The organism is Brevibacterium sp. UCMA 11752, assembly GCF_021532235.1.
GTDB classification, from domain to species: domain Bacteria; phylum Actinomycetota; class Actinomycetes; order Actinomycetales; family Brevibacteriaceae; genus Brevibacterium; species Brevibacterium antiquum.
Map to the genome: position 1 here is coordinate 4,138,915 of NZ_JACBOS010000003.1, position 57,550 is coordinate 4,196,464.

At 64.7% G+C, this 57,550-nt stretch carries 51 protein-coding genes and 1 riboswitch (1 of these 52 cut by a window edge); of the genes, 23 read left to right on the forward strand and 28 right to left on the reverse strand.

Annotation, left to right across the window (positions count from 1 at the left end; translation table 11 throughout):
* Together HU144_RS18735 and HU144_RS18740 are read left to right on the forward strand one after the other, a co-directional pair.
* On the forward strand, positions 1-211 hold the 3' portion of the coding sequence (locus HU144_RS18735) for a GMC family oxidoreductase (protein WP_235352579.1). The gene continues 1,430 nt to the left of window position 1, outside the view; only the last 211 of its 1,641 coding nucleotides appear in the window; its start codon lies off the left edge, out of view; the stop codon is at positions 209-211.
* A gap of 42 nt (positions 212-253) precedes the next feature.
* On the forward strand, positions 254-1,489 hold the full coding sequence (locus HU144_RS18740; protein WP_235352580.1) for a threonine/serine ThrE exporter family protein: 1,236 nt from the start codon (positions 254-256) through the stop codon (positions 1,487-1,489).
* A 6-nt stretch (positions 1,490-1,495) separates the two neighbouring features.
* On the opposite strand, the gene HU144_RS18745 is transcribed toward HU144_RS18740, so the two are convergent.
* Together HU144_RS18745 and HU144_RS18750 are read right to left on the reverse strand one after the other, a co-directional pair.
* A complete protein-coding gene (locus HU144_RS18745) occupies positions 1,496-2,320 on the reverse strand; it encodes an SDR family oxidoreductase (protein WP_235352581.1) in 825 nt (274 codons plus the stop codon).
* Positions 2,317-3,738, reverse strand: coding sequence for a flavin-containing monooxygenase (locus HU144_RS18750; protein ID WP_235352582.1), 1,422 nt, complete (start codon positions 3,736-3,738; stop codon positions 2,317-2,319). The genes HU144_RS18745 and HU144_RS18750 overlap by 4 nt, the downstream gene beginning before the upstream one ends.
* 47 nt (positions 3,739-3,785) lie before the next feature.
* On the opposite strand from HU144_RS18750, the gene HU144_RS18755 reads away from it, so the two are divergent.
* Complete coding sequence (locus tag HU144_RS18755) at positions 3,786-4,493, forward strand: TetR/AcrR family transcriptional regulator (RefSeq protein WP_235352583.1); 708 nt, start codon at positions 3,786-3,788, stop codon at positions 4,491-4,493.
* 52 nt (positions 4,494-4,545) lie between these two features.
* A complete protein-coding gene (locus HU144_RS18760; RefSeq protein WP_235352584.1) occupies positions 4,546-5,853 on the forward strand; it encodes an MFS transporter in 1,308 nt (435 codons plus the stop codon).
* On the opposite strand, the gene HU144_RS18765 is transcribed toward HU144_RS18760, so the two are convergent.
* Entirely contained in the window at positions 5,801-6,751 is a 951-nt protein-coding gene (locus tag HU144_RS18765) for an aldo/keto reductase (RefSeq protein WP_235352585.1), read from the reverse strand. The two genes, HU144_RS18760 and HU144_RS18765, sit on opposite strands and share 53 nt — an antisense overlap.
* 148 nt (positions 6,752-6,899) lie before the next feature.
* Positions 6,900-9,266, reverse strand: coding sequence for a transketolase-like TK C-terminal-containing protein (locus HU144_RS18770; protein ID WP_235352586.1), 2,367 nt, complete (start codon positions 9,264-9,266; stop codon positions 6,900-6,902).
* Positions 9,267-9,404: 138 nt separating this feature from the next.
* Here HU144_RS18770 and HU144_RS18775 point away from each other — a divergent pair, with 138 nt between their 5' ends.
* Positions 9,405-9,926, forward strand: coding sequence for an Lrp/AsnC family transcriptional regulator (locus HU144_RS18775; RefSeq protein ID WP_235352587.1), 522 nt, complete (start codon positions 9,405-9,407; stop codon positions 9,924-9,926).
* Positions 9,927-9,949: 23 nt separating this feature from the next.
* Here the strand turns inward: HU144_RS18775 and HU144_RS18780 are convergent, their stop codons facing one another.
* Positions 9,950-10,795, reverse strand: coding sequence for a DNA-formamidopyrimidine glycosylase family protein (locus HU144_RS18780; RefSeq protein ID WP_235352588.1), 846 nt, complete (start codon positions 10,793-10,795; stop codon positions 9,950-9,952).
* Positions 10,796-10,940: 145 nt separating this feature from the next.
* Between HU144_RS18780 and HU144_RS18785 the strand changes: the two genes are divergently transcribed.
* Entirely contained in the window at positions 10,941-12,887 is a 1,947-nt protein-coding gene (locus HU144_RS18785) for an aconitate hydratase (RefSeq protein WP_235352589.1), read from the forward strand.
* 23 nt (positions 12,888-12,910) lie between these two features.
* Here HU144_RS18785 and HU144_RS18790 read toward each other — a convergent pair whose 3' ends face one another.
* From HU144_RS18790 to HU144_RS18810, 5 genes are all read right to left on the reverse strand, one after another.
* The gene (locus HU144_RS18790) at positions 12,911-13,693 is read right to left on the reverse strand and encodes a FadR/GntR family transcriptional regulator (protein WP_235352590.1); all 783 of its coding nucleotides are present in this window, start codon (positions 13,691-13,693) and stop codon (positions 12,911-12,913) included.
* Positions 13,694-13,704: 11 nt separating this feature from the next.
* Positions 13,705-14,508 (reverse strand): 3-oxoacyl-ACP reductase, encoded by an 804-nt coding sequence (locus tag HU144_RS18795; RefSeq protein WP_235352591.1) that lies wholly within the window; start codon positions 14,506-14,508, stop codon positions 13,705-13,707.
* A gap of 256 nt (positions 14,509-14,764) precedes the next feature.
* The gene (locus HU144_RS18800) at positions 14,765-16,117 is read right to left on the reverse strand and encodes an aldehyde dehydrogenase family protein (protein ID WP_235352592.1); all 1,353 of its coding nucleotides are present in this window, start codon (positions 16,115-16,117) and stop codon (positions 14,765-14,767) included.
* Positions 16,114-16,935, reverse strand: a complete 822-nt coding sequence (locus HU144_RS18805; protein WP_235352593.1) for a gamma-glutamyl-gamma-aminobutyrate hydrolase family protein — start codon at positions 16,933-16,935, stop codon at positions 16,114-16,116. Before HU144_RS18805 ends, HU144_RS18800 begins: the two co-directional genes overlap by 4 nt.
* On the reverse strand, positions 16,916-18,280 hold the full coding sequence (locus tag HU144_RS18810; RefSeq protein WP_235352594.1) for a glutamine synthetase family protein: 1,365 nt from the start codon (positions 18,278-18,280) through the stop codon (positions 16,916-16,918). The genes HU144_RS18805 and HU144_RS18810 overlap by 20 nt, the downstream gene beginning before the upstream one ends.
* Positions 18,281-18,743: 463 nt before the next feature.
* Here HU144_RS18810 and HU144_RS18815 point away from each other — a divergent pair, with 463 nt between their 5' ends.
* A complete protein-coding gene (locus tag HU144_RS18815; RefSeq protein WP_235352595.1) occupies positions 18,744-20,306 on the forward strand; it encodes an amino acid permease in 1,563 nt (520 codons plus the stop codon).
* A 178-nt stretch (positions 20,307-20,484) separates the two neighbouring features.
* Here the strand turns inward: HU144_RS18815 and HU144_RS18820 are convergent, their stop codons facing one another.
* From HU144_RS18820 to HU144_RS18835, 4 genes are all read right to left on the reverse strand, one after another.
* Positions 20,485-21,972: a catalase gene (locus HU144_RS18820; RefSeq protein WP_235352596.1), complete on the reverse strand. Its 1,488-nt coding sequence runs from the start codon at positions 21,970-21,972 to the stop codon at positions 20,485-20,487.
* Positions 21,973-22,199: 227 nt separating this feature from the next.
* Positions 22,200-23,582 carry a hypothetical protein gene (locus tag HU144_RS18825; RefSeq protein ID WP_235352597.1) on the reverse strand — a complete coding sequence of 461 codons (1,383 nt, stop codon included), beginning with the start codon at positions 23,580-23,582 and terminating at the stop codon, positions 22,200-22,202.
* Between the two features lie 225 nt (positions 23,583-23,807).
* On the reverse strand, positions 23,808-24,323 hold the full coding sequence (locus HU144_RS18830; RefSeq protein WP_235352598.1) for a HutD family protein: 516 nt from the start codon (positions 24,321-24,323) through the stop codon (positions 23,808-23,810).
* A gap of 21 nt (positions 24,324-24,344) precedes the next feature.
* On the reverse strand, positions 24,345-24,707 hold the full coding sequence (locus tag HU144_RS18835) for a VOC family protein (RefSeq protein WP_198398124.1): 363 nt from the start codon (positions 24,705-24,707) through the stop codon (positions 24,345-24,347).
* Between the two features lie 66 nt (positions 24,708-24,773).
* Positions 24,774-24,879: riboswitch (TPP riboswitch) on the forward strand.
* On the opposite strand from HU144_RS18835, the gene HU144_RS18840 reads away from it, so the two are divergent.
* The 3 genes from HU144_RS18840 (at position 24,876) to HU144_RS18850 (ending at position 27,357) form a co-directional block, all read left to right on the forward strand.
* Positions 24,876-25,568, forward strand: coding sequence for a TenA family protein (locus HU144_RS18840; RefSeq protein ID WP_235352599.1), 693 nt, complete (start codon positions 24,876-24,878; stop codon positions 25,566-25,568). (Overlaps the previous riboswitch by 4 nt.)
* A gap of 134 nt (positions 25,569-25,702) precedes the next feature.
* Complete coding sequence (locus tag HU144_RS18845) at positions 25,703-26,692, forward strand: ATP-grasp domain-containing protein (protein ID WP_235352600.1); 990 nt, start codon at positions 25,703-25,705, stop codon at positions 26,690-26,692.
* Entirely contained in the window at positions 26,692-27,357 is a 666-nt protein-coding gene (locus HU144_RS18850) for a uridine kinase (RefSeq protein ID WP_235352601.1), read from the forward strand. The genes HU144_RS18845 and HU144_RS18850 overlap by 1 nt, the downstream gene beginning before the upstream one ends.
* On the opposite strand, the gene HU144_RS18855 is transcribed toward HU144_RS18850, so the two are convergent.
* Complete coding sequence (locus HU144_RS18855) at positions 27,344-27,595, reverse strand: hypothetical protein (RefSeq protein ID WP_235352602.1); 252 nt, start codon at positions 27,593-27,595, stop codon at positions 27,344-27,346. The genes HU144_RS18850 and HU144_RS18855 overlap by 14 nt on opposite strands.
* 152 nt (positions 27,596-27,747) lie before the next feature.
* On the opposite strand from HU144_RS18855, the gene HU144_RS18860 reads away from it, so the two are divergent.
* Complete coding sequence (locus tag HU144_RS18860; protein WP_235352603.1) at positions 27,748-29,226, forward strand: phytoene desaturase family protein; 1,479 nt, start codon at positions 27,748-27,750, stop codon at positions 29,224-29,226.
* Here the strand turns inward: HU144_RS18860 and HU144_RS18865 are convergent.
* Positions 29,198-30,178: a DMT family transporter gene (locus HU144_RS18865; protein ID WP_235352604.1), complete on the reverse strand. Its 981-nt coding sequence runs from the start codon at positions 30,176-30,178 to the stop codon at positions 29,198-29,200. The two genes, HU144_RS18860 and HU144_RS18865, sit on opposite strands and share 29 nt — an antisense overlap.
* Before the next feature lie 178 nt (positions 30,179-30,356).
* On the opposite strand from HU144_RS18865, the gene HU144_RS18870 reads away from it, so the two are divergent.
* Complete coding sequence (locus HU144_RS18870; RefSeq protein ID WP_235352605.1) at positions 30,357-31,256, forward strand: AraC family transcriptional regulator; 900 nt, start codon at positions 30,357-30,359, stop codon at positions 31,254-31,256.
* A 50-nt stretch (positions 31,257-31,306) separates the two neighbouring features.
* Here HU144_RS18870 and HU144_RS18875 read toward each other — a convergent pair whose 3' ends face one another.
* Positions 31,307-32,494 carry an aminotransferase-like domain-containing protein gene (locus HU144_RS18875; protein WP_235352606.1) on the reverse strand — a complete coding sequence of 396 codons (1,188 nt, stop codon included), beginning with the start codon at positions 32,492-32,494 and terminating at the stop codon, positions 31,307-31,309.
* 130 nt (positions 32,495-32,624) lie between these two features.
* Positions 32,625-33,572 carry an EamA family transporter gene (locus HU144_RS18880; RefSeq protein ID WP_235352607.1) on the reverse strand — a complete coding sequence of 316 codons (948 nt, stop codon included), beginning with the start codon at positions 33,570-33,572 and terminating at the stop codon, positions 32,625-32,627.
* Positions 33,573-33,662: 90 nt separating this feature from the next.
* Between HU144_RS18880 and HU144_RS18885 the strand changes: the two genes are divergently transcribed.
* A complete protein-coding gene (locus tag HU144_RS18885) occupies positions 33,663-34,550 on the forward strand; it encodes a LysR family transcriptional regulator (RefSeq protein ID WP_235352608.1) in 888 nt (295 codons plus the stop codon).
* Between the two features lie 20 nt (positions 34,551-34,570).
* Here the strand turns inward: HU144_RS18885 and HU144_RS18890 are convergent, their stop codons facing one another.
* The 3 genes from HU144_RS18890 to HU144_RS18900 all read right to left on the reverse strand — a co-directional run bounded on the left by HU144_RS18890 (position 34,571) and on the right by HU144_RS18900 (position 36,919).
* The gene (locus HU144_RS18890; protein ID WP_235352609.1) at positions 34,571-35,434 is read right to left on the reverse strand and encodes a hypothetical protein; all 864 of its coding nucleotides are present in this window, start codon (positions 35,432-35,434) and stop codon (positions 34,571-34,573) included.
* A complete protein-coding gene (locus tag HU144_RS18895) occupies positions 35,431-35,994 on the reverse strand; it encodes a hypothetical protein (protein ID WP_235352610.1) in 564 nt (187 codons plus the stop codon). Before HU144_RS18895 ends, HU144_RS18890 begins: the two co-directional genes overlap by 4 nt.
* 109 nt (positions 35,995-36,103) lie before the next feature.
* Entirely contained in the window at positions 36,104-36,919 is an 816-nt protein-coding gene (locus tag HU144_RS18900) for a hypothetical protein (protein ID WP_198398133.1), read from the reverse strand.
* Between the two features lie 128 nt (positions 36,920-37,047).
* Between HU144_RS18900 and HU144_RS18905 the strand changes: the two genes are divergently transcribed.
* Positions 37,048-37,275 carry a DUF3073 domain-containing protein gene (locus HU144_RS18905; protein ID WP_009881540.1) on the forward strand — a complete coding sequence of 76 codons (228 nt, stop codon included), beginning with the start codon at positions 37,048-37,050 and terminating at the stop codon, positions 37,273-37,275.
* 131 nt (positions 37,276-37,406) lie between these two features.
* On the opposite strand, the gene purM is transcribed toward HU144_RS18905, so the two are convergent.
* The 3 genes from purM to HU144_RS18920 are packed head-to-tail and all read right to left on the reverse strand — an operon-like array spanning position 37,407 to position 40,415.
* The gene (gene purM, locus HU144_RS18910; protein WP_235352611.1) at positions 37,407-38,501 is read right to left on the reverse strand and encodes a phosphoribosylformylglycinamidine cyclo-ligase; all 1,095 of its coding nucleotides are present in this window, start codon (positions 38,499-38,501) and stop codon (positions 37,407-37,409) included.
* Between the two features lies 1 nt (position 38,502).
* A complete protein-coding gene (purF, locus tag HU144_RS18915) occupies positions 38,503-39,984 on the reverse strand; it encodes an amidophosphoribosyltransferase (RefSeq protein ID WP_235352612.1) in 1,482 nt (493 codons plus the stop codon).
* 44 nt (positions 39,985-40,028) lie between these two features.
* Positions 40,029-40,415: a hypothetical protein gene (locus HU144_RS18920; RefSeq protein WP_235352613.1), complete on the reverse strand. Its 387-nt coding sequence runs from the start codon at positions 40,413-40,415 to the stop codon at positions 40,029-40,031.
* Positions 40,416-40,575: 160 nt separating this feature from the next.
* On the opposite strand from HU144_RS18920, the gene HU144_RS18925 reads away from it, so the two are divergent.
* Positions 40,576-41,553: a universal stress protein gene (locus tag HU144_RS18925; RefSeq protein WP_235352614.1), complete on the forward strand. Its 978-nt coding sequence runs from the start codon at positions 40,576-40,578 to the stop codon at positions 41,551-41,553.
* A gap of 174 nt (positions 41,554-41,727) precedes the next feature.
* On the opposite strand, the gene HU144_RS18930 is transcribed toward HU144_RS18925, so the two are convergent.
* The 4 genes from HU144_RS18930 to HU144_RS18945 form a co-directional block, all read right to left on the reverse strand.
* Positions 41,728-42,663: an EamA family transporter gene (locus HU144_RS18930; protein ID WP_235352615.1), complete on the reverse strand. Its 936-nt coding sequence runs from the start codon at positions 42,661-42,663 to the stop codon at positions 41,728-41,730.
* 62 nt (positions 42,664-42,725) lie between these two features.
* Complete coding sequence (locus tag HU144_RS18935; RefSeq protein ID WP_235352616.1) at positions 42,726-44,168, reverse strand: aldehyde dehydrogenase family protein; 1,443 nt, start codon at positions 44,166-44,168, stop codon at positions 42,726-42,728.
* Entirely contained in the window at positions 44,165-44,566 is a 402-nt protein-coding gene (locus HU144_RS18940) for a sterol carrier family protein (protein WP_198398139.1), read from the reverse strand. The genes HU144_RS18935 and HU144_RS18940 overlap by 4 nt, the downstream gene beginning before the upstream one ends.
* 15 nt (positions 44,567-44,581) lie before the next feature.
* Positions 44,582-45,742 (reverse strand): asparaginase, encoded by a 1,161-nt coding sequence (locus tag HU144_RS18945; RefSeq protein WP_235352617.1) that lies wholly within the window; start codon positions 45,740-45,742, stop codon positions 44,582-44,584.
* Between the two features lie 33 nt (positions 45,743-45,775).
* Between HU144_RS18945 and purD the strand changes: the two genes are divergently transcribed.
* From purD to HU144_RS18985, 8 genes are all read left to right on the forward strand, one after another.
* Entirely contained in the window at positions 45,776-48,043 is a 2,268-nt protein-coding gene (gene purD, locus HU144_RS18950; RefSeq protein WP_235352618.1) for a phosphoribosylamine--glycine ligase, read from the forward strand.
* Positions 48,044-48,369: 326 nt separating this feature from the next.
* Complete coding sequence (locus HU144_RS18955; protein WP_235352619.1) at positions 48,370-49,866, forward strand: aminobutyraldehyde dehydrogenase; 1,497 nt, start codon at positions 48,370-48,372, stop codon at positions 49,864-49,866.
* A gap of 156 nt (positions 49,867-50,022) precedes the next feature.
* Positions 50,023-51,681, forward strand: a complete 1,659-nt coding sequence (locus tag HU144_RS18960; RefSeq protein WP_235352620.1) for an amidohydrolase — start codon at positions 50,023-50,025, stop codon at positions 51,679-51,681.
* Positions 51,678-52,838 (forward strand): ABC transporter ATP-binding protein, encoded by a 1,161-nt coding sequence (locus HU144_RS18965; RefSeq protein ID WP_235352621.1) that lies wholly within the window; start codon positions 51,678-51,680, stop codon positions 52,836-52,838. The genes HU144_RS18960 and HU144_RS18965 overlap by 4 nt, the downstream gene beginning before the upstream one ends.
* A 1-nt stretch (position 52,839) precedes the next feature.
* On the forward strand, positions 52,840-54,003 hold the full coding sequence (locus tag HU144_RS18970; protein WP_235352739.1) for a polyamine ABC transporter substrate-binding protein: 1,164 nt from the start codon (positions 52,840-52,842) through the stop codon (positions 54,001-54,003).
* A complete protein-coding gene (locus HU144_RS18975) occupies positions 54,000-54,989 on the forward strand; it encodes an ABC transporter permease (protein ID WP_235352622.1) in 990 nt (329 codons plus the stop codon). Before HU144_RS18970 ends, HU144_RS18975 begins: the two co-directional genes overlap by 4 nt.
* 1 nt (position 54,990) lies before the next feature.
* Positions 54,991-55,854, forward strand: coding sequence for an ABC transporter permease (locus tag HU144_RS18980; protein ID WP_235352623.1), 864 nt, complete (start codon positions 54,991-54,993; stop codon positions 55,852-55,854).
* Positions 55,855-56,018: 164 nt separating this feature from the next.
* Complete coding sequence (locus tag HU144_RS18985; RefSeq protein WP_235352624.1) at positions 56,019-57,440, forward strand: NAD(P)/FAD-dependent oxidoreductase; 1,422 nt, start codon at positions 56,019-56,021, stop codon at positions 57,438-57,440.
* Positions 57,441-57,550 lie beyond the last annotated feature (110 nt).

Genomic DNA, 57,550 nt, shown 5'->3' on the forward strand with positions numbered 1-57,550 from the left:
CCGGATGGGACAGGATGAGACGTCGGTCGTCGATCCGCAGTCGTTCAAGGTCCACGGACTCGAGGGACTGCGCATCGCCGATGCCTCGATCATGCCGCAGGTGCCCACCGGCAACACCAACGCCCCGACGATCATGATCGCCGAACGCGCGGCGGCCGTCCTCGTCGGCTCCTCCGTCGAGGGGATCACCGCCCCTGACCCACCCTGGTAGTCTTCGAATCCGTCGGCTGAACTGCGATCGAGAGGGGCACGCGTGTCCGAGGCGAGCGATTCGACGCAGGACTCCCAGGAGCTCCTGGTCACCATCGGTGCCGGACTGCTCGCGGGCGGAATCTCCTCGGTCGACGTCGAGGATGCTCTGACCGGCCTTGCCCGCACGCTGGGCATCAGCAAGCTTCGCGTCGCGGCCCTCCCCCGTGGACTGTTCCTCACATCCGGTTCCGGGGATTCGACGAAGTTCGAACGCATCGGTCCCGACCTGCGCTTCGATCAGACGGCAAAGCTCCTCGACATCGTCGACGCACTGCGGGCACGGCGACTCTCGGTCGAAGCCGCGGGACGGATGATCGAAATCGAGGTCCACGCGAGGCCGCCGCGGTGGCCCGCTTGGCTCTCCCGCCTCGGCGCCGTCCCCATCGGAATCGGACTGTGCCTGCTGCTCGAGCCCGGTCTGATCAATCTGGCGTTCGCGGCCTTCGGCTCGCTCATCGTCGCAGGCATCCTGGCAGTCAACGGTCGCTGGCCCAACCTCAGCCCGCTGCTGCCGGTGAGCTCGGCGTTCATCGTCTCCGTCATCGTGCTCATCGGCTACAGACTCGACTGGCTTGAGAGTCCCCTGCGCACGATCGTCGCGACTCTCGCGCTGCTGCTTCCTGGCAGCGCCGTGGTCACCGGACTGACTGAAATCTCAGCCGGAGCACTCTCTGCCGGCAGTTCACGGCTCGTCTCGGCCACGGTGCAGCTGGCGATGTTCATCGCCGGAGTCGCCGGCGCCGCCGCGATCACCGGCACCGGGGCCGAAGCGCTGCGGAACACTCAGCTCACCGATTCGGCCTGGCAGCTCTCGGCCCTCGGTGTCCTCTCCGCCACCATCGGGCTGATGGTCTACCTGTACACCCCGCTCGAGCACACGCTGCCGATCGTTCTCACGATCGCGGCCGCCGCACTGGCACAGCTGGGCCTCGGGGCCGAGTTCGGTGCCGCCGTGGGTGGTCTTGCCGGAGCACTGACCGCCTCGCTGGTGGCCGTCATCCTCTCCCAACTGCCCCGCGGGCCGATCTGGCGAATCAGCTACGTTCCAGCATTCCTCATCGTCGCGCCCGGTTCGTTCGGCCTGCTCAATGCCTCGCAGCTCGAGTTCGGCGACGGCAGCAGTGTTGCGGGCGGCCTGCTCGCGGCCGGCGCAACGTTCTTCTCGATCGCCATCGGCACCGTCATCGGCGCGGCCATCGCTCACGCCGTCGAGCCCAAGGACGAGATCGTCGCCTGAGGCCCATCAGCGCTTCGGGTCAGCGAACGCGGCCTCGTAGCTCTGCCTCTGGTTCTTGCGCGCCCGCAGCTGGTTGGGCACCATCGCCTTGAACAGCCGATCGCGGATCGCAGTCGGCAGCAGATTGACCACCTTGACGGCCGGGCCGATGAACCCGGGAACGGTGACCTCGAATCGCGGTCTGGCAGCGGCCTTGACAACGGCACGCGCCGCCTCGGTGGGGGTGAGCAGCTTGGCCGCACCGCTGGAGGTTCCTGCGGCCAGCGCGGTGTCGACGACTCCGGGCATGATCGCCGTGACCTGAACACCGGTGCCGCGCATCTCAGCGCGGATGGCCTTGAGGTAGCCGAGCACACCGTGCTTCGTGGCACCATAGGTCGCCTCTCCCGGGATGGGCAGGATCGATCCCGCCGAGGCCACGGTGATGAGGTGGCCGCGCCCCCTGGCCAGCATGGCCGGTGCCGCGGCCTTGATGCCGTTGATGACGCCGAGCAGATTGACCTCGATCTGTGCCCGGGCCGCGGCCTCAGGCTCCTCGGTGAAGGGACCGACCCACATCAGACCCGCATTGGAGACGAAGATGTCGATGGGACCCAGCTCCTGCGTCACCTCTTCCAGGAAAACACTCTGGCAGGCGGGATCCGTGACGTCGAGTCTGCTGGCGTGGATCCCCAGCTCTGCAGCGGTTGCCCGCGCCGCATCGAGGTCGATGTCGCCGATGGCCACGTTCGCCCCGGCGGCTGTTAAGCCGGCGGCGATCTCCCGCCCGATGCCTCGGGCTCCGCCGGTGATGGCCACAACCTGGCCGCTCAGTGTGCGCTTGTCAGTCATGCCGTCACCTTTCCCTTGCGAGGAGCGTGCTGTCGCCCCGTTCGCATCTCACGTTTCAGTTCCAACAGATAGTGGTCGAAATCGACCTGCATCGTGTGCCGGGGCGAATCGTAGAACTGCCGTTTGTTTCGTCGATCGTCCTCGCGCATGCGCCTGGTCATCTCCTGCCGATTCGGCAGTTCGTACTCGCCGGTGAGCGCCTTGACGACCAGCCTGCTCTGAGCCTCGGCCAGAGGCATGACAGCACCGACCGGCTGCAGGAGACCGATGAAGAACAGGCCGGGACGGTCGGGATGGGCCATGCGCTTGAACAGCGGCAGGTCATTGCCCTCAGCGGAGATAAGGTCCGGATCGAAGAAGGGAAAATTCACCCGATACCCCGTCGCCCACACGATGAGATCGGCCGGCGCCTCACTTCCATCGGTGAACACCACCCGGTCACTCTCGAGTCGTTCGATGCCCGGTTTCACCGTGATCGCACCGGCGCCGAGGCGGTCCCTGATTGCGTCCGACTGCACCGGATGCGATTGGCCGGGCGTATGGGGCGGAGTGGGCAGACCGTATTTTCGCAGTCCCCCGGACAGCATCGCGGCGATGCGCAGCCGAGCGCTCGTGGCCCACCAGGGAACCCAGCTGGGCAGGGCGATCTGATCGGCGGCCATTCCGAAGAGAGTCTTCTTCAGCACCCACTGGCCCCGGCGGATCGAGAGATTGACGCTGCGCGCCCGGTGAGAACCCTCGACGGCGATGTCCATCGCGGAGTTGCCCGCACCGACGACCACGACATCGCGGCCCTCAAGCTGGTCTCCGCTGCGGTAGTCGTGGGCGTGGATCTGCTCGCCGTCGAAGTGGCCCGGGTATCCGGGGTCGGGCCAGCGCGCATCCCAGTGGTGGCCGTTGGCGACCATCACGGCGTCGTAATGGCGCGTCTCGGTCGCTGCAGTCTCGACAGATTCGACGGCGGAGCCTGTGCCGGTGGCACGGATGTCGACATCCCAACCGCCGCGCTCACCTCGGCGGACATGGGTCACTTCGGTGGTGAATGTGATGGTGTGGCCGAAACCGAAGTGGGCGACGTAGTCGCGGAAGTAGGCATGGACCTGATCGTGGCTGGCGTAATCGGGATAGTCGGCCGGCATCGGGAAATCGGAGAAGGCCATGCGCGGACACGAGGTGTTGATCTGCAGGGTCTCGTAGCAGGCGCTGACACCGTTGGGGTTGTCGAAGAGCCAGTTGCCGCCGAATTCGGTGCCCTTCTCGAAGCAGTCGAAGGGGACGCCCGCGGTGTAGAGGGCTTTGGCCGCAGCGAGGCCCGAGGCTCCGGCGCCGATGACACAGACCCGCGGCAGTACGGGGTCTGGTCGGATCTCTGCGGTGATCTCTGGGGCTCGATGTTTCTGTCTGACGCTGTAAGGCATGTCACAATACTGCCATTGAAAATCAAAATTTTCACTACACTGGAGTCATGAACTTTCGAGAGCCTGTGGGACTGTGGCGTGGGACGTCACGAACGGACCGTGATGGGGCCCGCCGGGAAAGGCTTCTCGAAGCCGCTCTCGAACTGTACGGAACGCTGGGCTTTCGCGGAACGTCGATCCAGGCGCTATGTCACGAGTCCGGGGTCTCGAGTCGGTCCTTCTATGAACTCTTCCCCGCCCGCAGATCGGGTGCGCAGCAGGAGTCGATCACCGCTCAGGAATCCCTGCTCGAACAGCTCTACGTCGTCCTCAACCAGGAGATCGTCGAGGCCCTGGCGACGCTGACCATCCCGCCTGGCGCGAGTCTCCTCGAGGCCACCGTCCACGTCGTGTCCGCCGCGCTGATGCCGATGTTGGGCGATGAGCGCAAGGCTCGCGTTCTCGAGGTCGAGGCCGTCGGCGTCAACGACTCCCTCGAGGCCAGGCGGCGAGAGACGATGCGGATGCTGGCGGCCTCCGTCGATGCTGCGGTCGCTCATCTCCAGAAAGCCCATGATCTGCCGAATCACGGCGCACTGTCGGGGGCGGACAGTGCCGAGCTGACCAGCCTCATTCTTGTCGGTGGGATCACCGAAGCCCTGGTGCAGCGCGTGCACACCCCCGTGGAGAAGCGGACGTCGACGACCGAATTCCTCACCAGCATCGCCGAGGTGGCCCTCCGTGCCCATGGGGTGTTCCCGACCAGCGGCGCATGACACCATGGAATCCTTGGTCGGACCATGAACCCGGGATCGATGGAGAGGAACAATGGCTGTTTCACAATCGGGCTTGGGACGGGGCGCAGGAGCCGCCATCCTGGCCATCGTCCTGGCACAGTGGTTCGGCACCTCCCTGTGGTTCAGCTCCAGCGGCGCCGTCGACGGTCTCTCATCATGGCTCGGGTCGACACCGGCGCAGTTCGGGTGGCTGATCGCCGCAACCCAGATCGGCTTCATCGCCGGGACACTGCTGAGCGCGGCGACCGGGATTGCCGATCGGTTCCCGCCCGAGCGGATCTTCATCGTCTCCAGCCTCGTCGGGGCTGGCCTGAACTTCGCGTGGACGCTCGGCCCGCCTGACCTCATCCTCGTGTGGATCTCTCGCTTCGCGGTTGGAGTGAGCCTCGCGGGCATCTACCCGATGGGGATGAAGATGATCGTCAAACGGGCCCAGGCGAAGTCCGCGCAGGCTCTGAGCTGGCTCGTGGCCATGCTCACCCTGGGCACCGCAATGCCGCAGCTCCTGTCAGCCCTCGGCACCTCACTGCCGTGGCAGTCGATCATGTGGGGATCCTCGGCCCTGGCTGTCATGGGGGCACTGCTCATTGCAGCGATCTCCGGTCACGGTGCCGGTTCTGGTGCCGACCGCGGTACTGGTCAGCGGACGAAGACGCCTCGGCCACCGCAGGCGTCGCAGCCGGCGGCCGCACGGACTGTGTCTGCGCCGGCCGCCGGGGATGCTCCGCTGCGCAGGCTGTTGCGGGACCGAATGTTTCGCGCCGCCGTCTTCGGGTATGTGGGCCATATGTGGGAGCTCTACGCCTTCTGGGCAGTCGTGCCCACACTCGTCTTCGCGGCTCTTGCCGATCCGAGCAGCCCCACCGGGCTGGCTGCGACGAGCTTCCTCGTCATCGCCGCCGGCGTGCTGGGATGTGTGATCGGCGGAATCATCAGCCGCAGAACCGGTGGCGCCGCAGTCGCGGCAGTGGCTCTCGCCGGCTCTGGACTGATGTGCCTGATCTATCCCCTGCTGCCCGACGTCGGCCCTCTCCTCATCGCCGCCCTGGCGCTCTGGAGCCTCCTCGTCATCGCGGACTCTCCGCAGTTCTCGGATCTCGCTGCCCGCTATGCTCCAGCGGAGCTGACGGGCACAGGGCTGACGGCGATGAATGCCCTCGGCTTCGCCGTCAGCGTCATCAGCATCGTCATCCTGCAGAGCCTCATCGTCACCGTCGGCGTGGCAGCCGTGTGGCTGCTCCTGCCAGGACCCATCCTCGGTCTGGTGGCGATGCGACCGCTCCTGTTCAGGCGAAGGGAGCCGAAGCCTGATCCAGACGGGCGAGCTCCTCGGGACTGAGCTCGATGGCCGGGGCTGCCATCAGTGCGTCGAGCTGTTCGGGCGTGCGAGCTGAGACGATCGGTGCGCTCGCACCCTTGGCCAGCAGCCAGGCGAGCGCAACGGTTGCCGGTGCCACGTCGTGAGCTTCGGCCACAGCAAACAGCTCGTCGACGGCCTTGAGTCCATCGGCGTTGAAGTACCCCTGAACCATGCCGCCGCGGCTGGCGCCTTCGAGGTCTTCCTCGGTGCGGTATTTTCCTGTCAGGAATCCGGCGGCGAGGCTGAAGTAGGTGAAGACGCCGAGGTTGTGCTCCTGTGCCAGCGGCTTCAGCTCGGTCTCGTAGTCCTGCCGGAAGACCAGACTGTACTGGGGCTGGATCGCCACGGGCTTGGCCAGGCTCTCCTGCTCGGCCACGGCCAGCCACTCGGCCAGGCGGTCTTTGGAGTAGTTGGACACGGCGACATGCTTGGCCTTACCTGCACGCACGATCTCATCGAAGACTCTGGCCACCTCGGCGATGGGGGTCACCTCGTCATCGCGGTGCGCGTAGTAGAGGTCGACATGATCTGTCTGGAGGCGTTCGAGGGAGGCGTCGATGGCAGTGCGGATGTACTCGGGGTCCTGCGTCTTGTGATCCGGGTGGTCACCGACCTTCGTGGCGATGACGACCTTGTCGCGGTTGCCGCGGGCGGCGAGCCAGGTGCCGATGATGGTCTCTGATTCGCGACCGGTGTTGCCGGGAACCCACGCCGGGTAGGACTCTGCGGTGTCGAGGAAGTTGCCGCCAGCGGCGAGGAACGCGTCGAGCACGGCGTGTGATCCGGCTTCGTCGGCGGTCCAGCCGAAGGTGTTCGTGCCCAGGTTGATGGGGAAGATCGAAAGGTCTGTGCCGGGGATCTGCAGCTGCTGCGTCATCATGCTCCTGTATCGGTTCAGTGTCGTTCACTATCGGTTCGGTGTCGTTCACTTGGTCCAACGAGTGCCCCGGCACGAAAAATTCCGCTATCTCAGCAGGTGAGCGCATGTACGCGACGTCGGGGTGCCGACGTCGCGCGGGAATCGTCTAGCTGCGCACTGCGTCGAGGGCCGCGGACACGATCGATTCGGTGTCGATGCCGTGATAGCGGTAGACGTCGTCCATATCGCCGGACTGCCCGAAGGTGCTCACGCCCAGCGCCACATGCTCGACCTGATTGATCGTCGCGAGGAATGACAGCGTGTGCGGGTGACCGTCGAGGACCGTGACCATGGGCACCGCGCTCGAGGCAGGGAACACCTGATCAAGGATCCATCCGCTCCCACCAGCGGCAGAACCGACTGACCCAGTTGACTTTGTCGCCGGCGAACGGCGCTGCCCGGCTCGCAGTGCACGGTAGAGCAGACCGGGACTCGTCACGCACACGACGTCGGTTTCGATCCCCATCTTCTCCAGACGATCGGCGGCCGCGAGCACCTCGGTCATGAGCGCGCCCATCCCGACGAGCTGCACGACGGGTCGTGTCGAAGTTCTCAGCCGATAGGCCCCGGCGATGACCTGCTGTCGGCGACGCTCCCGGGCGGCAGGGTCCACGGGCACACGGGCCAGGCTCTGGTCGACGCCTCGGGTGGACAGGCGCAGATAGGCCGACTCGCCGCCGGGCCTGCCCATGAGCGACAACGCGTGCAGCAGCGACCACTCGACGTCCTGCGCGAAGGCCGGTTCATACGTGACCAGCCCCGGCACCTCGATGCCCGTCGACGGGGTGGTGATCGACTGGTGTGCCCCGCCTTCCGGTGCCAGCGTCACTCCGGACGGAGTTCCGACGAGGATCGACTGGCCACCGGCATAGATGCCGAATGTCCACGGCTCCAGCGCACGATTGACGAACGGGTCATACATCACCCCGATCGGGAACAGCGGCTCACCCCAGCGGCTCCACGTCGCACCCAATTCGCCGAGGAGGCCGACGAGGTTGGTTTCGGCGATGCCGAGCTCCATGTGCTGGCCCTGTGCCGACTCGTTCCACTGCAGGATCGTCTCCGCATCGTCGGCGAACCAGTTCTGCGCCGCATCCGCACTCCACACGCCGACCTTGTTGACCCACCCGCCGAGGTTGGTCGTCGATGACACATCGGGACTGACGGTCACGACCCGGCGTGCCGTCTCCGGCGACTGCCGGCTGAGGTCCATGAGGACCCGACCGAGCGCCGCCTGCGAGGACGATGTCCCTTTGTGCGTCCGTTCCAGATCGCAGGGCAGCTCGACCGGTGCGGCAGGGACGAATTCGCGGCGGGCCAGTCGCTGCGCGGTCTCGGCCACGATGCGACCGGCAGGGGTGTCGGGATCGAAGCGCGACCACGGCGCCTGCGGATCCTGACCGCTGAGTTCGGCCAGTGCCGAATACTCGGCCGCGTCGATGAGGGCCGAGTGGTTCTGCGGATGGCCGGAGCTCGGCAGCCCGAATCCCTTGATCGTGTAGGCGATGACCGCGGTGGGACGGGAGTCGTCGATCTGAGCGAAGGCCTCGAGCAGGGTCGGAATGTCATGACCGCCGAGGTTCCTGATCGCGGCCAGGAGCGTGGCATCGTCGAGGCCGGAGATGAGGGCCCTCAGTGCTCGACCGCTCTCGCTGTCACCTTCGCCCTCACTTCCTGCTTCTCCGGGCAGACGAGTGCGCAGTTCATCGGCGCTGCAGCGCAGGATCCGCTGATACTCGGGGTTGGACATCGTGAGGATGCGCCGGCGCAGCGCGTCCCCGCCTGCACGGGCGAAGAGGTCTTCGAGCAGACGCCCGAACTTCACCGTGATGACCTGCCACCCGGCGGCCTCGAACGTCGCCTCGATCCGTCCGGCCGCGATGTCGGGGACGACGCGGTCAAGCGACTGCCGGTTGAGGTCGATGATCCACACGATCTCGCCGAGATGCTTGACTCCGGGATCGTTGACGGCTTCCCAGACGGCTCCTTCGTCGAGTTCGGCATCGCCGACAAGTGAGTACTGGCGTCCGGTGCCGATGTCGCGCAGGCTGGAGTCGACGTAGCGGCGGGCAACGGCTCCCCAGATCGGGGCTGTGGCACCGATGCCCACTGATCCCGTCGAATAGTCGGCCGGGACCGGGTCCTTGGTGCGACTCGGGTAACTCTGGAGACCGCCGAACTCCCGCAGCGTCGTCATCTGCTCATCATCGAGTTCGCCGAAGAGATAGTTGATGGCATGCCACACGGGACCGGCATGCGGTTTGATGCTCACGCGGTCCTCGGCACGCAGTTCGTGGAACCACAGTGCGGTCATGATCGAGGCGATCGATGCACATGAGGCCTGATGACCGCCCACTTTGAGGCCGCTCCGGTTGGGCCGGACTCGGTTGGCGTGGTGGATGATCGAGGTCGAAAGCCACAGGATGCGGTCATGGATCTCGTCGAGGGCGTCGAGAGCAGAGTGGTCGGACACGTATTCCTCCTTGAACCGCAGGTCGGTCCAGGTCCGGACCGGCTCACAACGATCCAAACAGGTCTGATCGGGGTGCTCAATATGTCGAATTGAAATTGAGCATAATGCTCAGTTCTGAGTTATAGAATTGAGCAGTTGGTGAGCATTTCGCTGAGGAAAGATGGTGGTGTCATGGCCGAGGGACAACGGCGACGAATCGCAGATGTGCTGGATGCGAGGATCCTTCTCGAACTCGTCCGCGAGCCGCGAGCGACGATCGCGGGACTGGCCCATCGCCTGCAGGTGGCCAGGAACACCGCTCAGGCACGGCTGGGCAGGCTCGAGTCCGAGGGGCTGCACCCGTTCGGACATCGTGTCGACACGACTGGCCTCGGCTATCCGATCCGGGCACACGTGTTGGCCAACCTCAAACAGTCACGACTCGACGAGGTCGGTGAGGCGCTGAGTCGGATCCCCGAAGTTCTCGAGGTCATCGGTGTCAGCGGAACAGCCGATACTCTCATCCAGATCGTCGCCCGAGATACCGATGACCTCTATCGCGTCGCCGGGCAGATCCTCGGAACTCCCGGCGTCAAACGCACACGCACCCTCGTGTCGATGAAGCAGATGGTGCAATACCGCGTCACTCCCCTGCTGCAGAGGACGATCGAGAACAGTTGAGCCGACGTTCCAAGAGTCCGCCGCTATTTGAGCAGCCGGTCCATACGGCGATCGCTGAGCTTCTTCCCGCCGGTCTGACAACCGGGACAGTACTGCAGTGACTTGTCGGCATAGGAGACCTCGGCGATGGTCGAACCGCACACCGGACAGGTCTGACCGGTGCGACCGTGGACCCGAAGTCCGCGCTTCTTCGCTGTCTTGACCTTCGCCGGCGGCAGGTCGTTCAGCGCCTCGCGGGCAGCACCGAGCACCCCACGGATCACCTCGAGCAGCGCCTCCGCGTCGACACCGTTGGCCGGGGCGAAGGGAGAGAGCTTCGCAGTATGCAGAATCTCGTCGGAGTAGGCGTTGCCGATGCCGGAGATGAGCGACTGATCCTCGAGCACGGTCTTGATCCGTGAGCTCGAGTCCGCGAGCACCGCGGCGAACTGGTCGTCGTCGATGGACAGGGCATCGGGACCGGCGCCAACCACAGCAGCCACCTCGGCGCGGTCATGGACGAGAGCCACCGAGGCGTTCTTCTTCGTACCCGCCTCACTGATGTCGAAGCCGGCACCGGAAGCCAAATGGATGCGCAGAGCCAAGGGTCCCTTGCCCATCCTCACCGGTCCGGTGGGCACCTGTTCGTGCCAGACCAACCAGCCTGCGCGGGCGAAACGGCACACCAGGTCGAGTCCGTCGAACTCGATGATGAGGGCCTTGCCCACCCGGGAGACCCCGCTGATCTCGAGCCCGCTGATCGCTTCCAAGGGCGGATCGGCCGTCTTGAGGATGCTCAGCTCACCGATATCGGTTCGGGTGATGAAGTCTCCGACGATCCGCGAGCCCAAAAAGTGGACGAGTGCGTCGACCTCGGGCAGTTCCGGCATGAGACCAGTATGCGCCTTCGCGCGCGCGCCCGCACTGCTCCCGGGCATACCACCCTTGTGAGTTCCCTGAACGAGAGCTAACGTGGACAGACCACGTGAGAGCGTGCTGCACCAGCAATTCGACCACTTCACAAGGAGGGTGACGATGGCTGAGAATGTCGCTCAGAAGCTCATCGGCTCACATTTGGAATCCGGGACGTTTGCGCCCGGAAACGAGATCGGAGTCCGCATCGATCAGACGCTGACTCAGGACGCGACGGGAACGCTGGTGATGCTCGAGCTCGAAGCGCTTGGCATCGACCGGATCCGCACGGACACCTCTGTTCAGTACGTCGACCACAACCTTCTGCAGACCGATGAGAAGAACCCGGAAGACCACATGTTCCTGCGCTCTGCCGCGCAGCGATTCGGCCTGTGGTTCTCCCCCGCCGGCAACGGCGTCTCCCACCCGGTTCACCAATCTCGGTTCGGCAAACCCGGTGCCACGCTCATCGGCTCCGACTCCCACACCTGCGCAGCCGGTGCCTTGGGAATGCTGGCCATCGGCGTCGGCGGGCTCGAGATCGCGATGTCCATGGTCGGCGAACCGCTCTACATCAGCTCACCGGAGATCATGGGCGTCGAACTCACCGGCACGCTGCCGCCGTGGGTCTCGGCCAAGGACGTCATCCTCGAGATGCTGCGACGTCACGGCGTCAAGGGCGGGGTCGGCAAGATCATCGAGTACTACGGTGAGGGCCTCAAAGACCTCACAGCCATGGACCGCCACGTGATTGCGAACATGGGTGCCGAACTCGGCGCCACAGCCACGGTCTTCCCCGCCGACGACGCGGTCCGGGACTTCCTCGAATCCAGCGACCGAGGCGAAGACTTCACCCGGATCGAAGCCGACGAAGGCGCGCAGTACGACCTCCACGACGCCATCGACCTCTCGCAGCTCGAACCGCTCATCGCCGCGCCGTCCTCGCCGGGCAACGTCCGCCCCGTGCGCGAAGCCGCCGGTGAGGACGTCTTCCAAGTCGTCATCGGCTCCTCGGCCAACCCGGGACTGCGGGACTTCGCCGTCGTCGCCGAGACGCTCGAAGGTCGCCGCATCCACGAGCAGATCTCACTCGACGTCAACCCGACATCGCGAGAGATCCTCGCCGACCTCATCGCCGGTGGATGGCTGACCTCACTGGTCGGATCCGGCGCTCGCATCCACCAATCGGGCTGCATGGGCTGCATCGGTATGGGACAGGCCCCAGCCGTGGGCCGCAACAGCCTGCGCACGATGCCACGGAATTTCCCCGGCCGCTCGGGCACCGACGAGGACGCTGTGTGGCTGTGCTCGCCGGAGACTGCCGTGGCCGCAGCACTGACGGGCAAGATCACAGACCCACGCGAGCTGGGCATCGAGTATCCGCAGGTCAAACTGCCGGAGAAGTTCTCCGCCAATCGGTCGATGCTGGTCCCACCGCTTCCACTCGAGGAGGCGCGGGGCGTCGAGCTGGTCAAAGGATCGAACATCTCCTCACTGCCTGACTTCGAACCGCTGCCCGAGGACATCGATCTCGAGATCATGCTCAAGGTCGGCGACAACGTCTCCACCGACGAGATCATGCCCGCCGGTTCCCGGGTCCTGCCCTACCGGAGCAACATTCCCAAGATCTCCGAGTTCGTCTACATCCAGGTCGATCCCAGCTACGCCGAACGGGCAGCGGGCCATGCCGGCGGCCATGCGATCATCGGCGGGGAGAACTACGGCCAGGGCTCTTCCCGTGAGCATGCCGTGATCGCCCCGCGCTATCTGGGACTGCGCATCGTCGTCGCCAAATCCCTGGCGCGCATCCACTGGCAGAACCTCGCGAACTTCGGCGTCCTCGCCCTCGAATTCTCAGATGAGAACGACTACGAGACCCTGTCCCAGGGTGAGGTCCTTAAGTTCCGGGGACTGCGCGATCAGCTGGCCGAGGGCACAACTGTGAGCGCCGAGGTGGACGGACGACAGTTCGAATTCCGCCATACGCTCTCGCCCCGTCAGGTCGAGATGGTCCTGGCCGGTGGACGCATCGCCCAACGCGCCCAGCAGGAGGCCGGCGCGAAGGGCTGAGGTCTGCTCGAGTCCGCTCGCGATCAGGGTGCCGCGAGGAAGCCGCGCAGCAATGCTGCAGTGCCGTCGAGATGCTCGGCCATCGCTGTACGGGCTCCGGCTGCGTCTCCGGCGAGGATCGCGTTGTGGACCCGTTGATGCTGTTCGTGCGAATGGGCCAGATTGGGTTCGATCATCGGGATCTGCTCGAGCAGTTTGTTCGCCCGCGTCCGACTCTCGACCATCGAACGCACCAGACTCGGTGAGCCTGTCACCTGCGCCCAGGTCAGATGCAGCTGGGAGTCCAGACGCCGGTACTCGGCCAGGCTCGACTGCCGACTCGCGTCCATGGCCGCAGCCAGCTGACCTCGCTGGGGTGCGGTAAGATCCTGCCCGGCAGCCACCTCGGCGACTCCCATCTCGATCACACGACGCCACGTCAGGGTGTCTTCGACCTCGACTGCGGAGAACCCGGCCCCGAGGCCGGTGTCAGCGTCATGGGTCGGACTGGGCGCCCAGCCGCCTGCCGGAGTGCGGGAGACGAACGTTCCGCCACCACGACCGCGGCGGACATTGACCCAGCCGGCGGTCTGCAGCTCCGAGATCGCCTCACGCAGGGTCGCCCGGGAGACCCGCAGCTGCTCGGCGAGCTCGCGTTCCGGTGGGAACCGCTGACCGGGCGGGATGATCCCGAGGCGGATGATCTGAAGCAGGCACTCGATCGTCTCCTCGAAGATGTTGCCCGAACGGGCGGGAGCAATCGCCCGCAGCGCCGTCACCTGGCTGCCGGCGGTCTGGCTTCCCGCGGCTGGGGCGCTTGCCGTCATGTCATCGCCGCTCACAGCGGAGTCGTGTAGGCGTTCGTCAGGCCGCCGTCGACGGTGAACGACTGTGCGGTGACGAACGAGGCATCGTCGCTGGCCAGGAACGCCACGGCCGCAGCCATCTCGGAAGCGTCGGCGAAGCGTCCCATCGGCACATGCACCAGGCGCCTGGCCGCCATCTCCGGGTCCTTGGCGAACAGTTCTCGGAGCAGCTCGGTGTTGACAGGCCCCGGGCACAGGGCGTTGACGCGGATGCCCTCCTTCGCGAACTCCACGCCGAGTTCGCGCGACATGGCCAGCACCCCGCCCTTCGACGCGGTGTAGGAGATCTGGGAGGTCGCTGATCCCATCAGAGCCACGAATGAGGCCGTGTTGATGATCGAACCGCGGCCCTGCCTGCGCATGTAGGTCAGCGCCGCCTTCGAGCACAGGTACACCGAGGTCAGGTTGATGTCCTGGACCTTTCGCCACACATCGAGGCCGGTCTCAGTGATCGAGGCGTCTGCCGGTGGGGAGACTCCCGCATTGTTGAAGGCGACGTCCACGCTGCCGTAGGTGTCGAAGGCCGTCTGGAACAGCTTCTCCACCTGGTCGGCATCGGTGACATCGGTGGATACGAAGAGTCCCCCGACCGCCTCGGCGGCGGCTGTCCCCGAATCTGCGTTGGTGTCGGCGATGACGACGTTCGCGCCTTCGGAGGCGAGGCGCTTCGCCGTCGCCAGGCCGATGCCGCTGGCACCTCCGGTGACGACTGCGGTTCGCCCCGGGAGGCGTCGGCAGATGATCTGGGTCGAGTCCGTCGCTGCTGTCTCGGTCATGGTGTGTCCTTTGCTGGGAGATCTGCACTGGGAGTTCGTGGGAGCAGTGGAGCAGTGGAGCAGTGGAGCAGTGGAGCAGTGGAGCAGTGGAGCAGTGGAGCAATGGCGCGGTGGCTTCTGTCTTAGGTGGTCATTCTGGTCCGATTTCCGGAGAGGGCATCGGACCAGAATGACCACCTAAGCCGGCCGCCGCGCCCTGCTGCGGTGTGCTGCTTGTGCTGCTTGTGCTGCTGCGGGCCGCTGGCTTGTCTGCAGCTCAGTCCGTGGCGATGAAGAGGTTCTTCGTCTCCGTGAACGAGTCCATCGCGTGGGGGCCGAGTTCGCGGCCGATGCCGGAGCGTTTGAACCCGCCGAAGGGAGTCGAATAGCGCACCGCGGAATGGGAATTCAGCGACAGTGCCCCCGAATCGACGCCGCGGGCGACCCGCAGTCCGCGACCGACATCGCGGGTCCATATCGACCCCGAGAGGCCGTAGGGCGAATCGTTTGCCATGGTGATCGCCTCCGCCTCGTCGCGGAAACGCTGCACGGTCACGACGGGCCCGAACACCTCCTCGGTGACGATGCGATCACGCGGTGACTTCGGCAGCACGACCGTCGGCGCCATCCAGTAGCCGGCACCGCTGGGGGCGCTGCCGGTGAACGCGATGTCGACACCATCGAGGAATCCGGCCACGCTCTCGTGGTGGCCGGCGGAGATGAGCGGCCCCATCTCTGCCTCCTCGAGGCTGGGATCGGTGACGACCACTCCGGAGACTGCTGGTTCGAGGAGTTCCATGAAGCGGTCGAAGACAGAGTCGTGGACGAGGATGCGTGAGCGCGCGCAGCAGTCCTGGCCGGCGTTGTCGAAGACGCCGTAGGGTGCGGTGGCCGCGGCGAGTTCGAGGTCGGCGTCGTCGAAGACGATGTTGGCGGACTTTCCGCCGAGTTCCAGCGTTGTGCGTTTCATCGTCTTGGCGGCGTCGGCCATGATCGACTCGCCCACCGAGCTCGATCCGGTGAACACGATCTTCGCGACGCGGGGATCGTCGGTGAAGGTCTGGCCGACGACGGATCCTTTTCCGGGGATGACCTGGAAGACATCGGCGGGAAGCCCTGCCTGCAGAGCCAGCTCGCCGAGGCGGATCGCCGTCAGCGGGGTCAGCTCGGCGGGTTTGAGGACCACGGTGTTGCCTGCGGCGAGCGCCGGTGCGAAGCCCCAGCCGGCGATCGGCATGGGGAAGTTCCACGGCACGATGATTCCGACGACCCCGAGCGGTTCGTTGAACGTGATGTTCACTCCCCCTGCCACGGGAATCTGATCGCCGAGGTGACGCTCGACTCCGCCCGCGAAGTAGTTGAGGACGTCGCGGACGTTCCCGGCCTCACCCCGGGCGTTGCCGATGGTGTGCCCGGCCTCGGCGACTTCGAGCGCGGCGAGGTTGTCGATGTCGGCGTCGACGGCGCGGGCGAAGGCACGCAGCAGCTCGGCCCGCTCAGCCGGGGGCGTGGCCCGCCAGCGGGTGAAGGCGTCGGCGGACCGGGCGATCGCATCCTGCGTCGCCTCGGCGCCGTGGGCATCGACCGAGGTGATGAGGGCCTCGGTCGCGGGGTTGATCACTTCGGTCATCGGTGGGCCTCCGTTGTCATCTGTGCTGGTGTGGTTTCGGGTGTCGTGCTTGTGGGTGTTCTCGCACTCCGGGCCGCGGCGTTGACAAGGCCTGCGAACAGCCGCAGATCGTCCAGAGTCTCCTCCGGATGCCACTGCACCGCGAGCATCGAGCCGTCTGGGGTCTCGAGGGCCTCGATGCAGCCGTCGGCGGAGCGTGCGCTCACGATCAGTCCATCGCCGAGGCAATCGATGGCCTGGTGATGGTGGCACCTGACCGTGGCACCGGTTCCGAGCAGGCCGGATACGGCGGTGTCGGGTACGGTTCTCACAGCCACCTCGGCGAAGTCGTCCTTCTTCTCCGCCTCGTGGGCACCGTAGCCGTCGACTTCGGGCAGGTGCTGGTACAGGGAACCGCCGTGGACGGTGTTGACGATCTGGGCGCCGCGGCAGATCGCGAAGACCGGCACCTTCGCGGTGCGGGCGTGACGGTAGAGGGTGGTCTCGAAGGAGTCGCGACGCACGTTGGGCACCTGGGTGCGGGGGTGGGCCCGCGCATCGTAGAGTGCGGGGTCGACATCGTCGCCGCCGGTGAGGATGATGCCGTCGAGCTCGGCAACCTCGTTCAGCGTCCAGGGGTCTTCTGGGGGCAGGAGGACGACTCGGCCGCCGGCGCGGGTCACGGCGGTGACGTAGACGCTGGGCAGGAACGCCGCGTCCCGGTCCCAGACTCCGAACTGGCCGCGCCCGTAGTAGGTGGGCAGTCCGATGAGCGGGCGGCGCATCGTCGGGTCGAGGGCTGCGTTGCCGAGCGTTGGGTCAGAGTCGCTCGAAGCCACGCCGGACCTCCCAATCGGTGACTGCGGCGTCGAAGGCCGCCATCTCCACGCGACCGGCGTGGGTGTAGTGGTTCACGACCTCGTCGCCGAAGGCATGCCGGGCGACGTCGGAGGACTCGAAGGCTGTGACGGCATCGTGAAGGCGGCGTGGGATGGTCGGGGCATTCTGGGTGTAGGCATTGCCGGCGAGCGCCTCGGGCAGTTCGAGTTCGTTCTCGATTCCGTGGATTCCGGCCGCGATGAGGGCGGCGCTGGCCAGGTAGGGGTTGGCGTCTGCACCGGGGACCCGCTGTTCGAAGCGCAGAGCGGGGCCGTGGCCGACGATCCGCACGGCACAGGTTCGGTTGTCCCACCCCCAGCCGACTGCCGTGGGGGCGAAGGAGCCGTCGGCGAAGCGTTTGTAGGAGTTGACGTTCGGGGCGTAGAGATAGGTGAAGTCGTGCTGAGTGGCAACGACGCCGGCGACGAAGTGCTTCATCGTCGTCGACATCTCGGTGCCGTGGCCTACTGGGAAGACCGGTGTTCCGTCCGCGTCGCGCAGGCTCATGTGAATGTGGCAGGAGCTGCCTTCGCGGTCGTTGGGTTTGGCCATGAAGGTCACCGACTTGCCTTCTTGGTCTGCGATCTCCTTGGCACCGAGTTTGTAGACGACGTGGTTGTCGCAGGTGGTCAGCATGTCGGTGTAGCGGAAGCCGACCTCGAGCTGGCCGAGGTTGCATTCGCCCTTCGCGCTTTCGGTGTAGAGACCGGCTTCGTCCATTTCGTTGCGCAGTCGTCGCAGGTAGCCTTCGACCTGGCCGGTGCCGAAGAGGGAGTAGTCGATGTTGTAGGTGCTGGCGGCTTCGAGGTTGCGGTAGTCCTTCGCCATCGCCTCACGGTAGCCGGTGTTGTAGAGGGCGAATTCGAGTTCTGTGGCACCGATGGGCGAATAGCCCAGCTTTTCCAGGCGCTCCAACTGAGCTTTGAGGACCTGACGTGGAGACACGCTCAACGGGGATCCGTCGAGGAAGGCCAAGTCGCATTGGACCATGACCGTCGCCGGGTGCCAGGGGATGCGGCGCAGGGTCGAGTAGTCGGGGACGAACATGAGGTCGCCGTAGCCGCGCTCCCACGAGGTGAGTTCGTAACCGTCGACGGTGTTCATCTCCACGTCGGCGGCCATGAGGTAGTTGCAGCCTTCGGTCCCGTTGTCCATCACCTCATCAAGGAAGAACCTGCCCGTGATCCTCTTGCCCTGAAGCCTGCCCTGCATATCCGTGGCGGCGACGAGCACTGTGTCGATGCGGCCGGCGGCGATCTCTGCCTGCAGCTGCTCCAGGGTCATATCTGATGAAGTCACGCTCATGGTTCCTCTTCTCGGTAGCCCACCCAGGCGATGAGTTCGCATCCTTGCGACGGACTGGGTCACGCATCGTTGCGGGGGCGGTTCTGTACGGCAGTGGCGGCTTGCGGCGATTCAGGAAGACTCTCATATTTAAGGTATGCCACCGAACCATTTGTGCGCAATAGCTGGAGCGAAATTGGCGAAAGTGCAGCTTTGCGGTCTGAACAAATACCTATTGACAAACCATAGGTGCGGTGACAAGCTCAACGTCAGAACAGAGTTGTGAACTGCATCACGCACTATTTTCGTGACTTCCGCACGCGTTGTACGGTCACGCTCCCGACGGAGGTGCAGGTGTCAGCCTCGGTGTCAGTGCCTGGCCAACAGCCGGATTCCGACGATGTCGATCGGTCAGCGAGGACCGATCGGGCCAGCCAGGCAACCGGCCAGCGGAAACAGTCATTTCGAGAAGAACGGTGTTCCCATGAGCAATGAATCCTCTCCACCCGACGATCCTGCACCAGCCCTCAGCGCTGATGAGGCCAGTCTTGCCGAGCTCGGCTACAAACAGGAGCTCAAGCGCGGCATGTCGGGCTTCGGCAACTTCGCGGTCTCCTTCTCCATCATCTCGATCCTCGCCGGCTGCATCACCTCCTACAGCATTGCGCTGGGATCGGGCGGCCCGGCAGCGATCACGATCGGGTGGCCGCTGGTCGGCATCTTCGTCCTCTGCGTGGCACTGGCCATGGCCGAAGTCTGCTCGAAGTACCCCACAGCCGGTGGCCTGTACTTCTGGGCCGGCCGTCTGGCCAAACGCAACAAGCGGCACTGGGCCTGGTACGTGGGATGGTTCAACTTCCTCGGCGAAGTGGCGGTGACCGCAGCCATCGACTACGGCGCGGCGACGACCATGATGGCCTTTGCGGCACTGACCTTCGGGGTCGTGCCCACCGCGCTCAACACCTTCGTCCTGTTCCTCGTCATCATCACCCTGCATGGTCTGCTCAACACCTTCGGCGTCAACCTGGTCAACCTGCTCTCCGGCGTCTCAGCCTGGTGGCACATCGTCGGTGTGCTCGTCATCGTCGCAGCCTTGTGGATCATGCCCACGAAGCATCAGTCGTTCAGCTGGACCATGACGGCCTGGCACAACGAAACCGGGTTCACGTTCATGCCGTTCGTCTTCCTCATGGGCCTGCTCATGGCTCAGTACACCTACACCGGCTATGACGCTTCGGCGCACGTGGCCGAGGAGACCAAGAACGCTTCGACCGCAGCACCCAAGGGCATCGTCATGAGCGTCCTGATCTCGATCATCGGCGGTTGGATCCTGCTGTACTCGATCACGGCCGCGATCCAGGACGGTTCCGAGGCGGGGCTGACCGCTCTCAATGCCACCGCAACGGGACTGCCGCCGGCGCAGGTGTTCCTCGATGCCCTGAACAACCCGACGATGGCGAAGTTCCTGCTCTTCATCGTCTGCGGCGCCCAGTTCTTCTGCGGCATGGCCTCGGTGACGGCGAACTCGCGGATGAGCTACGCGTTCTCCCGCGACGATGCGATCCCCGGATCCAAGTACTGGAAGAAGGTCAACCCACGCACCGGCACACCCACGAACTCGATCTGGCTGTGCATCGTGCTGTCCTCGATCCTGACGGTGCCGGCGCTGTTCAATGAGACCGCTTATCTGGCGGTGACGAGTGTGGCGGTGATCGGGCTCTACATCGCCTATGTCACCCCTGTCCTGCTACGGCGGCTCAAGGGCGACTCGTTCAAGCCGGGTCCGTGGCATCTGGGCCGGTGGAGCGCAGTCATCGGGTGGATCGCCGTCGTCTGGGTGATCTTCATCTGCATCCTGTTCGTGCTGCCACCGACCCTGCCGATCACCATCTCGACCTTCAACTACTCCCCCATCGCGGTCCTCGCCGTGCTCGTCCTCAGCGTTGTGCTCTGGTACGCCCGAGGCAAGAAGCACTTCATGCAGCACCTCGACAAGGAGCAGCTGGCCATCGACGAGAAGAAGCTACTCGACGAGATCGACGACTAAGCTCGCAGTCCGGTGCGCGGACCCGGATCCGCGCTCAGCCGTCGAGCCACCGCCGGACGCGCAGATGCCACTGGCCCGGATGTCTCACTAGGAGGCATCCGGGCCAGTGGCCTCTGCGGGCCGCAGTCAGCCGGGCGGGAACATCAGCTCTGCGCCGATTCCCGCACCGGCTACCGACTCACGCGGTCTCGGATTTGTACTTGTCCTCGATCGCCTGACCCACCTCGGCGTCGATGTTCTTCCAGTACGTGAACACGTTGGTCAGCACAGGCTCTTCCACGCCGTCCTTCAGTGCACCGACGACGGTCTCGATGAGGCCCTGGCGCTCCTCTTCGGAATAGACCTCACGGACCAGGGTGTGTGCCTGACCGAAGTCGTCGTCCTCTGCGTGGAGAGTGGCGGCGCTGCGGACCAGCTCACCATCGGACTCCCACCGTGCTTCGACCTGAGTCTCCTCGGCTTGGTACGGACGGCCGTAGGAGTTGGGCGCATAGTTCGGGGCATCACCTGAATGGTGGTACTCCATCTGACCTTCCTTGTCATAGGAATTGGTCTTCGTGATGGGAGCGTTGACCGGCAGCTGGTTGAAGTTGGTGCCGATGCGGTTGCGCTGCGCATCCGGGTAGGAGAAGACGCGGCCCATGAGCATCTTGTCGGGCGAGATTCCGGTGCCCGGCACGGTGTTCGAGGGGCTGAATGCGGCCTGCTCGATCTGCGCGAAGTGGTTCGACGGGTTCTTGTTGAGCGTGAACTTGCCGATCTCCATGAGCGGGTAGTCCTTCTTCGACCAGGTCTTCGTCAGATCGAAGGGATTGAACCGGTAGGTCTTGGCCTCTTCATACGGCATGATCTGAACGCTGACGGTCCAGGACGGGTAGTCGCCGCGCTCAATCGCGTCGAACAGGTCGCGACGGTGCATGTCCGCGTCCTCGCCGGCCATCCGTCCGGCTTCCTCGTTGGTCATGTTCTCCACGCCCTGGTCGGTGTGGAAGTGGTACTGGACCCAGAACCGTTCGCCGGCTTGATTGGCCCACATGTAGGTGTGCGAGGAGTAGCCATTCATGTTGCGCCAGGTCTTGGGCAGGCCACGCGGTCCCATCAGGTAGGTGACCTGGTGTGCCGATTCCGGCGAAAGCGACCAGAAGTCCCACTGCATGTTGTTACTGCGCAGTCCCGAATCGGGGGTGCGCTTCTGCGAGTGGATGAAGTCGGGGAACTTCATGGGATCGCGGACGAAGAACACGGGGGTGTTGTTGCCCACCATGTCGAAGTTTCCGTCTTCGGTGTAGAACTTGAGTGCGAATCCGCGCACGTCGCGCCAGGAGTCGGGTGAGCCCAGCTCACCGGCGACGGTGGAGAACCGTGCGAGCATCGGTGTCTTCGTGCCCTTCTGCAGGAACTTCGCCCGGGTGTAGGCGGAGACGTCTGCAGTGATCTCGAGTTCGCCGAAGGCGCCGGATCCCTTGGCGTGGGGGCTGCGCTCGGGAACGCGTTCGCGGTCGAACCGAGCCAGCTTCTCAACGAGTGCAACATCGTGGAGGAGGAGCGGGCCGTCTGCTCCGACACTCAGCGAGTGCGCGTCGGACTCTCGTGGGGCACCTGATTCGGTCGTCGAGGGCTTCGTGCCGTCGAATCCTGGATGTTCATGATCAGCGTGTTTAGTCATTGCTTCTCCTTCAACCGATTGAGCGACGGGGAGTCATTCTTCCCGGTCCACTTCATCCATCATAGGACGAACATCGCTCGCCTGTATGCGATGAAGCGAAGGCCGATCACGGCTCCCCTGATATCGAGTTCCTGGCAGCGTGCAGAAGACTGGCGCAACCGATTTTCACGCTATCCAGGTTCCCTACTTGGTACAACCAAGGCCACCCTGCTCAATATTCCTGCCACTCAGCCTGCGGCAGTCGCGGCGCTTCCACCGCCTGCAGAGCTCGAGCCGGAACCGCTGCCCACACCGTCACCAGAGCCTCCGCTGGAGCTGGATCCTCCACTCGAGCTGCCGGAGCCAGAGCTTCCTGCTTCACCCTGCGAGCCGGAACTCGAGCTCCCGTCCGTCGAGGTTGCGCCCCCGCCCGAGGTGTCCGCTCCGGCACTGCTGGATCCGCTTGAATCGCTGGCGGCTCCTGCGGTGTCGTCGCCGGTGGTTGTGGATGAACTGGCATCGGTGCCCTGGTCGGTCCCCGTCTGATCTGCAGTCGAGGAGGTGGTGGAGCTGCCCTCGTTCGCCGAGGTGGACTGTCCTTCACTCGTCGACGAGCTCTCGGCTCCGCTGCCCTGATTCGGGTTCTGGCCGGGCTGGGAATCGTCCCCGGAGGAGCTGGATTCGGCAGTGCCGCCGCCGTCTTGCGATGTTTCGGAGTCATCCCCGGTGCCGGAATCTCCGGTCACTGATCGTGAGATCTGTGAGGTGCCGGGCGAGATGTCGGCGTCGGTGAATGATTCGGCCATGACTACGGCACCCAAGCCGATTCCGAATGTCGCCACCCCGATAGCCACCGGGTAGAGGACGCGTTTGCGGCGCAGCTTCTGCCACCACGTCTTCGGTTCCTCGTTGGCCGCCTCGGTGGCATCGGGTGATGGGTGCTGCGCTGACGGAACGTCGACGGTCGTGGCTGCGTCCGCCTCGTCGCTCAGGCTCCCGAAGGTGCTGATGGCGTGGGATCGCTGAGTCTTGGCACCGAGTGACTTCGCCTTCACTGCCGGAGCGAGCTTCGTGCCGACTTCTCTGATCTTCTCTTTGCCCTTGTCGAGGCTGCTGGTGTAGAGCGTCACCGCGAGTCCGGTGATGATGCTCGCGACCCCTGCACCGACGACCGTTCCGGCAACGCCCAGCTGCCCGCCGATGACCGAGGAGGTGGCTGCGGCTGCGGCACCGGCGACGAGCTGGGTCGCCGAGACCCTGCTCTCGCTCTTCTCCTTCTTCTCGCCGTCGTCGCCCTTCGCATTCTCGGCAACGTCATCCTTCGCTGTCGATTCACCGACTGCAGTGGTGTTCTCCTGCATCATCCGAGTCGCCGAGCCTGCTGACACCGGCTGCTCTTCGCGTCGGATCGGATTCGGCGGCATCACCGGTGTGCTCACGTGCGAGCTCGGCGTCGGTGTCGACTGGGTGTTCCTGGCGTGTGTGGCGGCGAGTTCTTCAGTGATCAGAGGCAGGGTCTGTGATGCCTGCACGGTCGATTCGGATTCGCCGTCTTCCGATGCTGATCCGTCGTGATCGGACGCTGCGACGCTCTGCCCGTTCAGTCTGCCTGACTCATTCTGATTCGACACCAAAATACCTCCGATGACTGGTCCCTGAGTTCAGTATCGCCCGTCCATTTTCGGAGTTCCTGACCCACCCCCTCAGAAGCTGGGACAACACTGTGAGAAGGCAGCGCCTCCGTGGCTGTTGACCTGCGATGATGCCGATCCGTGTGACGCACAGGACATGCGCTTTGCAGGATACTCGCAGGTCTGAATTCGACCGCCTCGAGAACCGGCGTCTCAATCGCCGTCTCAGTGCAGAATGGCCACGCCGAGGTGATCGGGAAGTACGTCCGATTCCTCGAGTTCCAGCACTTGGAATCTCGGGTAGCCGGCACCCGACTCCAAGGTCACTGCGAAGAAGTCGGAACCGGTGAATCGCGTCGACATCTCCATCCCGACTTGTTCCGATTCTGCGCCGTCGTCGGACTCGACCATGAGGTTGAGGGCGAAGCACGGAGTGCCCAGTTCGATGAGGGAGACAATCTGGTCCCCACGGAATCTCTGAGGTTCATCTTGGGCGACGCAGTGCACCTGTCCGTCGATCTCAAGGACAACCTCGGCGCCGATAGGAAGGAACGTGCGTGCCAAGCCCGGCAATGGGGAGAATGCAGCCGGACGGTCCAGACGCGCGATGCTCAAGCGCCACCGTCGTCGGCTCGGGGTCAGATTTTGGGATTCGGTGAGCGAGACGAGCTCGGTCGTCTCCCCCGCACCATTGGCCCATGGAACCGGTTCGAGGTCATCGAAGGAGGTGATCACGCGCATGTGATCACTCTAAACGGGAGTTCAGTTCGCGCAGAGGCAGAACGGGTGCCCGGCAGGGTCGAGGAAGACGCGGAAGGTCTCCCCCGGTTGCTCGGCAGCCTTACCGGCGCCGATTTCGGTCACCGCTGCCTCTCCGACGTCCAAGTCGTCGACCATGACGTCGATGTGCATCTGCTGCGGATGCGCCTGGCTCGGCCAACTGGGAGCGTGGTAGTCCTCGACCTGCTGGAAGCAGATCGGCGGCCAGGAATCGGATGTGATCTCTGCCCAGGTGCCGTCGTCATCGACTCTGACTTCCCAGTCGAGGAGTTTGCCGTAGAACTCCGCGAGTTCGCGGGCGTCAGGGGCATCTAGGACGATGACGGGCTGCTTTGCGATAGCCATGATGTGAGTCTACGCCGCGGGGGTGACATGGGGAACAGCCTGACGATCATAGCTGGTGTTAGGCTCGAACCACCCCAGGGGAGCGCCGAGAAATGGCGCTGAGAGTGCGCGAGCAGACCCTTTGAACCTGATCCGGTGAGCACCGGCGGAGGAAGTGAGGACACAGCGATGACCACTATTCATGTGCAGCCAGGTGGGGCCGTGGCAGCGATGAGAGCACAATCGGCAAAGACCTGGGAGGCGGCAGTCGGGCATAGGTTCGTCACCGAGCTGTTTGCCGGCACGGTCGATGACTCCGTGATGAGTCGGTACCTGATTCAGGACTACCAGTTCTTCGAATCGTTCCTCTCGATGCTCGGCGCGTGCGTCGCTCACGGCGATGCTCTCGGGCCCAAGCTGCGGTTCGCCAAGCAGCTCGGCTTTCTCGAAGCCGACGAGAATTCGTATTTCCTCATGGCCTTCGCCGAGGTGGGTGTCCCTGCCGCCGACTACGCTGACCCCCAGCTGGCCGGGCCGACCGAGGGGTTCCGTGACCTCATGGACGAAGCCGTCGACTCGGCCTCCTACGCAGAACTGCTCGTCGTGCTCGTCATCGCCGAATGGCTCTACCTCGATTGGGGCGAGCGCTCGGATCCGATGCCTCCACGCCGGGTCCATTCCGGGTGGATCGACCTGCACCGCGGTGGGGCCTTCCGGGCCTGGGTGCAGTTCCTCGTCGACGAGCTTGAGCGCGTATTCCCCACCGGTGAGGACGCAGAATCCGCCGCGGCGCGAGGCCGACTGACTCACGGCTGGCACCGTGGCGTCGACCTCGAACTGGCCTTCTTCGACGAGGCGTACGCGCAGAACGAGACCCGGTGAAGCTGGAGCGCCCGGTTCACATTCTGCGTCCCTCGCTTCAACGAGGCTGCTCGGACTAGGATTGTTGAGCAGAACAGGTGTATGGGTGCATCCAGTCACCCTTCGCCGTCGCTGGAGGATGCGAGGTAATACAGATGAGCACACAGCTGCTTCCCGTCACGGACGGTCCTGCGGTCTACATCATTCATGACAATCCCGAATGGATCGCGCCGTTTGCGCAGGCCCTCGATCGATCAGGCATCCCCTTCGTCGAGTGGCTGCTGCCTGAGGTCTCGATCGATCTCACCACAGAGCCGCCGCAGGGCCTGTTCTGGTCGCGGCTGTCCGCCTCGGCGCACACTCGCACGGATCCGCATGTCAAGGACTATGGGCGTGCGGTGCTCGCCTGGCTCCAGACCGCAGGACGCACCGTCATCAACGGCGCAGACGTCTACGAACTCGAGGTGAGCAAGATCCGCCAAAACCGCGAGCTCGCCATTCGCGACTTCGACACCCCGCGCACCTCGGCGGTCTTCGGCAGTGCTGCGCTGTCCACGGCGGCGCGCGATTTCGTCCCGCCCTTCATCACCAAGCACAACCAGGGCGGCAAGGGACTCGGCGTGCGCCTTTTCGAGTCTCATTCCGAACTCGATGAGGCTGCGAGTGACTTCGCCACCGGTGGTGCGAACGAGCCGATCGACGGAATCACACTGGTCCAGGAATATGTGCAGCCGGCGCAGCCGTTCGTCACCCGTGCCGAGTTCGTCGGCGGCCGGTTCCACTATGCGGTGCGCGTCGATGTCTCCGATGGGTCCTTCGAATTGTGCCCCGCCGAGGCATGCGCGATCCCCTCCGCATCTGCAGCACCAGTCGATCCGTTCTCCGTGCGTGAGGACATCACCGCGCGCACGCCCCTCATCGGCAGGCTGGAGACGCTCCTGGCCGAGCTGCACATCGACATCGCTGGAATCGAGTTCATCGAGACTGCTGATGGCCGCCAGGTCGTCTACGACATCAACACCAACACGAACTACAACCCGAGCGTCGAAGAGGGCGAACGCACGGCCGGACGCACCTCTGCCGCGGACCGGATCGCCGAATACTTAGCCGCCGAGGTTGCCGCGATGTCTGCCTCCCACACTTGATGTCTGACCGTCGCGCAGTTCTCCACCAACTGCTCTCACTGCTGCGCGGGGTCAATATCGGCAAACGAGTCCTTGTCGCCATTGATGGGCTGGACGGCGCGGGCAAAACCGTCTTAGCCCAAGAGCTCGTCGAGGTGGCCAGCCAGGACGGATTGCGCCCCTTTGCGTCACTGAGCATCGACGGATTCCATCATCCCCGCTCGATTCGGTACGAGAACGGTCTAGGTCCCGATTCATTTTATCGGGACTCCTATGACTACGATGCCTTCATTCGGTCCGTCGTGACTCCGTTCAGACATGGTCTGTCGATCACGCCAGCGGTCTGGGATGTTGATGCCAACCTAGCCGTCCCACTGGCACACGTATCTTTGCCAGAGGACTGCGTCCTCCTCGTGGATGGGATCTTTCTCCACCGGCCCGAGCTTCGAGAGCTGTGGGATGCAAGTGTGTGGGTACAGGTTCCCTTCGCTGTGTCTGTGCCCCGTGGGAACGAACGCTTCGCCGGGCAGTTCGATTCTGATCCCGAGGCGCGGTCCAACCATCGTTATGTCGGCGGGCAGCGTCTCTACTTCGCGCAATGTTCGCCCTGGGACCATGCCACTTGGATTCTCGACAACGAAGATCTGGCGCACCCCGCGATCAGAGGCACCCTCACACAGGGGTAGGCCGATTGTGCTTCACTATCGTCGCGATGACCGCACCGACGGCGCAGCCGACCGCCACGAGGAACGGCACCCCGACGATCAGCCCTTCGACGATCATGACGAATGTGTGCTGAAAAATGTTCGCCAGGATATTCAGCGCGGCGAATGCCACCATGCTCAGGGCGAGGAAGAGCCCGGCTGTCTTCACCAGCCGAGTCGGCAGGGTTCCCGGACGGTCATGGACGGTCTGTGTGCTCATCGCCGATCACCTTCGATCCCGATCATCGTCGACGCCGTCTGCGCGACTTGCGATGTGCTCTGAGACTACTCCCGAAAACTTGGCCCACGATGAGGGTCATCGGACTGTTCGATGTATGAGAGTGTGTCACCCCGCTCCCCTAGACTGAACCCATGAGCAACCCCCAGGTAGATGCCGTCGTCGTCGGATCGGGCCCCAATGGCATGGCAGCCGCCGTGACCATGGCTCGAGCCGGGCTGTCCGTGCAGGTGTACGAGGCCCAATCAACCATCGGCGGTGGTGCCCGCACCCTTGACTTGGGCCTGGCTCCGGGCATCACCCACGACATCTGCTCTGCCGTGCACCCTTTGGCGATCTCGAGTCCCTTCTTCGTTGACTTCGATCTGCGCGCTCGGGGCCTCGAGTTCACCACTCCGGAGGTCTCCTACGCCCAGCCGTTGGACAATCAGCCCGCTGCGCTGGCATTCCACGATCTCGAAACGACGGTCGACCACCTCGGTGCGGCCGGACCCGAATGGCGACGGTTCTTCGCTCCTCTCCTCGAACGTGTCGATGACGCGATCTGGCTCTCCCTCGGTGACAAGCGCTCCGTCCCGGAGACCCTGCGCGATGTTCCTGGGATCGCCAATGTGGTGAAATTCGGACTGCGGCTGCTGTCGCAGGCGAGCCCGGCCTGGAACATTCCGCTTTCACATGAGACGTCTCAGTCGCTGTTCACCGGTGTTGCCGCACATGCGATCGGTGGGCTGCCGGCCATGGGCACGGCCGCCACGGCCACCATGCTCTCGACCGTCGCCCATGCTGCCGGCTGGCCGTCCCCTGTGGGTGGTTCGCAGGCGATCATCGACGCCATGGTCGCCGACCTCGAGGCCCACGGCGGCACGGTGACGACGAATGCGCGCATCGAGCACGTCTCTGATATGCCGCCCGCCCGGGCCTATCTACTCGACACCTCGGCGCTGAATGCGGCTCAGATCTTCTCCGGCCTCATCCCGGCCAAGGTCGACAGATCGCTGCGCAGCTTCAAGCAGGGCAATGCCGCAGCCAAGGTCGACTTCGTCCTCAACGGGCCCGTGCCCTGGGCCGACCCGAACATCAACCGCGCCGGCACCATCCACGTCGGAGGAACCCGGGCGCAGATGGCCGCCGCCGAGGCCGACGTCATTGCCGGACGCATGCCGACCCACCCTGTCAGCTTGGTCTCCGACCCGACCGTGTTCGACCCATCGCGTGAGGTGGATGGTCTGCGCCCGCTGTGGACGTACTGCCACGTACCCTTCGACTGCCCGATCGACCCGGCCGAGTACATCATCAGGCAGATGGAACGTTTCGCCCCCGGCTTCCGCGACACCATCGTCACCTACAACTCGATCCCCGCATCGGAGATGGCAGGCCACAACCAGAACTACATCGGCGGCGACATCGCCACCGGGCTCGTCTCCTTCTACCGAATGATGGCCCGCCCGCGCACCAGCTGGGACAACTACAGCCTCGGTGTCCCCGGTGCCTACCTGTGTTCGGCAGCGACCCCACCGGCACCCGGCGTGCACGGCATGAACGGCTGGTTCGCCGCCCAGCGAGCGCTGAAGACACGGTTCGGAATCACCGAGGCACCGAGCCTGGCGCCCTGAGCTCGTCCCCTGGGCTCCGAGCAGCGTGGGATTTCCTCCGCAACCGCCACACCCCGTTGGCCACGGCCACCGCGAGGACAACGAGGCCTGCACCGATCGCCTGCCCCAGGGTGAGCATTTCGCCGAGGATGAGCGCCGCGAGCACGAGGGCGAGCACAGGCTGGATGAGCAGCAGACTCGCCGTCATCGTCGGCACCAATCGGACGCTGCCCCTGTTGATGAACAGCCACGCCACCACCTGCCCCAACAGGGCCAAGGCAATGAGGTACATCCACGACTTCGGGCCGATCCCGGCCAGGTGGAGGCCGCCGGTGAACTGTGCGATGATCGCCGAGGTCACCGCCGCCGAGGCTGTCGCCCAGGCCAACGGCTGAAGTGTCCCCTCGGCCTTGCGCCTGGTCCCACGGCGGGTGAGGAACATGTACACCCCGTAGCCGATACCCGCGATCAGGCCGAGAACGGTGCCGAGGACGGCACTGTCCCCCACCTCGGTCAGCGTAACGATGCCTCCCACCAAACCGACGCCGATGAGCATCAGCGGAAGTGCGATGAGGAAACGTGGACTCACACGCTCACGATCGACGAGCAGCGCGAGCAATGGCAGGACGATCACCTGGACATTGACGAGTACGGTCGAGACGCCCGCGCCCACGAGGTAGATCGACGCAGTCCACGCAATGTAGTCGATGCCCAGCGCGATACCGGCCGCGATCGCCCAGAGGATCCCTGTTCGAGAGAGCCCACCGTGGCGTCGGCGCTCGAACAGAGCCAGGGGCACGAGGGCGATGACGGCGATCGCACACCGCAGCACGGCCGTCGTCGCCGCATCCACGCCCGCAAGCTTGACCAGGATCGCCGAGATCGACAGGCACAGAGCACCCCCGAGCACCGCCGAGACGGCGAGCGCGGTCTGTGGCTCCGGCGTTGGAGCGGCCCTGGGTATGACGGCCATGAGACGACACTATGCCCACGGAGGCGATTTGGCACCGCTCGTGGGGTGAAGCGACCAGTTCGGCAGTGGGGTGCACTTCTGTGCTGACTCACGAACGCGCACATGATTGAATCGGGCAGAGATTGTCGGGCGGTGCACACCGCCTGCGCGGAACCATTGATGAGTGAAGGGAGACACTGTGATCGTTGAACTCAATACGCTCATCGACCTCATCGAGTCGGACCTCGCCGATACCGGCAGCACTGTCGGAGGCGAAGGGGTTTCGCATCTCGATGTCGAATCGTTGGCGCGGACACTCGGCACGAGCGAATACCATCTGCGGCGCATGTTCTCGTCCCTGGCAGGGATGTCGCTGTCGGAATACGTTCGACGTCGCCGGATGACCGTGGCTGCCGCCGATGTGGCGGCCGGCCGGGGCCTGTTGGGCATCGCGGTCCGCTTCGGATACGGATCGGCTGAGGCCTTCGGGCGAGCGTTCCACTCCGTCCACGGAGTGAGCCCGTCAGCGGTTCGGCGCGACGGTGGCCCCCTTCGCAGTCAATCAACAATCAGGTTCCGCCTGACGATCGAAGGGAGTTCTTCCATGGACACTCGAATCACCGACAAACCGGCGTTCTCACTCATCGGCTACGCCAAGCGTGTGCCCCTCATCCACGAGGGAGAGAACCCGCATATCCGCGAGCACATCGAATCTCTGCCTGCGGATGAGCACGCTCGCCTCAAATCCCTCAGCGATGCAGAGCCCACCGGACTGCTTCAGGTCACAGCCGATGTCGACCCGGATTACCGGGAAGGCACCGAGCTCACCTACCTGCACGGCGTCGCGGTCGGGACACCCGATTCGGCGCCTGAGGACCTCGACGTCATTGACGTCGAGGCGGGAACTTGGGCGGTCTTCACCACTGCCGGCCGCTTTCCCGAAGCACTGCAGATGACTTGGGCGGCGACGGCAACTGAGTGGTTTCCGTCGAATCCGTGGCAGCTGCGGCCCGGGCCCTCGATCGTTGCGATCATCGACCGGGCAGCGGACCTCAGCACGGCCACCACCGAGCTCTGGCTGCCGATCGAACGCGCGTGACACGATGCCACTGCCCAAAGGAGCGTCCGCCGTCACCTCGTGGTTCTCGCTCAGATGTGTTCGTTGAGGATCGTGCCCAGCCGGGTCAGGGCATCGACCATCTCATCATCGGACTGGCCCGAGTAGCTGAACCGGGCATAGTTGCTGCGTTGTTCGGTGGGGAAGAACGACCCACCTGGAACGTAGGCGACCCTCGCCTCGGGCAGGGCGTGTTCGGCCATGAATGCGGTCGCGTCGAAGCCTTCGGGGAAGGTCACCCAGGTGAAGAGCCCACCTTCGGGCCTGGTCACGGTCACCTCGGCGGGGAAATGTTCGGTCATCGTCGAGACCATGAGGTCGCGCTTGGCGCGGTAGACCCCGCGCATCGCTGAGACGTGGGCATCAATGTCGAAGGTGTCGAGGAAGCGCGTCACCGCTGTCATGTTCAGCGTGGACGACTGTGTGTCGGCGGCGAGCTTGAGCAGACCGAGCTTGTCGAGGATCTCCGGTGCCGCGCTCACCCAGCCCAACCTCACTCCGGGGGCGAGGATCTTTGAGAAGCTGCCGAGGTGGATGACCCGGTGCTCGGTGTCGAGTGAGGTCAGGGTCGGCAGCGCTTCGCCCTCGAAGCGCAGCTCACGGTAGGGCGAATCCTCAAGCACGAGAACGTCGTATTCGTTGGCCAGCTCGATGATGCGCTTCCGGCGTTCGAGGCTGAGGCTGACACCGGTCGGGTTCTGGAAGTCGGGGATGACGTAGATGAACTTGATGTTCTCGGTCGTGGCCAGGGTCGTCTCAAGGGCGTCGACGTCCATGCCCTCGGAGTCCATGTCAACGGCGGCGTACTCGGGCTGGCAGGGGTTGAAGGCGATGAGGGCACCGAGGAAGGTCGGGTTCTCCGTGACGATGACATCGCCTGGGTTGATGAGCAGCTTCGCCACCAGGTCCAGGCCCTGCTGGGCGCCTTGGAGGATGAGGACATCGTCAGCATCCGTTGCCGAACCCGCGCTCGACATGCGTTCGGCGATCTGGCCCCGCAATCCGGGCAGTCCCGCCGAGGCGGTGTACTGCAGTGCGGTCGCACTCTCCTTGCTCAGGATCTCGGTGTAGATCTGCTGGAGTTCGGCCGCGGGAAAGAGTGCGGCATCCGGGTACCCGCCGCCGAAAGAGGTGATGGAAGGATCGTCACCGTATTTGAGCAGCTCACGGATGGCGGACGGCTGAACGCGAGCGATGCGATCGGCGAACTTCGATGACACTGCTTCTCCTTTGAGAAATATTTGCGAGCGCGATCGTTCTGCCTTGTTTCCGCGACTCACCGCTGGTGGTGAAGTGATCGTAGCGTCGAATCATCCGCGCCATGAACTGTGTCCGTTTGGCGGTCTCTGGTCAACATCGCGTCCCCGCTGGGATGTCGGCCACGTCTTCGACGCCTGTGGGCACCACCTCGGCGCGGATCTTCGGTCCCTTCGCCGCACGCATGCCTGCCCCGAGGACGCCGACGATGACCAGCACGGCTCCGCACATCTCCCCCTGTGACACCGTCTCGCCGAGAACGAACCACGCGGCACTCATACCGACGATGGGGACGAGCATCGAGAAAGGTGCGACGACTCCAGCGGGGTTGCGCGACATCAGCCACGACCAGATGCCAGAGCCGAGGATTGTGGCGATGACGACGGTGTAGGCGAGTCCCGCGAGGCCCAGCCATCCGGTGGGAGTCATGAGCGTCGTCAGCGACTGGCCGATAGTGTCTGGCCCTTCGACAACCAGCGCAAGAAGGAGCATCGGCACCGGCGGCACCACCGACATCCACATCGTGAACTTCACCGGCTCGACCGAGTGCGCCTGACGGTTGCAGATGTTGCCGATCGCCCACCCGAAGGCGCCGGCGAGGGTGAGCAGGAACGGCAGGAAGCTCGCGCTCGAGTCCAGTCTCTGCCAGCCCACGACGCCGAGCCCGGCCATGGCCACGATGAGGAACGCCATCTGTGATCCGCGGATCCGCTCTCGCAGGACCGTCATCCCCAGCAGCACTGTGAACGGCCCCGAAGCCTGGAGCACGAGTGAGGCCAGCCCCGCAGGCATCCCCACCGCCATCGCCCAGTAGAGGAACAGGAACTGCAGGAGTCCGAACCCCATCCCGTAGCCCACGATCCAGCGAAGCTTCACGTCTGGCTTCGGCACGAACAGCAGCGCCGGAATGGCCAGCACGGCGAAGCGCAGGGCGACGAGGAAGAAGGGCGGGAACTGTTCGAGCGAGAAGTCGATCGCCAGGAAGTTCAGTCCCCACATCACGGCCACCGAGGCGGCGAGCAGACAGTGTTTCAATGACATGACTTCATTCTCGAGTGGCCAGACAGTTAATACAATCGAAATGTTCTACACAGACCTTATAGCCGAGCTTCAAGGTTGTAGCATTGGCACATGGACCCCCGGCATCTTGAGCTGCTGCGCCGGCTCGACGAACTCGGCAGCGTGACCGCCGTGGCCAGGGCGACGTTTCGCACGCCGTCGGCGATATCGCAGCAGCTCAAACAGGCCACACGGGAACTCGGACACACCCTCGTCGAACCCGAGGGCCGCGGGCTGAAGCTGACCAGCGCGGGCAGACTGCTGGCGACAGGCGGCAAGGACGTGGCCTCAGCGATCGCCCGCGTGCAGGCTGACTGGGAGGACTACCTCGGCGATCCCTCCGGCGACGTTCAGATTGCCGGGCTGCCCAGCGCCCTGGCCTATCTTGTGCCTTCTGCATTGCGACGGCTGCGGGAGACAAGCCCGAGGATCACCCTGCGCACCGTCGATGTGGATCTGGCCGAGCACGAGTTCGCGGGCCTGACCTCCGACGTCGACATCGTCATCGCCCACAGCCTGATCTCCGAACGTCCGGCCGGGACCGAAGGGCTGAGCGTCGAGTGCCTGGCGACCGAACCCATCGACGTCGCCGTCGCGAACGCCCATCCCCTGGCTTGCCGGGACCAGCTGAGACCAGAGGACCTCGTCGACGCTCAGTGGATCGGCGTTCCCCACGGATTCCCATTCACCACAATCCTGACGTCGATCGCACACGTCACAGGACGAGAGCTCGAGGTCACCCAGCGCATCCGGGACAACCGACTCATCGAGGCGATCGTGGCCTCAAGCGATCAGGTCGCCCTGCTGCCGCGATTCACGACCCCGAAAAACGCCGGGCTCACGCTCCTCCCGCTGACAGGGGTCGCAACCACACGTTGGGTCGTGGCGGTCATGGCTCCCGACACGGCCGAGCGCGCAGCCGTCAAACGAGTGCTGGACGCCCTGCACCGGAACTCTTAGCCCCAGTCGCAGCGAACAGCTCAGCGAGTCGCGGCGAACCGCTTCGGAATCAGCTTCTCCAGGGGCAGGAACGCCGCCCAGCAGATGACTGTCGGCAGGAAGTGGATGCCCAGGGCGATGTAAGTCATGAGATGGAAGAGCATGAAGAAGATGACGGCACCATAGAGCCATCTGCCCTTGAGGAACAGCACGATCGGTGAGAGGAACTCGAACACCAGAGTCGCCCACTGCCCGGCGATGAGCAGGCCAGGCATCTCGAGGAACGGCTTCGACCATTCGGCCCCGCGGCGCATCAGGGCCCAGATGATCACGGCGCCGTTGGCCCAGTGGGTGATGTTGCCCGAGGCGATCCACTTCATCACCACCGAATAGAAGTAGGTGAGGACGACGGAGATCTGCACGACTCGCAGCGCCCACCCTGCCTTCGCCGAGGTGGTCCCCACATCCCTGAACCGTGCGACTCCGACCGTCGGCAGCACCACGACGGCGATGACGAGCGCCATGTGGTCGTGGGCGACGTAGCCATAGCCCTGGGTATAGAACATCCACAGCCCGAAGGTGATCGCGACGATCCAGCCGCTGATTCGCTGGAGGACGCCGGCGGCAGCCATGAGAGCGAAGACGATGATCGCGGCGAGCAGGATCTGCGCCCCGAGGACGCTGACCGGTGGGATGTGAAGGAACCTGGCCAGCCACAGCGGTTTGTAGAGGTCGGGGGTCCAGCCGTGCGGGATGACGTCGGCGGAGATCGTGAGCACGTCGATGATGACGAAGATGTAGACGATGACGCGGAAGACCGCGACGCGGGCCAGAGAGATCTGGGGCGTGAACCAGGCGATGATCGGATTGACGACCTTCGCCTCGGCGGTGGTGGAATTACTCACTGCACCTCCCAGGTCGCCAAGATCTTGTGTTCGGGTTCGCCGACGCTGCGGCCGTTCTCCAACTGGGTCACGGTGCGGCAGAGGATCATCTGCTCCGGCTTCGGCTCGTCAGGATGGAGGCGCTCAAAGGAGTCGGCCATGGTCTGCAGAAGTTCCGGGTTGGCGATGACCCGATCGAGCTGGGATTCGATGTCACCGCGTTCGATCCCGACGGTGTCCGTGTTGAAGCCGAGCCGACGTGGTTCGTCCTCACCGGGGAACTGCGCTTCGATGCACGTCGCATTCACCGTGCCGTTGAGGTCCTTGGCGGTCGCGTACTGGGTGAGTGACCCGAGCGGGAAGAAGTCGTTGGTGTTGAGGAACTGTCCGCAGGTGAGAATGACGAGGGCCATGGCGGTTGCTCCGAGACGCCATACGATCGACCACGTCGTCATCGGCTTCGTGGCAGTCGCAGACGCAGACTCGGCGGCAGTCGTTGGTTCGGCGGCAGTCGTTGACTCCTCGGCAGACTCCGACGGCGGTTTCGTGTTCGTCACAAGTCGACGCTTCTTCTCATCCATGCGCTGTGTGGTTCATTCTCTCGACGCCGCGGGTACGCAGACTATCGTAGCCGCCACCCCGCCTTCCCCAACTACCTGGCGGCGGCCCTCAGGAGTTGAACGGCTCAGCTCAGGAGCTGCGCGCGTAGAGATTGAGCTGTTCCCACATCGCCGCGTACTTCTGGAAGGATGCGACCGCGGTTTCAGGATCGTCGTTGCTCAGCGCGGTCACCCACGAATCGACGAGCTCCGGTGCCTCGTTGGGCCAGAGCACATCGCTCATCCCGCCCAGGTCGAGTTCGAGCACGGAGTTCATATCGAAGCCGTCGACCCACTGGGCCAGAATCGATGTCTGCTCGACCATGTCGACGACCTTGGACTTATCGGCCACGGTCTCCGCTGCCCATTCCATCCTCGCCGAGGCTGCCAGAATGTCCGTACGGATGAGCACTCTCAGCCCGGCATCGGTTTCATTCGTGATGATCTGGTCTTCGCTCAGCGAGAAGAACAGCCACCATGACGGCGGCACATCCCACGCCGAGACGCGTGTGAAGACGCGAGTATCCTTGGTGTCCTGGAGCCACTCGGCACGACGACTGGCCGCACGCCTGCGCACCGACTTCGGAGCGATGATGTCCAGCGTCGCCTTCGAGGTGTGCTCACTCAATGCCTCGAGCGCCTCCCACCCGCGAACGTCCTCCTGGGCGGGGCAGTACCGATCCACGCCGTCCGAAGTCTGAGACGCCGGGAGGAAGATCGGCGTGTTGCGAAAGGACTCGGCCACAGGGTTCGGCGGCAGGGAGATCAAGCGCTGATCCGCGTCTTCGGAGACCTGCTCCTCAACACGAGAACGGTTGTCTTCCACCTGCTCGTCTTGCAATACGGAATGGACTACGGTGGGTTCGAAGATCCGCAGAGAGACAACATAATCGCGACTGTAGGACATGGGTTCACCCTATCCAAGGTCGGGCCTCAAAATGGAACTTCCCACTACGAACAGGTAGGATTTAAGCGCATAGCAGAGATCTAGTCCGGGGCGCTTCGCCCCACATGACGACGGAGGGGGTCACGCCAGTGGGTCGCGGCCGCGCAAAGGCAAAGCAGATCAAGGTAGCCCGGAAGCTGAAATACTACAGCCCGGACACCGACCTGAATAGACTCCAGCAGGAACTGGGTTCCGAGTCGCAGGCGTCCGGTTCGTCAGATCCGTACGACAACGAGCCGGACTATTCGGATTACGCCGACAAGTACAACGTCGACGATGACGACGAAGAAGACGACTATACACAGCGCGAATCTTGACCGATCAGCACTGATGTGATCGGCGCTCAGATACGGGAGCATCGGATTCGCTCAAGCAAGAAGGCGGAGGCTGCGGCCTCCGCCTTCTGCTTTGCCTGATTGCTGCACTGCCACCCTCAGCCTGACACACCTCAGGCGAGGATTGCGGCTCCGCCGTCGACGCCCTTGGCGCCCTGGACGTAGTCGAGTTCGGAGGCCAGTGAACCGTCGTCGACCCTGACATCACCGAGCACCCATGAGCCGGGGGAGGCCGCGAGCACACTGTCAACGGACTCAGCAGAGGCCACGAGGACCATGCCGACGCCGAGGTTCCAGGTCCGTTCACGGTCTTCCTGCGGGACTCCGCCCAGATCGCCGAGGGTGGAGAAGACCGGAGGGATCTCCCACGAAGCACGGGACATCTTCGCCACGAGACCCTTCGGCAGCACGCGCGCCACATTGGCAGACAGTCCCCCGCCGGTGACATGCGAGACCGCATGCACGGCATCGGGCAGGGCAGAGAAGAGGGCGTTGAGTTCGCCGGTGTAGACATGGGTGGGGACGAGGAGCTCCTCACCCAGGGTGCGGCCGAATTCCGGCACATTGCGGTCCAGACCCCACCCCGCCTCGGCGATGATGTGCCTGACCAGGGAGTACCCGTTCGAGTGGATACCAGAGGATGGCAACCCGATGAGCACGTCACCGGCGGCGACCTTCTCAGGTCCCAGCAGTTTGGAGGCCTCGACGACACCTGTGGCGGCACCAGCGACATCGTAGTCATCGACTCCGAGCAGGCCCGGGTGTTCGGCGGTCTCCCCGCCGACGAGGGCGACATCGGCACTGGCACACGCCTCGGCGATGCCCCGGACGATGTCCGCGATCCGCTCGGCCACGACCTTGCCGCAGGCGATGTAGTCGGTCATGAACAGGGGCTTGGCACCGCACACGATGATGTCGTCGACGACCATTCCCACCAGGTCATATCCGATGGTGTCGTGCTTGTCGAGAGCCTGCGCGATCGCGACCTTCGTGCCGACGCCGTCGGTCGATGAGGCCAGCAGCGGGCGCTCGAAGTCCTTGAGCACTGAGACGTCGAAGAGTCCGGCGAAACCGCCGACTTCGCCGACGACATTTGCGTTGTGTGTGGCCCCGACCGCGGACTTCATCAGTTCGACGGCGCGGTCACCGGCCTCGACGTCGACGCCGGCAGCGGCATAGGTGGTGGACTTAGCTGGATCGGTGCTCAACTCAACATCCTTTGTCGGCGGGGGTGTTGTTGACAGGAATCGGGTATTCGCCTGAGAAGCAGGCAGTGCACAACTGGCTGCGCTCCTGCTGGGTGGCCTCGACCATCCCGTCGAGGGAGATGTATCCCAGGGAATCGGCGCCGAGGTTGTCGCGGATTTCGTCCATGTTCAGGCCGTTGGCGATGAGCTCGGCCCGGGTCGCGAAGTCGATGCCGTAGAAGCAGGGCCACTTGACCGGTGGAGAGGAGATGCGCACATGGATCTCCTTCGCTCCCGCTTCGCGGAGCATTCGCACGAGCGCGCGCTGGGTGTTGCCGCGCACGATCGAGTCGTCGACGACGACGAGGCGTTTGCCCTCGATGTTCTCCCGCAGCGGGTTGAGTTTGAGTCGGATGCCGCGCTGTCGCAGGGTGTCCGAGGGCTGGATGAATGTGCGGCCGACATAGGCGTTCTTCATCAGCCCCTGGCCGAAGGGTATGCCTGAGCGTTCGGCATAGCCGACGGCGGCCGGTGTTCCTGATTCGGGTGTGGCGATGACGAGATCGGCGTCGACGGGGAACTCGTCGGCCAGCTGGCGGCCCATCTGAGTCCTGGCTGCATGCACGGTCTTGCCGTTGAGCACGCTGTCGGGTCGGGCCAGATACACGTACTCGAAGACGCAGCGAGCCTGGTCCTGTTCGGCGAAGCGGAAGGAGCGCAGACCGTCTTCGTCGATGGCGATGAGTTCGCCCGGTTCGACGTCGCGCACGAAGGAAGCACCGACGATGTCGAGAGCCGAGGTCTCGGAGGCCACGACCCAGCCGTTCTCCATCCGGCCCAGCGACAGCGGCCGCACACCATGACGATCACGGGCGGCGTAGAGGGTGTTCTCGTCCATGAAGGCCAGGGAGAATGCACCTTCGACCTTGGGCAGGAGATTGAGCGCGGCCTCGGTGAGGTTCTCGCCCTCTTCGGTGGCGAAGAGCTCGGTGACCAGGGAGGTGTCATTGGAGGAGTCGCGGAAGGGCCTGGTCCGGCTGACCTTCTTCGTCGCGTCCTTGACGACCTGGTCGGCGTCGTCACGACGGCCATCGGCCAGAGCTTCGAGCTCATCGAAGTTCGTCAGATTGCCGTTGTGCGCCAGTGCCACTGTCCCGAACGGGGTGGGTCCCAGCGTGGGCTGGGCATTCTCGAACGAGGGTGAGCCCGTCGTCGAATACCGCGTATGCCCGAGCGCGATGTGTCCCTGCAGAAGTTCGAGATCCCGCTCATGGAAGACCTGCGAGACCAAGCCCATGTCGCGGTAGATCAGGATCTGCTTGCCGTTGCTGGCAGCGATGCCCGCAGACTCCTGTCCGCGGTGCTGCAGAGCGTAGAGCCCGAAGTAGGTGAGTTTGGCTATTTCCTCGCCCGGCGCCCAGACTCCGAATACTCCACAAGCATCCTGAGGTCCGCGGTCCAGGGGGTCGATTTCGTGCGTTAGTTGCCCGTCTCCTCTTGCCACGTGAAAGATTGTCTCACATCGGTGAGCTCTGCTTCACAAGTGGATCAGACTCCGGAACTCGGGGCTTCGTTTCGGGGCTCGTCCTCGGCATCGGGATCTTCGCCGTTGGCTTCGGCGATGCGACGACGCGCGATCTCCTTCGGATCATCGACCATGTCGATCTCCGCGTCGACTCGGTACTTACGTGACTTCCTCCGACCCATCCAGTCGAGGAGCACTGCCAGCAGGCCGCCGAGGAACAGTCCGCCCACGGCGAGGACGAGCAGCAGCAGCCCCGCTCCCTTGGCCACTGTGTAGCCGGTGGGCATCGCTTCGGGATCGACGAAGAGCGTGAGCACACCCGCGACGAGTACGCCGAGGATCGCGCCGAGTCCCATGAATACCGAGTACTTGGGGCTGCGACGAACGGCGACGTCGATCTGGTCCTTCATGATCTCCTTGGGCAGCAGTGTCGGTGGCGGGTCGATGGTGCCCGCATTTCACGTCGCGGACAGTCTAGTCGAGAACTCCTTCGCCGACTCCCAGGCAGTTATGCGGCCGATCCCATAAGGTGGAGGAAGACACAGTAGGGCTTCTCACATAGGGGTGGACATGTCTCAAACGATCATCGTCGGAGTGGACGGCTCCGCCAACAGTCAATGCGCACTGCAGTGGGCGATCAGACACGCTCAGCTGACCTCTTCCGAGATTCGCCTCGTGGCGGCGTACACCGTTCCCGGCGTCAATATGACCCAAGCGGACATCGTCTACCCGGCCGATTTCGATGCGGAGGTCAAGAGGTCGGTGCAGAAGCTCGTCGACGACAACGCACGAACCGTCACCGATGCCTCGGTGCCGGTGTCGACCGTGGTCTTCCCGGGAGATGCTTCTGGGGCGTTGGTCGACAACTCGAAGAATGCCGATCTCGCGGTCATCGGCGCCCGCGGTCGCGGTGGGTTCGCCGGCCGCCTGCTGGGGTCCGTGGCCTTGGCGATGCCCGCGCACGCTCATTGCCCCACCGTGGTCATCCCCAGTACCTGGCCCCAACGCCCGATGCCGGAGCGACCCCTGCCGATCGACCTTCCTGTGCGCTCCTCCGACGCGCAGACGACAACCGCCGAATCCGGCGACAGGCGCCCCGACTTCACCGGTGAGATCGTCGCCGCGATCGATCCGTTCGAGACCGATGGGCCGGTCCTGCGTGAGGCCGCGCTGCAGGCTCGGATCTATGGTCTGCCGCTGCACCTGGTCGGCATCACCGCTGCCCACGTGCTCTCGCCGGAATGGATGCCCAGCGAAACGCACCTCGAGAAGATGTACGACGAAGCCGTGACCTCGCGAGAAGAAGCCGCGCAGTCCCTCCACGAGGAGTTCCCCGAGGTTGACGTTCGCTGGTCGATCTTCGATGCCCCCGCCACCGAGGTGCTCATCAGCGCCACCTACACCGCCGAACTCATGATCATCGGCTCCCGCGGCCGCGGCGGTTTCGTGTCAACGATCCTCGGGTCGACTTCCCAGGCCGTCCTCTCACACGCTGTGTGCCCGACCCGAGTGGTGCGCGTGCTCCGCCGGAAGGCGAAGAAGCGCTGAAGCTGCGCCGGTGCTCCGCCTTCATGACTGCGCCGGTGCTCCGCCTTCATGACCGCGCCGGTGCTCCGCCTTCATGACCGCTTGGTGAAAGTGCTGAAGTAGGGCACAAGTGCTCAACGTCTGCACTTTTACCCAGCGGTGGCTCGGAGTGGGAATCTCGCCGGGATGGGAGCCTCACCCGAGGGCGATGAGGCCGATGCCGGCGACGACGACCACCGCGCCGGTCAGCTTCATGCCGATGTTCTTCTCCCCGAAGAACCACCAGGCCAGCAGTGTGCCGACGATGATCGAGGTCTCGCGCACGGGAGCCACAAGGGACACCGGTGCCTGCTGCATGGCGTAGAGGACGAGCAGGTACGCCAGCGGGGAGAGGATGGCGACGGTGAGCAGGGCCCGTTTGTGCCCGGCCAGAATCGATGTGAAGTCCGCGCGACGTCCTGCACCTCCAGGGATCGTCACGATGCCCACGGCCATGATGGTCGCGACGCAGATTTCGGAGAGGGCGAAGTAGAGCAGCGGTGAGTCGGTGATGTGGTTGACGGAGAAGTCGTCCCACAGGGTGTACGAGGCGATGAAGGTTCCGATCAGTGCGCCCCAGGCCAGACCACGACCCACGCCGTGGCTGCTCATCCCGTGACCTCTGCTCATCCCGTAACCTCCGTTCGTCGTCCGGCCTCCGCCCACCCGCCTCGGGTGCACGGTCACGACCGCAATGCCGGCGAGGACGATGAAGGCGCCGATGGTCTCCGGTGCTGTGGGTCGCTCGCCCAGGAACAGCACGGCGATGATGATCGTGATGATCGGCCCGACCCCGCGCGCTGTGGGATAGACGACGCCCAACGGGGCATGGTCATAGCCGGACTGCAGGGACACCGAGTAGGCGATGTGGAAGACCGCGCTGAGAGCGGCGGCACCCAGCAGGCCCAGACTGAACGCATGTGTTCCGGAGACGAGCAGCCAGATCGCGATCGGGGCCAGCAGGATCGCCGACAGTCCGTGATAGGCCAGCACGAAGGCGTAGCCCTTGCCCGACACCGACTTCGCCGCGATGTTCCACAGGGCATGGGCGACTGAGGCGAAGAGCACCAGCCCGAGGACGGCAGGAGTCATCGACGACCGTATCCAGTCCGCTGCACTGCGTCGTGACCAGTCCGCTGCACTGCGTCAGGACCTCACAGCTTCACGACAACGGTCTTCGTCTGCGTGTACTCGTCGAAGGCTTCGATGGACTTCTCACGGCCATAGCCGGATTTCTTGAACCCGCCGAAGGGCAGCTCCACTCCCCCGCCGGCTCCGTAGGTGTTGATGAAGACCTGCCCGGCTTCGACCTCGGCGGCGACCCGATGAGCCCGGGAGATGTTCTGCGTCCACAGGGCCGAGACCAGGCCGTAGTCGGTGCCGTTGGCCAGGGAGATCGCTTCCTCTTCATCGCCGAAGGTCATGGCCACGACGACGGGGCCGAAGACCTCGTCCTGCGCGATCCTCGAGCCCGGGGACACGTTGTCGACGAGCGTCGGGGTGATGAAGGCACCGCCGGTGAGGTCCTCGGCGAGACCTTCGGGCCTGGTCCCTCCCGTGATGATCTGGGCGTTGCCGATGTCGGAGAGGAACCCTTCGACGCGGGACTGCTGCTTCTTCGAGATCAGGGGTCCGAGCATCGGGTCGTCGATGCCGTAGCCGATGGTCACCTTCTCCATCGCGGCCGCCATCTTCTCCACCACCTCGGCGTGGATGTCCTGGGCGACGATGAGTCGGGACCCGGCCGAGCAGGTCTGGCCGGCGTTCTGGATGATCGAACGCACCAGGGACGGGACTGCCGCGTCGACATCGGCGTCGGAGAAGACGATGTTCGCGGACTTTCCGCCCAGTTCGAGCACCGTCGGGATGACCCGATCGGCGGCGGCGTGGGCGATCTGTGAACCGATCTGAGTCGAGCCGACGAAGCCCAGGTGAGCAATGCCCGGATGCGCCGCCAACGCGGCCCCCGCCTCGGCGCCCAGGCCTGTCACCACGTTGAACGCACCTGCTGGAAAGCCAACGGAATGGATGAGTTCGGCCAGGCGGACCGTGGAGCGCGGAGTCTCGTCGGCGGGTTTGGCCACGGCGCAGTTGCCGGTGGCCAGTGAGGTCGCGGCGGCGCGTCCGATGAGCTGGAGCGGGTAGTTCCAGGCCACGATGTGCCCGGTCACGCCGTAGGGTTCGCGGCGCGTGTAGACGTGCATGTCCTCGGCCATGGGGATCGAGTGCCCGTAGTAGGACTCGATGGTGTGGCCGTAGAACTCGAAGTAGCGGGCGCAGACGTCGACATCGGCGTAGGCCTGGGTCAGCGGTTTGCCGGTGTCCTCGGATTCCAGTGCGGCCATCTCATCGCGGTTGGCTCGGATCACTTCGGCGGTGGTGACCAGCAGCTTCGACCGCTGCTCGGTGCTCGAGCGCCTCCATTCCCTCTGCGCCCGGGCCGCTGCCTTGACCGCACGGTCGACCTCGTCGGCCCCGCCGCGGGAGACATCGCCGAGGTGTTCGCCGGTGGCCGGGTCGACGTTGGCGTAGGTGGTCAGTGAGGGAACGTGGCGTCCGCCGATGAATGAGGTGGTCTGGGTGATCTGGGCGTTCATCGCCGACCTTCCAATTCTGCTGAGGTGTACAGGGGGACGAAATCGCTGATGTCGGCGCGCGTGCCCGAGGCATCAACCGAGCCTTCGGCGAGCGCGGCGGAGAATTCGGTCCTGCCGGTCACGATCTCCAACCACACCTGCGCCGAGGTTTCGACGACGTTGGGCGGTGTGCCGCGGGTGTGCCGGGGCCCGGGAATGCACTGGGTGACGCCGAAGGGCGGGACGCGGACTTCGACGCTGTTGCCCTCCGCCCGCGAGGCGAGCTCCTCGAGCGTGAACCGCACGGCCGTGGCCAGGGTCGACCGGTCTGCCGGTGCCGCGTCGGCCTCGGAGTGCGCAACCCACATCTCAAGGGCGTTGCGGCCCTCGTCGGGGTCGATCCTTCTGCGAATCGCCATCAGTGACTCTCCCTCTTACCTGATCTTCGCTACATCTTCGCCCAGCTCGAGCCTGCCCACAATGCTCGTCCGTCCCTCGGAATCGGTGCCGCCGGTGATCGGGTCGGTGATCGCCGCGATGACTTCGTCGAGGAGCTCATCGGTGATGACGACATCCCCCGCCGAGGTGGGGGCTGAGCCCGTGGACGAAGCCGTGCCCGGGGCGAGGGCTCCCACCTTCGCCAGCAGAGTCAGTGCCACGATTCCGGTGGCGCGAGAGGACCCGTCGAGACATTTCATCGCGACCGAGTATCCGGACTTCGTGGACATGGCGATGACGCCTTCGGCCCCGCCCTTAGCGAAGACGCCGAGGCTCTCGATGACCGTCGTATTCGGTTTGCCGTGGCCTTCGATCGCCCACGGGTCTGCGAATACGGCGTCCATGAGGGTGCGGGCCTCGGTGGCGTAGGAGACATACGGTTCCCTCGCCGAGGTGGTCCTCGGGTTCTCGTCTTCCGTGGCAGCGTCTGCGCTGCCCAAACGCACCACACGGCCGATCGCCCGTGCCAGGCCGGTGAGGCTGAGCGCGAAGACGGGAGCACCGCAGCCGTCGGTGCCCACGGCTGCCGGCGTCTCACCGGCGAAGGATTCGACCACCTCGGCGACCCTCTTCTGCACGGGGTGGTTCGGGTCGAGGTAGTCTGCGGTGTCCGCACCGATGGCCGCCGCGGCCATGAGGAACGCCGCATGCTTGCCGGAGCAGTTGAAGTACAGTGCCGATGCCGGATCAGTGTCGTCTTGCTCGAGATGACGTGCGGCCTCCTGAAGGCTCCGGCGGAAGGCACCGTCGGCGGGATGCGCGGACGGGCATTGCAGGTCATCCACGCTCAAGCCGGCGGATTCGAGCATTCCGGCAACCGCCTCGGCGTGGCCGGCCTCGCATTTGTGGGACGCGGTCGCCAGTGCCGCCCAGGTGCCGGAGACCTGCGCTCCGAGACTCATCGCGGCAATCGCCTGCAGCGGTTTGAGACTCGACCGGGTGAACACGGGAGCCTCCGGCGCACCCAGGCTGATCAGGGGCGATCCATCCGGGTCGAGGACGACTACGGAACCGATGTGGCGGGATTCGATGAACCCGCTGCGCTCGACGAAGGCCAACTCGGCGGCGTCGGCGGAAACGAAAGTGGAACGAGTCACGCACTCAAGCCTACGACCTTATAGGCTGGTGGGGTGAAGGTTCTTGTCATCGGTTCGGGCTCCCGCGAACACGCCCTCGTCCTTGCTCTCAGTCGCGACCCCCAGGTCGACGCCGTCATCGCCGCACCCGGCAACCCGGGAATCGCAGCGATCGCGCACACCGAAGCCGTCGATATGAACGACTCCACCGCTGTCACGGCACTGGCGGAGACACTCGACGTCGACCTCGTGGTCATCGGCCCCGAAGCCCCGCTGGTCGCCGGGGTCGCCGACGCCCTGCGCGAGTCCTCGTTCCCGGTCTTCGGACCCAGTTCCGAGGCCGCGATCCTCGAAGGCTCGAAGGCGTTCGCCAAGGAGGTCATGGAGTCCGCGAATGTGCCCACCGCACGCGCCGTGGTCGCCTATACCTCCGACGAGGCGGCCGCCGCCCTCGATGACTTCGGGGCTCCGTACGTGGTCAAGGCCGATGGCCTGGCCGCGGGCAAGGGCGTCGTCGTGACCTCGGACCGGGCCGAGGCACTGACTCATGCCAGCTCCTGCCTCGAGGTCTCCGACCGGGTCGTCATCGAGGACTACCTCGACGGGCCCGAGGTCTCCCTCTTCGTCCTCTGCGACGGCCAGCACACTCTGCCGCTGACTCCCGCTCAGGATTTCAAGCGCATCGGCGATGGCGACACCGGCCCGAACACCGGAGGCATGGGCGCCTACTCGCCGCTGCCCTGGATCCCGGCCGGCACAGTCGACGACATCGTCAACACCGTCGCCCAGCCGGTCGTCGATGAGATGACCCGCCGCGGCACCCCGTTCGTCGGACTTCTCTACTGCGGGCTCGCCCTGACGTCGAAAGGCATGCGGGTCGTCGAGTTCAACGTCCGCTTCGGCGATCCGGAGACCCAGTCCGTGCTCTCACGTCTGCGCAGCCCGCTGGGCCAGACCATGCTCGCCGCCGCCGAGGGGCGCCTCGACGAGGTCGGTGAACTCGACTGGGATCCGCGCACCTCGGTGACCGTGGTCATGGCTGCCGAGAACTACCCGAACACTCCGCGCACCGGCGACATCATCCGCGGACTCAACACGGCCGACGGGCTCGAGGACGTCCACATCCTCCACGCCGGGACCGCTCGTGCCACAGACACGGGCGCCGGATTCGCCCCCGAGGACACGGTCATCTCCGAGGACGTCGCCGAGACCGGGGACATCGTCACCGCCGGCGGGCGTGTGCTCTCCGTCGTCTCGCTGGGCACCGGACTCCACGAGGCCCGGGCCAAGGCCTATGCCGCTGTGGCCGAGGTCAAGTGGGACGGCGAGCAGCACCGCACCGACATCGCCGAGGTGGCCGCTCGCGGGCAGATCACGGTGGCCGACATCTACCCGGCACCGGAAGAGGCACCAGCTGCCGCCGCGCTCGACTCCACGGCGCCCGAACTTCCGGGTTGGACGCACGTCTACTCTGGCAAGGTCCGCGACCTCTACATTCCCGAGGGCTCGACCGATGCCGCGTCGGCCGAGCAGCTGCTCATGGTCGCCTCGGATCGCATCTCTGCCTATGACTGGGTGCTTGACTCCGAGATCCCGGACAAGGGGAAGGTGCTGACCGGGCTGAGCCTGTGGTGGTTCGACCAGCTCTCCGAGGTCATCGGCAACCATGTCATCAGCTCCGATGTTCCTGAGGCAGTGGCCGGTCGCGGCCTCATCGTCAAGAACCTGTCGATGCTGCCCATCGAGTGCGTAGCCCGCGGCTACCTCACCGGCTCCGGGATGGCTGACTACAAGGCCACGGGCTCCGTGTGCGGAATCCAGCTGCCGGCAGGCCTCATCGAAGCCGACCGGCTGGAGCCCGCGATCTTCACGCCCGCGACCAAGGCCGATCTGGGCGACCACGACGAGAACGTCAGCTTCGCCCAGATCACCGAGACCATCGGCACCGAGGCAGCCGAGAAGGTCCGTGACCTGACGATCGAGATCTATCAGAAGGCAGAGGCGATCGCGCGTGAGCGCGGCATCATCCTCGCCGATACGAAGTTCGAGTTCGGGACACTGCCCGACGGGACCATGGTCCTCGGCGACGAGGTGCTGACCCCGGATTCCTCGCGCTTCTGGGATGCGGCGAGCTACGAATCGGGTCAGCCGCAGGCGAGCTTCGACAAGCAGTTCGTCCGCGACTGGCTGACCGGTGAGTCCGGCTGGGACAAGTCCTCGGACACTCCCCCACCGCCCCTCCCCGCCGAGGTGGTCGAAAAGACCCGCGCCCGCTACATCGAGGCCTTCGAGAAGCTCACCGGCCAGAAGTTCCCCGGCTGAGGCTGGTCACAGCCGGACCACCTCTCACACCGAGACAACGCCGCACCGCCGATACAACGCTGCACGACAGTGATATCGGCGGTGCGGCGTTGTCTTCAGACGCGTGCTGACCCCGGCCGCAACCAAAGACTTAGCGCGAAAATCGCAGGCGTGACCACTGATTCAGCAGGGAAATATGCCGGGTGGTCATTGTTTTCAGCTCGAAGCCGTCTCACACAACGGAATCGGTGGATTCAACCCACTGATTCCTATACTGTGTGTGACCAGGCCCACACTGGTCCGCGCAGGCCCACACACAGACGTGCAACTCGCTTGGAAGTGACGATATGCATTATTGGAACGGCACCTATCACGAAGGCAGCGGTGACACCTTCACCCTCGTCAACCCCGCCATCGGCGAGACGACCGGTGAGTACACGCTCGCCAACGCCGAGGATGTCAACGAAGCCGTCGCCTCGGCGAAGGCCGCCTATCCCGCATTCAAAGCACTCACCCCTGGCGAGCGCGCGGAGCTGATGCTCGGCCTCGCCACCGAGCTCGAGGCTCGCGCCGAGGAACTCGCCGAACTCGAGTCGCGGCAGACAGGCAAATCCATCCGCCTGGCCAAGGAGTTCGATGTGCCCGGCTCGATCGACAACGCGAAGTTCTTCGCCGGGGCCGCCCGGCAGCTCACAGGTCTGGCCGCTGGCACCTATTGGGCGAAGTCGACGTCGATGACCAGGCGCGAACCCCTCGGCGTGGTCGGCTCCATCGCCCCGTGGAACTACCCGCTGCAGATGGCCGCATGGAAGATCTTCCCCGCCGTCGCAGCCGGCAACACGATCGTGCTCAAGACCTCGGAGATGACTCCGGGGACCTCACTCATCCTCGCCGAGGCTGCCACCGCCGCCGGCTTCGCCCCCGGTGTCATCAACATCATCGCCGGCGACGGACTCGAGGCCGGTGAAGCGCTCATCACCCACCCCGATGTCGTCATGTCCTCGTTCACAGGATCGACGAAGGTGGGCCGACGCATCATGGAACTCGCCGCGGCGAAGGGCTCTCGCGTCCACCTCGAACTCGGCGGCAAGGCCCCGTTCGTGGTCTTCGACGATGCCGACATCGAAGCCGCCGCCCGCGGTGCCGTGGCCGGGTCGCTCATCAACTCCGGCCAGGACTGCACCGCGGCGACCCGGGCCATCGTCGCCCGCGAACACTTCGAGGCTTTCACAACCCGCGTCACCGAACTCATGGACGGTGTCCGCGTGGGCAACCCGTCGAACTCCGCCACTGACATGGGCTCCCTCATCTCGCTGACCCACCGCTCACGGGTCGCCGATATGGTCGACCGCGCCCGGGCTGCCGGGGCCACGATCCACTGCGGCGGAGCGATCCCGACGACGAACCACCTCGGCGAGGCTCTGCCCGGGGACACCGACTCAACGGCATACTACGCACCCACCCTGATCAGCGGAATCGACACCGACGCCGAGGTATGGCGTGAGGAGATCTTCGGTCCCGTCCTCGTCGCGATCGCCTTCGACACCGATGACGAGGCCATCGAACTGGCCAACGACACCCCCTACGGGTTGGCGGCGAGCGCCTGGACGACGACCACGAACCGGACGCTGCGTGCCGCGGCCGACATCGAAGCCGGATGCGTGTGGATCAACGAGCACATCCCGATCGTCTCCGACATGCCTCACGGCGGATACAAGGCCTCCGGATTCGGGAAGGACATGAGCCAGTACTCGTTCGATGAGTACACGCAGGTCAAGCACGTCTTCATCGACCAACACGAGGACCCGCACCACGAATGGCAGGACACCATCTTCACGTCCTGACACTCTGCCGCGGGTTACCGGTCACGGTCTCGGGCACGAACGGATAACAGCCCGTCCGAGCCCTGTGGCCCGATGCCCCGGGCGACATACAATGACATCCTGCCAAGTGCGTCCAGCGCGCTCGGCCTCACCTTCGACAAGGAAGTCGGGAGGACCATGAACCTCGACGTTCTCGACGTCAGCATCTTCGACGGACACTCCGTCCTGCCTGCGAACCGCATCAGCATCCGCGACGGAATCATCACCGAGATCGGCACCGGCCCGGCTGTGGACCCTTCCGAACACACCATCACGGCCACGGGAAAGCTGATCACACCCGGGTTCGTCGACGCCCATGTGCACACCACCTTCGGCGGACAGGAGTCCCTGGCCTGCGATCTCAGCGAAGCTCAGGGCCTCGAGGCCTCGCTTGAGGTGATTCGCGACTATGTGACCGCGACCGCAGCCGGCACCGCGACCGCCGCCGGCACGTCAGACGTCAACTGGGTCACCGGCGGCGGCTGGTCGATGGCCGACTTCCCCGGCGGCGCACCGACCGCTGTGATCCTCGACGAGCTGAGCCCGGACCGGCCCGTCATCCTGCTCAGCGCGGACCATCACTCGGCGTGGGTGAACACGCAGGCCATGGACCTGGCCGGCATCGATGCCTCCACGCCCACCCCGCCCGGTGGCGTGATCGAGAAGGACGAAGCGGGGGCACCGACCGGGTGCCTGCACGAATCTGCCATGGATCTCGTCTCCGCCCATGTCCCGGCCGCCACCGACGCCGATATCCGCGCCGGACTCCTCGCCGGGCAGTCCTCCCTCCATGCGTTCGGCGTCACCGCCTGGATGGACGCCATCGTCGGCGACTACTCCGGCCACCGCTCCCCCTTCGACACCTACGTTGAGGCAGAGGACTCAGGCGATCTGACGGCCGAGGTCGTCGGCAGCCTGTGGTGGCCCCGTGACGTCGAGGACATCGAAGCTCAGGTCGCCGCCCTGCTCGACCAGCGGCGAACCCACGGGGGCTTTCGCACCACCTCGGTGAAGTTCATGCTCGACGGCATCGTCGAATCCCGGACCGCCGCGATGAGTGCCGAGTACAGCTGTGCCTGCGGCGGGTTCGGCATCAGCTACTTCACCCGTGAGCACCTGCACCGAGCCTTCGCCGCCCTCGACGCGGCAGGCTTCGACATCCACTGCCATGCGATCGGTGATGCGGCGAACAGGGCAGCTCTCGACGCCTTCGAGTCCATCGGGGGCCCCGAGACCACCGGGGACAGGGAGCGTCGACACCACATCGCCCACGTTCAGGTTGTCGACCCCGTCGACATTCCCCGCTTCGCTCAGCTCGGAATCACCGCGAACCTGCAGGCACTGTGGGCCTGTCACGACCAGCAGCTCCTCGACCTCAACCTTCCCTACCTCGGGACCGAACGCTCCCGCTGGCTCTATCCGTTCAAGTCCTTCGCCGATGCCGGCACACACTTGGCGATGGGGTCGGATTGGCCGGTCTCGACGCCGAACCCGTGGGAGGCCATCCATGTGGCAGTCAACCGCTCGCATCCGGACGCCGACGACCCGGCGCCGCTGCTGCCCGAGCAGGCCATCGACCTGATCACCGCGCTGCGTGCCTACACCTCCGGTTCCGCGCATCTGCTGCGTTCGGGGGCCAACGGAACCATCCGCACCGGCCAGATCGCGAACCTCGCACTGGCCAGCGCCAACCCCTTCGACCTCGCCCCAGGCAGTCTCGCCGAGGTGCACAACGAGATGACGATCGCAGGCGGCCGCATCGTCCACGACGCCACCACCGCTGAAAGGCAATCATGACCACGACAGCCATGTCTGAGACAACGGCGCCCACACAGCTCGAACACTTGGAGATCCAAAGTGTGAAGAAGGTCTTCGGGGACAACACCGCGATCGAACGCCTCGACCTCTCCGTGCGCAAGGGCGAGTTCCTCTCTCTGCTGGGGCCCTCGGGCTGCGGCAAGACGACCCTGCTGCGCATGATCGCCGGTTTCGAAGCCCCCACCGACGGCGCGATCCTGCTCTCGGGCAAGGACATCGTCAGCCTTCCGCCGCACCGCAGGCCGGTCAACACGGTGTTCCAGTCCTACCTGCTCTTCCCCCACATGAACATCGCCGACAACATCGCCTACGGCCTCAAGCAGTCCAAGACACCGAAGTCGGAGATCGCCGATCGGGTCCGTGAGGTGCTCGCCCTGGTCCAGATGGAGGACTTCGCCGGACGCAAGCCCGAACAGCTCTCCGGCGGTCAGCAGCAGCGCATCGCCCTGGCCCGAGCCCTGGTCAACCGACCGCAGGTCCTCCTCCTCGACGAACCGATGTCGGCCCTCGACCGCAAACTTCGCGAGGAGATGCAGCTCGAGCTCAAACGCCTCCACACCCGCCTGGACACGACCTTCGTCTTCGTCACCCACGACCAGGACGAGGCACTGGCGATGAGTGACCGGATCGTGGTCATGTACAACGGCGTGATCCAGCAGATCGGCTCCGGCGAAGACATCTACGCCAATCCCGTCAACGGCTTCGTAGCCGGCTTCATCGGCAAACAGAACTTCGTCCCCGCCGAGGTGACCGAGATCAACGGCTCCACCGCGACGTTGAGAACGGCGAACGCCGTCATGGAAACGCCCACCCTCGACATCCGACCCGCCTCGGCGTCGGGGACGGCTTCGACGCTGAGCGTCGGAGACAAGGTGCGGGCTGCCATTCGGCCCGAACGCATGCGCGTTGCCCCTGCCGGGACCGAAGAGTTGGCCGCGAACTCCGCTCGTGGTCGGGTCCTGTCGGTGTCATTCCTCGGCGATGTCATCCAGTACATGCTCGTGGCCGGGGATAACGATGAGCTCCTGGCTCGGGTGCCGGCCGCCGGCAACGACGTGCTTGCCGCCGACGCCGAGGTGGATCTGAGTTGGAATGCCGACGACGTGGCCGTCTACGACTATGAGAGCGGTGTCTGAGATGGCAGGCAGGATCCCCGATGTGCATTTCCTGGCGCCCCGGGCTGCCTCGACGAGGCTGAGCAGGCGAGCGCTCCTGGCCGGGTTCGGCGTCGTCGGTCTGGGCGCGCTGAGCGCCTGTGGCCGCAACACGACGATGGCCGCTTCACCGCCCACGGACGGTGAGCTCGAGTCGAAGCTCAACCTCTACTCCTGGGGCGACTACGACAACCCCGAACTCATCGAAGCATTCAAAGCGAAGAACGACGTGCTCGTCCAAGTCGACTCCTACGGGTCGAACGAGGAGCTCATCGCAAAGCTCTCCACCTCGCGCGGAACCTCGGGCTATGACGTGGTGGTGCCGACGGGATCGAACATTCCGCAGATGCTCAAACACGATCTGCTCCAGGAGCTCGACCTCGATCTCATCCCGAACTTCAAGCACATGGATCCGAACTTCACTCACCAGTACTTCGATCCCGACAACACGTACTCGATCTGCAAGGCCTGGGGGACCACAGGGTTCGTCTACAACACGAAGAAGATCACTCACGAGATGACGAGTTGGCAGGACTTCATCGACACCGCACAGAAGGAGGCGGCCGGGACCACCTCGCTGCTCGAGGACCCGTGGGAAGTCTGCGCCATCGCACTGGCGGCTCTGGGCTACAGTCTCAACACCCAGGACGAGAAGGAGCTCGAGGAGGCGCGCAGCATCGTCCTCGACAAGCTCGCACCGAACACGAAGGCCTATATCGGCAATGTCGCCACGGGCATGGTCCAGGGCAGCTTCACCCTGCTGCAGGCCTTCAACGGAGATGCCCGACAGGGATTGTCGGAGGCGGCCGAGCCTGAGGATTGGAAGTTCGTGTTCCCGACTCCCTCGGCGAACCTGTGGATGGACTGCTGGGCCATCGCCACCGGCGCTCAGCATCCCGACTCCGCCCATGCCTTCATCAATCAGATGATCTCTCCGGACACCGCGGTCGAACAGCTCGACTACATCGGCTACCCGATCGGGACGCGGGGGCTGGCGGAACAGGCGAAGAAGGCCGACCTCGACGAACAGGACCTCATCTTCCCGTCTCAGAAGGTCCTCGACCGTCTCGAACCCAGCAAGCAGACCCCGGCCGATCAGATCCGCACGAAGATCTACGCCGATGCGCAGGCAAGGAGCGGAGCATGAGCACCCAGGCAGCCGAATCAACGCCGGAGAAGACACCCGGAACACTCAAGAGGCCGGCGAAGACAACTCAGCCGGCGAAGCCCGGAGGCATGTCAGCGAGGTTCTTCGGTGCCTCTGCGATGTCGTTCCCGACCTGGGCGTATGCGCTGTTCTTCTTCATCATCCCCGTGGCGTTGGTCATCTTCTACAGCTTCGGCTACAAACCCGACGAGTTCACGGCCGTGGCCACCGACCAGCTCTCCTTCGACCGGTACCCCGAGGCCATGTCGGCCAGCTTCGTGTCGACGTTCTTCGCGACTCTGAGGATCTCCGTCGTCGGCACGATCCTGTGCCTGATCATCGCTCTGCCCTTCGCCTATTGGCTGGCCATCAAGGTCTCACCGGCCAGGCGGTCTCTGGCGCTGGCGCTGGTCATGGTGCCGTTCTGGACGAACTTCCTGGTCCGGACCCTGGGCTGGCAGATCATGCTCTCCCCAGACGGATTCCTTTCGGACTGGATGCAGGGCCTGGGGCTGCTCGACGGGCCGCTGGACATCCTCTACACGCGCTCGGCCGTGCAGATCGGCGTCGTCTACAACTATCTGCCGCTGATGATTCTGCCGCTCTTCGTCGCAATCGACTCCTCGGGTCAGAAGCTGCGCGAAGCCAGCTACGACCTCGGCGCCGGCAAGATCACGACGTTCCTGCGGGTGACGCTGCCGATGGCGATGCCAGGTGTCGTCTCGGGGTGCCTGCTCGTGTTCATCCCACTCAACGGTGACTACGTCACGGCGACCGTCCTCGGCGGGGCCAGTGGTTCGATGGTCGGGCAGCTCATCGCCAACCAATTCAACACGGCCCAGAACTGGGCAGTCGGCGCGGCCATGGCGGTGATCTTGATCCTCGCGACTCTGGCGGTCGTCGGGGTCGGATTCAGTCTGCTCAAACTGGGGCAGATGATCGCAGCCCGACTCAACAGTGTGCCGCTGAAAGATGGGAGGGCCTGAGATGTCGAAGAAGAATACGTTCGCCCGCAGAACCCCGACGGACATCGGACTCCACGTCTGGGGGATCCTGGTCTTCGCCTACCTGTTCCTCCCGATCGCGGTGATCATCGCGTACTCGTTCAACACCGGCAAGGTGCTGGCGAACTTCCGCGGCTTCGGCCTCGACGCCTACATCTCGGGGATCAACAACGACATCATCATCTCCTCGGTCGTCACAAGCCTCCAGGCCGCGGTGGGTGCCGCACTCGTCTCGACGGTCTTCGGCACCCTGGGCGGCGTGGCACTGGCGCGGGCCCCGAAGGGCGCGTGGTGGGCCCTGGGCCTGACAGCGATCCTCGGACTGACACTGGTCACACCCGAGATCGTCGACGGCATCTCGTTCCTGCCATGGTTCGTCACCGTCGGCGTCGACTGGGGCATCACACCGCTGAACAACGGTCTGGTCAGGCTCATCATCTCGCACGCGATGTTCTCCATGGCGATCGTGACGTTCATCGTCCGCGCCCGACTGGCCGGCATCGACTCCCAACTCGAGGATGCGGCCGCGGACCTGGGCGCGACCCCATGGAACCGGTTCAAGGACATCACCTTGCCGATCGCAGCTCCCGGCATCCTCGCCGGCGCGCTGATGTCGTTCACGGTCAGCCTCGACAACACGATCCTCTCGAGCTTCGTGCAACAGCCCGGCTACACGCCGTGGCCGGTCTACATCTTCTCTGCCGTGAGGGTTGCCCTGCGGCCCGAAGTGGCGGCGATCTCGACCCTGATGTTCTTCCTCACCCTCCTGGCCTTGGCCTTTGTGGGCTTCGTGCTGCGCAAGGCGGGTGGAAGTTCGACAGAGATCATCAAGACGATGGCCGGATGATCCCCTCGCCGAGGTGGGCGGGTGGCCTCGCCGAGGTGGGTCCTGGGGCCCGAGGGTTGCCACCCTTGCAATGATTGCCGCAAGGCAGAATACGAATGCCGACAGATGGCAGACGAATGCCGTTGGGCCGCAGACGACTGCGGTCAGACAGAAGGAGCAATGACATGGACGTCAATGCCGCACTGGCCGACGCCTCCACCGTGCCGTTCTGGCTCGATTCCGCTCAGCGCCCGGAACCCCTGCCGCCGCTGACCCACAACATTGAGGCCGACCTCGTCATCGTCGGGGGTGGTTTCACCGGGCTGTGGACAGCGCTGCAGGCAAAGGAGCGTGACCCAAGGCGCCATGTCGTCCTGGTCGAGGCGAATTCGATCGGATGGGCTGCCTCTGGCCGCAACGGCGGGTTCTGCGCAGCCAGCCTGACCCACGGCTATGACAACGGTGAGTCCCATCTGCCGAACGAGAACGAACGCCTGGCACAACTGGGGCGGGAGAACCTCGATGCGATCGGCGCGGCTGTGACCAGGTACGGCATGGACGTCGAGTTCGAGCGCACCGGTGAACTCGACGTCGCGACCGAGGACTACCAGGTCCCGGAGCTGCGAGAAGCACACGACCCAGAGGCCGGTTTCATCTTCTACAACCAGGAGGAGCTGGCTCAGATCGTGAAGTCCCCGACCTACAAGGGTGCTCTCTGGGACTCGCGCGAGGTCGCCATGGTCAACCCTGCCAAGCTGTGCTGGGAGCTGCTGCGGGTCATCCGAGAACTCGGCGTCGAGGTCTTCGAAGGCACGAAGGTCACGGATGTCAGTGACCGGAAATCGACGGTCCAGGTCACGACTCTGGTGACTGCCCAGAGCCTCGAGGACAGCAGAACCGCTCCCTGCAGCATCATCACGGCCGATCGCGTTGCTCTGGCCACGAACGTCTTCCCCTCGCTGCTCAAGCGGGCCAGTCTGCATACCGTCCCTGTCTACGACTATGCCCTGATGACCGAACCGCTCAGCGATGAGCAGCTGGAATCCATCGGCTGGAGCGGACGGCAGGGCATCGGCGACTGCGCGAACCGGTTCCACTACTACCGACTCTCGGCCGACAATCGCATCCTCTTCGGCGGATGGGACGCGGTCTACCACTACGGGAGGCAGGTGTCGTGGAAGTACGACCAGCGCCCCGAGACCTTCGAGACCCTGGCCGAGCACTTCTATGAGACCTTCCCGCAGCTGGCCGGCCTGAAGTTCAGCCACAAATGGGGTGGGCCGATCGACACCTGCTCGCGCTTCTTCTCCTTCTTCACCACGGCCTACGGCAAGAAGGTCGCGATGGCCGCCGGCTTCACCGGACTGGGTGTGGGCGCTTCACGATTCGCCGGCACGGTCATGCTCGACCTGCTGTCCGGCCAGGACACCGAGCTGACCCAGCTGGAGATGGTGCGCAAGCTTCCGCTGCCCTTCCCGCCCGAGCCGGTGGCCTGGCTGGGCATCCAGGTGACGACGAATGCGATGATCAGAGCCGACAGCAACGAAGGCCGACGAGGTCCGCTGCTCAAAGCGCTCGATGCTGTGGGCATGGGCTTCGACTCCTGACGCTGCCGGTGACGACTCCGCCGACTGGTGGCGTCTGGGCCGACCGGTGACGTCCGCAGCTCGGACCGAAGGCGGCAGTTCCTTCCGTGCTTGATAGACTTTCAGCGAGC

What these genes read in the sequence shown, in the direction of transcription:
- HU144_RS18745 (WP_235352581.1), bottom strand. Translation starts at nt 2,320, where the DNA reads ATGACTGACAAGCGCACACTGAGCGGCCAGGTTGTGGCCATCACCGGC.
- HU144_RS18750 (WP_235352582.1), bottom strand. Translation starts at nt 3,738, where the DNA reads ATGCCTTACAGCGTCAGACAGAAACATCGAGCCCCAGAGATCACCGCA.
- HU144_RS18755 (WP_235352583.1), top strand. Translation starts at nt 3,786, where the DNA reads ATGAACTTTCGAGAGCCTGTGGGACTGTGGCGTGGGACGTCACGAACG.
- HU144_RS18760 (WP_235352584.1), top strand. Translation starts at nt 4,546, where the DNA reads ATGGCTGTTTCACAATCGGGCTTGGGACGGGGCGCAGGAGCCGCCATC.
- HU144_RS18765 (WP_235352585.1), bottom strand. Translation starts at nt 6,751, where the DNA reads ATGACGCAGCAGCTGCAGATCCCCGGCACAGACCTTTCGATCTTCCCC.
- HU144_RS18780 (WP_235352588.1), bottom strand. Translation starts at nt 10,795, where the DNA reads ATGCCGGAACTGCCCGAGGTCGACGCACTCGTCCACTTTTTGGGCTCG.
- HU144_RS18785 (WP_235352589.1), top strand. Translation starts at nt 10,941, where the DNA reads ATGGCTGAGAATGTCGCTCAGAAGCTCATCGGCTCACATTTGGAATCC.
- HU144_RS18790 (WP_235352590.1), bottom strand. Translation starts at nt 13,693, where the DNA reads ATGACGGCAAGCGCCCCAGCCGCGGGAAGCCAGACCGCCGGCAGCCAG.
- HU144_RS18795 (WP_235352591.1), bottom strand. Translation starts at nt 14,508, where the DNA reads ATGACCGAGACAGCAGCGACGGACTCGACCCAGATCATCTGCCGACGC.
- HU144_RS18800 (WP_235352592.1), bottom strand. Translation starts at nt 16,117, where the DNA reads ATGACCGAAGTGATCAACCCCGCGACCGAGGCCCTCATCACCTCGGTC.
- HU144_RS18810 (WP_235352594.1), bottom strand. Translation starts at nt 18,280, where the DNA reads ATGAGCGTGACTTCATCAGATATGACCCTGGAGCAGCTGCAGGCAGAG.
- HU144_RS18815 (WP_235352595.1), top strand. Translation starts at nt 18,744, where the DNA reads ATGAGCAATGAATCCTCTCCACCCGACGATCCTGCACCAGCCCTCAGC.
- HU144_RS18820 (WP_235352596.1), bottom strand. Translation starts at nt 21,972, where the DNA reads ATGACTAAACACGCTGATCATGAACATCCAGGATTCGACGGCACGAAG.
- HU144_RS18830 (WP_235352598.1), bottom strand. Translation starts at nt 24,323, where the DNA reads ATGCGCGTGATCACCTCCTTCGATGACCTCGAACCGGTTCCATGGGCC.
- HU144_RS18835 (WP_198398124.1), bottom strand. Translation starts at nt 24,707, where the DNA reads ATGGCTATCGCAAAGCAGCCCGTCATCGTCCTAGATGCCCCTGACGCC.
- HU144_RS18840 (WP_235352599.1), top strand. Translation starts at nt 24,876, where the DNA reads ATGACCACTATTCATGTGCAGCCAGGTGGGGCCGTGGCAGCGATGAGA.
- HU144_RS18845 (WP_235352600.1), top strand. Translation starts at nt 25,703, where the DNA reads ATGAGCACACAGCTGCTTCCCGTCACGGACGGTCCTGCGGTCTACATC.
- HU144_RS18850 (WP_235352601.1), top strand. Translation starts at nt 26,692, where the DNA reads ATGTCTGACCGTCGCGCAGTTCTCCACCAACTGCTCTCACTGCTGCGC.
- HU144_RS18855 (WP_235352602.1), bottom strand. Translation starts at nt 27,595, where the DNA reads ATGAGCACACAGACCGTCCATGACCGTCCGGGAACCCTGCCGACTCGG.
- HU144_RS18860 (WP_235352603.1), top strand. Translation starts at nt 27,748, where the DNA reads ATGAGCAACCCCCAGGTAGATGCCGTCGTCGTCGGATCGGGCCCCAAT.
- HU144_RS18865 (WP_235352604.1), bottom strand. Translation starts at nt 30,178, where the DNA reads ATGGCCGTCATACCCAGGGCCGCTCCAACGCCGGAGCCACAGACCGCG.
- HU144_RS18880 (WP_235352607.1), bottom strand. Translation starts at nt 33,572, where the DNA reads ATGTCATTGAAACACTGTCTGCTCGCCGCCTCGGTGGCCGTGATGTGG.
- HU144_RS18885 (WP_235352608.1), top strand. Translation starts at nt 33,663, where the DNA reads ATGGACCCCCGGCATCTTGAGCTGCTGCGCCGGCTCGACGAACTCGGC.
- HU144_RS18895 (WP_235352610.1), bottom strand. Translation starts at nt 35,994, where the DNA reads ATGGATGAGAAGAAGCGTCGACTTGTGACGAACACGAAACCGCCGTCG.
- HU144_RS18900 (WP_198398133.1), bottom strand. Translation starts at nt 36,919, where the DNA reads ATGTCCTACAGTCGCGATTATGTTGTCTCTCTGCGGATCTTCGAACCC.
- HU144_RS18920 (WP_235352613.1), bottom strand. Translation starts at nt 40,415, where the DNA reads ATGAAGGACCAGATCGACGTCGCCGTTCGTCGCAGCCCCAAGTACTCG.
- HU144_RS18925 (WP_235352614.1), top strand. Translation starts at nt 40,576, where the DNA reads ATGTCTCAAACGATCATCGTCGGAGTGGACGGCTCCGCCAACAGTCAA.
- HU144_RS18930 (WP_235352615.1), bottom strand. Translation starts at nt 42,663, where the DNA reads ATGACTCCTGCCGTCCTCGGGCTGGTGCTCTTCGCCTCAGTCGCCCAT.
- HU144_RS18935 (WP_235352616.1), bottom strand. Translation starts at nt 44,168, where the DNA reads ATGAACGCCCAGATCACCCAGACCACCTCATTCATCGGCGGACGCCAC.
- HU144_RS18940 (WP_198398139.1), bottom strand. Translation starts at nt 44,566, where the DNA reads ATGGCGATTCGCAGAAGGATCGACCCCGACGAGGGCCGCAACGCCCTT.
- HU144_RS18955 (WP_235352619.1), top strand. Translation starts at nt 48,370, where the DNA reads ATGCATTATTGGAACGGCACCTATCACGAAGGCAGCGGTGACACCTTC.
- HU144_RS18960 (WP_235352620.1), top strand. Translation starts at nt 50,023, where the DNA reads ATGAACCTCGACGTTCTCGACGTCAGCATCTTCGACGGACACTCCGTC.
- HU144_RS18965 (WP_235352621.1), top strand. Translation starts at nt 51,678, where the DNA reads ATGACCACGACAGCCATGTCTGAGACAACGGCGCCCACACAGCTCGAA.
- HU144_RS18970 (WP_235352739.1), top strand. Translation starts at nt 52,840, where the DNA reads ATGGCAGGCAGGATCCCCGATGTGCATTTCCTGGCGCCCCGGGCTGCC.
- HU144_RS18975 (WP_235352622.1), top strand. Translation starts at nt 54,000, where the DNA reads ATGAGCACCCAGGCAGCCGAATCAACGCCGGAGAAGACACCCGGAACA.
- HU144_RS18980 (WP_235352623.1), top strand. Translation starts at nt 54,991, where the DNA reads ATGTCGAAGAAGAATACGTTCGCCCGCAGAACCCCGACGGACATCGGA.
- HU144_RS18985 (WP_235352624.1), top strand. Translation starts at nt 56,019, where the DNA reads ATGGACGTCAATGCCGCACTGGCCGACGCCTCCACCGTGCCGTTCTGG.